This is a genomic window from Jatrophihabitans sp. (genome assembly GCF_046262535.1).
Classification (GTDB): Bacteria; Actinomycetota; Actinomycetes; order Mycobacteriales; family Jatrophihabitantaceae; genus Jatrophihabitans.
Genome location: NZ_JBHEMO010000081.1, coordinates 1 through 47,971, shown reverse-complemented (window position 1 = coordinate 47,971; position 47,971 = coordinate 1). Strand labels below are relative to the sequence as shown.

Genomic DNA, 47,971 nt, shown 5'->3' with positions numbered 1-47,971 from the left:
AGGACTCGGCCGGGGCGGCGTTCGAGAACATCACGCGTTTGGTAGCAGAGGTGGACCAAGCGGAAGCCAGGGCAGGCTCGTAGCAACCCGGGCAACCCGCCGACTGCTCGCACTAGGCGGGCCGGCCACAGCGCCGAACGATGCGTTGATACGGTCCGCAGAACCGCGCTCTCCTGCCGCGAAGCGGCTCTACCGGATCTGCCGCGCAGCGGCTCTACCGGATCTGCCGCAGACAGTGCGCGGATCTGCCGATGAGCGGCCGTGTGGAGCGCCGCCATGATCCGCTTATGTGCCGGGCGTCCGCGCGGCACGGGCGGCCATGGAGCGTGCGGCGAATAGGCGAACCGGGAGGCATCCGCTCATGCTGCGTTGAGCGCTCGCGCGCATGACCATTATGCGATCTCGGCGATCACTCGGGCGATGTCTGCGCCGGAGCGAATCACCCGAATGCCGACCTCGTCAATCGCCTCTTGGGGTAGCCGGTCCTGACGGGCTGGGTCGGTGAGACAAAGCGGGCCATCTTGTGGCATGACCGCGACGCCCGCTAACGCCGCAACCTCGTAGATGATTTGCCAAACGCCCTCCCCCCGATCCGACTGAATCTGAAGCCAGTGATTGGGTCGTCGTCCATCCCGTAGATTTCAGTAGGCACCCCATCGACCACGATGTTGTGCCGCGCGTCGTCCATTAGCGGTTCGAGGAGCGCGCGCACGGCGGCCGGATTGTCGATCGGCTGGCCTTGAAAGTTTTCGACGAAGACGCTGTAGGACACGGATCAAGCTTGGCGTGGTCACAACGCCGACGTCCACAGGCTGCAGACGCGAACCGTCGCCTGCCCGGCTGCACCACGAAGGATCGGAGCCCAATGAACCTCACTCCGCGTCGTGCCACCTAGGCTTTAACCCGCATCAAACGCACGTTCATGCCGCGCCTAGCTCGGATTGGCTGCGGCCCGGATGAAGCTCAATACGCGAGGGAAGACGTAGCTGAACTCGCCGCCGCCTCATCCGTCAACGAGTCCACCTACTCGCTCCATAGCGTCCCAGAGTGGCTCAGCGGCTCGCACGAGATCCTCTGCGGCTGCGCCATCTACATTTAGGACAGCTTGCACCTCTGCAGGATCTCTCGACGAGACTCGGCTGGCAGGTCATCGAGCGGGTCGGCGTTCATGGCGAGACGCTATCCGTCTTCTAGCTGACTCGACCGGATCTGCCGCGCAGCGGCCCTACCGGATCTGCCGCGTAGCGGGTCGACAGATGCACACCTTCTCGCCGGCCAAGATGTGGATCAGCGGCCTGGACGCACTCAGCAAGCCGCTGCTGCACCTGCACACCCAGGTCAACGAGTCACTGCCGTGGGCGACCATCGACATGGACTTCATGAATCTCAACCAGGCCACGCACGGAGATCGGGAGTTCGGCTACGTCGCGACCCCCGGATCGGCCTCGACCGGCGCATCGTCGTCGGTCACGTCAACGACGAGGCGACGGTGGCCGCTGTGGCCGCATGGGTCCGGGCCGCGGTCGGGCGGGCGACGATGAGCGACCTGCGCGTGGCCCGCTTCGGCGACAACATGCGCAACGTGGCGGTGACCGAGGGGGACCAAGGTCGAGGCCGAATTGCGACTGGGTGTATCGGGCAACACCTACAGCGTCAACGAACTCGTCGCAGTCGTGGACGCCGTGCCCGCGGGCGACGTCGCCGCGCTGATCGAGCTCTACGACGACCTGTACGACGGCGCGCCCGAGTTGGGCGAGGGGGGCGAACGACGCGACGCGTTGCTCTACGGTGCTCGGATCGAAGCCGGCCTGCGCGCGTTCCTGGCGCAGGGACAATTCGGCGCCTTCACGACCAACTTCGAGGATCTCGGCGGTATGCGCCAGCTTCCCGGGCTGGCGGTACAACGGCTCATGGCCGACGGCTACGGCTTCGGTGGCGAAGGGGACTGGAAGACGTCCGCGTTGCTCGCCGGCGTGAAGGCGATGGCCTCCGGCCGGCCGGGCGGCACGTCGTTCATGGAGGACTACACGTATCACTTCGGCCCGGGACCGCAGCGCGTGCTCGGCGCGCACATGCTCGAGGTCTGTCCCAGCATCAGTGCGCAGCGGCCCTCCCTCGAGTTGCATCCACTCGGGATCGGCGGCCGGGAGGATCCGGTCCGTTTGACGTTCACGGCCGCGCCGGGGCCGGGTGTCGTCGTCGGGATGTGCGACCTGGGCGACCGGCTGCGCCTCGTCGCCAACGACGTGACCATCGTGGAGCCCGATGAGGAACTGCGCGCACTGCCGGTCGGCGCCGCGGTGTGGGAACCGCATCCGTCGCTCGCGGTGTCCGCGGAGTGCTGGATGCTCGCCGCGGGCCCCCACCACACGGTCCTCACGACGGCGGTCGACGCCGACGTCATCGACCAGTTCGCCGAGATGGTCGAGATCGAACTGGTCGGCATCGACTCGGACAGTCGACCACGCCGTTTCCGCGACGAACTGCGTTGGAACAACGCCTATCGACGGCTGCGACTCGCGCTGTAATTCCTCGTCGACGCGGACGTAAGTAGAGTCGTTGTGATGAGTGATCCGAACGACGAGAAGGCGCCCATGCAGGTCGGACCGGACACGCCGGACGACGGCAAGTCCACCGACGAGCGAGCGTCCACCGACGAGTTGCCGCAGGCCGAGGCCGTGGAGGCCGAGAAGTCCGACGACGTGGACGGGCCCGAGGACTTCGGACCGATCACCGAGTACGGCGACGACTGACAGCCGGGCGCGGTTTGACGAAGACGTGGTCTGGGGGAAGCCCTCGGACATGCCGGAAACCACGTCAGCGCTGCACTCGCTGTGGCTCGACAGCGCACCGTCGACCACGTACCGGCAGCTCGACGAGGACATCGACGTTGACGTCGCGGTCATCGGCGGCGGAGTCGGCGGCCTGACGACCGCCCGGCTGTTGCAACGCGACGGCGCGCGGGTCGCCGTCCTCGAAGCCGACCGGGTGGGCAACGGCGTCACCGGCTGCACCACGGCCAAGGTCAGCGCGCTGCAGTCGACGATCTACTCGACCATTCGCAAGCGCAACGGAGCGGCCGCGGCCGCCGTGTACGCCGAGGCCAGTTGGTTCGGCGTCGAGCAGCTGGCCATCCTGGCCGGCGAGGAGTCCATCGACTGCGACCTCGAGCGGCGCGACGCGTACACATACGCAGCCAAGCCGGGGGAGCGCACGTCGGTCACCGACGAGGCGTCGGCGGCGGCCGAAGCCGGCTTGCCCGTCGAGCTGGTCGACACACCGGACCTGCCGTACGCGGTGTACGGGGCGGTTCGGCTGGCCGACCAGGTGCAGCTCCACCCGACGCGCTACGCGCAGGGGCTGGCCGCCGCCATACACCGCAACGGGTCGTCGATCTTCGAGGGGTCCCGAGCGCTGGGCGTCGACGAGGGGACGCCGTGCCGCGTGCGGACCGCCGAGGGCTCCGTACGTGCCGACCACGTCGTGGTGGCCACCCACTACCCCTTCCTCGACCGGGGGCTGTACTTCGCGCGGCTCAAGCCGCAGCGCTCGTACTGCATCGCCGTCCGGCTGGCCTCCGGGGCGCCGCCGCGAGGGATGTCGATCAGCGCCGGCAGCCCCACCCGCTCGGTCCGCTCGTCGGGCGATCTACTGATCGTCGGCGGGGAGAGTCACAGCGCCGGGGCTCGCGAGGCCACCCCGGAACGGTTCGAGCGGTTGGCCGAATTCGCCGGGCGGCACTGGGACGTCGAGGCGGTGACCCATCGCTGGTCGGCCCAGGACCCCGTTCACTACGACCACCTGCCGGTGATCGGTCCGTACCGGCCGGGCAGCTCGCGACTGTGGGTCGCGTCCGGCTTCATGAAGTGGGGCTTCAGCACCGCAACGTTCGCAGCCAAGATCCTCAGCGACCGCATCGCCGGGCGCGAGAATCCGTGGGCCGCGACGTTCTCGCCGACGCGGCTGTCACCGCGGTCGCTGCACGACGTCGGCCAGCTGGGTGCCAAGTTCACCGTGGACTTGCTCGGCGACCGGGTGCGGCGCCCCGAGGCCGGATCGGCCGACGACGTCCCCGTCGGAGAGGCGCGGGTTCTGGGCGACGGCTTCGGCCGCAAGGGCGTCTTCCGCGACGACGACGGTGGGCTGCACGCCGTCTCGGTCCGGTGCACGCATATGGGCTGCCTGCTGAGGTTCAACGGCGCCGAACGCTCGTGGGACTGCCCGTGTCACGGCTCGCGATTCGATGTGGACGGAGCTGTGCTCGAGGGACCGGCCGTCAAGCCGCTCGAGCCTCGCGATCCCTGACCGTCCCGAAGGGTTGCGCGTGGCAGGGTGAGGCCCATGCATCCGACCGGGCGGCAGATCGAACTCGCAGCCGACGGCTACACCGTCGCCGTCACCGAAGTGGGTGCGACGTTGCGGACGTTCGCCTACGACGGGCGGCCGCTGATCGCTGGCTTCGCGGCGCGCGAGTCGATGCCCGATTTCAACGGTGCGGTGCTGGCGCCGTGGCCCAACCGGATTCGCGACGGTCGGTACGACTTCGGGGGCCGCACGCATCAACTGCCGGTGTCCGAGCCGAGCCGGGGCACGGCCCTGCACGGCGTGGTCGCCTGGCAGCCGTGGGCGGTGCAGCACGCCGACCGGTCCGCTGCGGAGCTGAGCACGGTGATCTACCCCCAGCGGGGCTACCCGTTCCTGCTGACGTTGACCGCGCGCTACTCCCTCGACGCCACCGGTTTGCGTGTCGAGATGTCGGCCCGCAATGAGGGCGCCGCCGACGCGCCGTACGGCGTGTCGATCCACCCGTGGTTCGTGACCGGACCCGAGCCGCTGGCCGAATGGGTCCTCACCCTGCCGGCCGCCGAGGTGATGACCACCGACGACCGGCTGCTCCCGACCGGCGTCGTGCCGGTCGATGGCGAGCTCGATTTCCGGAGCGGGCGACCGCTGGGCGACATCGCGCTCGACCACGCCTTCACCGGCATCGAGTTCCCCGATGGGGTCGCGACGGCCACGCTCCGGGCACCCGGCGGCGCGGGGGTCGAACTCAGCTGGGGCCCGGACTCGCGCTGGGTGCAGGTCTGCACGGGCGACCAGGCCGGACCGGACGTGAACCGGCGGGCGATCGCCATCGAGCCGATGAGCTGCCCGCCCGATGCCTTCCGGTCCGGCGACGGGCTGGTCCGCCTGACCCCTGGGCAGACCCACTCGCTGAGTTGGCGGTTCGCGGCGATCAGCTGACGTCGGGCTGGGCAGCGAGGCCGCACCTCGCGCCTGAAGTCGGGCCACCGGCGGTCGACGCTGAGCTCGTCGAGCCGGTACACCGCGTCGTCGGCGTTGGGTATGACCTCGACGGCCCGTCGCGTGATCACCGACAGGACGTCGTCCAGGCGGGGTTGCGCGGACAGCTCGCGGCCGAGCCGGGTGAACAGTTCGGCGAGCGCATGCTGCTCGCCGAACTGGTCCGGTTCATCCGCATCGATCACGAAGTGTCCGGGTCAGCTGTTCGGGCTGGTGTTGTCGATGCCGCCGAGCGAGGCCAGGAACTCGTGGCACTTCCTCGCCCGCTCCGAGTCCTGCGCCATCACCTGCTCGAAGAAGTCGGCGATGTCGTCCTTGCCGGCGTTGCGCGCGTCGCAGACGTACTGCCCGTAGTCGTGACCGGCCTTCAGCGAGTGGTACTGCAACGACACAAGGTCGTAGGTGACGTCATCGAAGCCGGTTTCGCCGGTAGCCATGGCATCTCCTTCGTGGGTGTCCGATATCAGTCGCGTACCCCGACAATTCGGCCGATAACCGGGTCAGATCCGCCGCGGTTTCCCATCAGCGTCGGGCGGGTACTCGGCTTGCGTAGGCGCTCTCGTCCAACAAGCGGCGATGCGAGGCGGTAACCGCCGGGCGCAGCCGCTGACGTGACTCGAGTTACGAAGTTCTACGAAGACGTTCCGAATCCGGAGCACTCACACCAGCTGGAGGACCGATGAGTGACTATTACCCCCCGCCGTCGCCGGGAGAGGCGACCTTCGAACCGACGCAGGCGATGCCGGCCCAGGAGCCGGAATCGACGTCGATGACGGACAAGGCGAGCGAGATGAAGGACAAGGCGGCTGAAGCCGCCAACGAGGGCAAGCAGGCCGCCGGACAGGTCGCGCAGACCGCGGTCGAGCACGCCCACGATGTGAAGGACGAAGCCGTGCGTCAGGCCCGCGATCTGGCGGGTGAAGCGCGGCAGCAGGTGTCCTCGCAGGTGGGCCAACAGCACCAGGCCCTGGTCAGCAACCTCCGTTCGCTCGGCTCGGAGCTCGGCTCGATGACCCAGAGCACCGAGGGACAGTCCGGCGTGGCGACCGAACTCGTCAGCCAGGCCAAGGACCGCATCGACGGCCTGGCCAACTGGCTGGACGGCCGCGAGCCGGGACAGCTCCTCGACGAGGCGCGCAACTACGCCCGCCGCCGTCCGGGCATGTTCCTGGTCGGCGCCCTTGCCGCCGGCGTGGTCGCCGGTCGCCTGACCCGCGGCGTCGTGGCTGCGCACACGTCCGACGACTCGTCCGGTCACTCGGGAGGGGCAACGCAGGAGAGCCTGCCGTCCTACGGCGGCATGGAGTCCCCGGCCGCGACCGGCTACTCGACCGGTGGCCAGTACGGCCAGTACGGCCAGCCCGGCTATCCCGCCGTCCCGGAGAGCACGCAGGGCTACGGCTCGACATCGACCTACGGCGACAACGCGGGCAGCGAGTTCGCCGCTCCGGCCTACGGCGAGCCCCAGCCGGTCCAGCCGACGCAGGACCTGCCCAACGGGGGGGCCTGGCGATGACGACCCCGAACAATGCGTCAACGACCGGGCCGCGTGCCGATGTCTCGAACGCGTCGGTCGGCGAGCTGATCGGTGAGGTCAGTCGCGACCTGTCGACGCTGATGCGCCAGGAGCTCGAACTGGCCAAGGCGGAGATCAAGACCGAGGTCGCCAAGGCCGGCAAGGGCGTCGGCATGCTCGGTGGCGCCGGGTTCGCCGGCTACATGGTGGCGCTCTTCCTCTCCATCGCCCTGTGGTGGGGACTGGCGAACGTGATGGACGAGTCCTGGGCGGCGCTGATCGTCGCTGCCATCTGGGCCGTCATCGCCGCCGTGCTGTTCGCGAGCGGGCGCAAGACGATGCGCACCGTCAATCCCAAGCCGGAACGCACCGTGGAGACGGTCAGCGAGATCCCCGGCGCTCTCAAAGGACGATGAGGAGAACAACGCATGAGCAGTCCGGAACAGATTCAGCGTGACATCGAGGGCACCCGGCAGTCGCTGAGTGCCGACGTCGATCGCCTGACCGAAAAGGTCTCGCCCGGCCGTGTGGTCAGCCGTCGTGTCGACCGGGTCAAGGGCACCGCCACCAGCTTGAAGGAGCGCGTCATGGGCTCGATGCCTACCGACAGTCTGCGTTCGGCCGGCAGCACGGCCGGGTCCGGTGTCTCGTCGGCCACCGGCGCGGTGAGCGGCGCGGCATCGAGCGTCGGCGACGCCGTGTCCGGTCTCGGCAGCGCCGCGGCCTCCGCGCCGCAGGCGGTCCGGCAGCAGGCGCAGGGCAACCCGCTGGCGGCCGGCCTGGTCGCCTTCGGCGTCGGCATGGTCATCGCGTCGTTGGCGCCGGCCAGCGAGAAGGAGCAGGAGCTCGCGGCCCAGGCCGAGGAGAAGGCTCGCGGTCCGCTGCAGGACTCGGCGAAGGCAGTGGCGTCCGAGCTGCAGGGCTCTGCGCAGCAGGCAGCCCAGCAGGTCAAGGACGCCGCGACTCAGGCGGTCAGCGACACCGCCGACCAGGCGAAGTCGGCCGCGGACGACGTGAAAGCGCCCTTGCAGGGGTGAGCGACCAGGGCAAAGGGAGCGGCGGCGCCACTGGCGCCGCCGCTCGCGTCTTCGGCAAGGGTCTGGCCGGCGTCTTCGGTGCCGCCGGTCGGCTGCGCCCGGCGACGAAACCGCTGCATCCGCGGGGCAGCGTTCACGCCGCGACGCTGGAGCGGGTCGGCCTGAGCGAACCGACCGGCGTCGACTGGTTGGACACCGGCGGGGTCGACGAGGTGCTCGTACGCCTGTCCCGGTCGGTCGGCCTGCCCGGCCCGGTGCCAGACGTGCTCGGCCTGGCGATCCGGGTGCCGCTCGGGGGTTCCCGGCACGGTGATCTGTTGTTCGCGACGACGGGCTCCGGCCCGATCGGGCGCTTCGTGCTTCGGCCCGTCCGTGACCCGGCGGCGAGATACTCGACGTTGTTGCCCTACCGGACGCCGGCCGGGTCGCTGCTGCTGGCGGCGGCAGGAATCACCGGTCCGGCCGGCGACCTGCGCTTCGATCTGCAGGTCGCGTCGCCGCCGCGAGGGCCGTGGCGGCGGTTCGGAAGCCTCACGGTCTTCCCGGAGCCCTCGCCCGACGAGTACGTGGCCTTCGACCCGATGACCAACCCGATCGCGGGCCTCGAACCGTACGACTGGATTCGCCAGCTGCGCGCCCGGTCTTACCGCGCCGCGCGGCACAGCCGCGGCGACGAGCGCGTCCAGCCCTAGCTCTCTGCTCGCGGGCGCAAAGAAACCCGGCACCGCCGCGAGGCCGGTGCCGGGTTCTTCGGTCAGCTGGAGGCTTACCCGCGGGTGTTGACCGCGCGGCGACCGAGCGCGACACCGAGGGCGACCATTGCGGCGCCGAGCACGAAGTGCAGCCAGTTGTCCGCGGTGTTGACCGGGACGAAGTTGGCGTTGCTGTTCTTGTCGATGAGCAGGCCGTAGATCCACAGCACGAGGTAGATCACGCCGCCGCCGATGAGGAAGTTCTTGGCGCCGGCCGCGGTACGGGCCAGAGCCAGCCCGACGATCCCGAACAGCAGGTGCACGACGTTGTGCAGCACCGAGACGTTGAAGATGCCGAGCAGCTTGGCCATCGAGTTGTGGCCGGCACCGGTCATGTCGCCGTAGTGCGTGGTGATCCCCGGAACGAAGCCGAGGATGCCGACGAGGACGAACGTCGCAGCGACGACGGTCGCCGCCAGCTGCAGCCGGCTGCGGTCGGTCCGAGACGACTGCTGGTGGGCGGTGGTCATGATGAGCCTTCCTGTGGAACCAGCCCGTGAGTTCGAGCTCTCGACCGCGGTACCCGCCTGGATCACAGGGCAAACCGGTGCAGCGGGCCACTCCTCGATAGCGCGGGCGCCGCAGTGGGCACCTCATGGGTATGGCAGAGAACACGACGCGGATCAACGCGAGCCCCGCGCAGACCTTCGCCGTCCTCGCCGACGGGTGGATGTACACCAACTGGGTCGTCGGCACCTCGCACATGCGCGCCGTCGAGGCGGACTGGCCGGCCAAGGGCAGCCGGCTCTTCCACGCCTCTGGCGTGTGGCCGATGGCGATGCGCGACGAGACGGTGGTCGAGGAAATGGAGCCCGACCGCAGGCTGGTCCTGCTCGCCCGCGGCCGGCCCTTCGGCGAGGCGCGGATCGTGATCGACCTCGAAGCGGACGGCGACGGCACCCGGGTGACCATGCACGAGACGCCGGTCAGCGGGCCCGGCCAGTGGTTGCACAACCCGCTGTCGGAGGCAATGCTCGTCCGCCGCAATACCGAGGGACTGGCCCGGCTGGCCGCAGTGGTCGAACGGCGCACGACACCCGCCGACTGAGGAGGCAGATCATGACCCAGGGCATCCCGGCGTCGGAGCTGAGCGACGACGACCTCGAACGCGAGCTGAGCCATGTGCACGAGAAGCGCCATGACATCTTCGTCGACGGCACGGTGGACCAGCTACGCAACCACAGCGCCCGCGCGTCCGAGCTCGAGCAGGCGTACCTGCAGCGATTCGCCGGCCGGGTGAAGGACGCGGACGAAAAGGCCGCGCTGTGAACGTCCCCGCCGCGGCTGAGGAACCCGTCGAGGAGCCGGCCGCCACGCTCACCCCCTATCCGGACGGGCCGCTCGTTCTGCGCGGGGACTTCGAGATCCGCTCGGTGGACGGCGCCTGTATCGAAAGTGGTCGCACCGTTGCCCTCTGCCGTTGCGGCCGCTCGGCGGTCAAGCCGTTCTGCGACGGGAGCCACAAGATCGCGCGCGCGCTCGGCGGAGCGCGGACACGGACGTCGCCGCGCGACTGATCCGCCGTCCCGCATACGGCGTGCCGCCGAACGCGACCCGTCGTGCCACGGCGACCCATGCGCACACGGCGCGCTCGGCGATCCACGCCGGCGCCAGCCACGATGCCGACGGAGGGAAGTAGGACGCCCCGCCCGCGCGGCGCCGGCCGACCTCGGCGGTCAGGATCGACCCGGCGGTCAGGCCGACCAGGACCCGGCCGCGGCCTGCCCCGGCCAGCGCCAGAGGCAGCAACGCGAGCTCGACGGCCAACCGGCCTGGTTGGGCGAGCGAATCGTAGGCCTGCCGGACGCGCTGCCCGGCGAAATGCTTCGCGGTGGGTGGGAGCCGATGCACGTACAGGTCGCGCGCGACCATCGGCCGCCCGCCGTCGGCGATCACCGAGCGGATCAGCTCGAGGTTCTCGAACAGCACGTTGCCGTCGTAACCGAGGTGCCGCATCCGTTCGCTCAGACGCACACCCAGGGTGCCGGGATAGTCCCCCGAGGGAAGGGCGCGATTCACCAGCGTGCGCGCGGTGTCCCAGCGCGCCGGCCACGGCAGAGGCGCGTAGTAATTCTGCGGCATCACCACGTCGGCCTCCTCGAGCAGCTGCTCGAGTCGGGCCAGCTCGGCTGGCTGGTACCGCACGTCGTCGTCGGCGATCACCACCTTGTCGGACGCGGCGAGGGTGAAGCCGGTCAGCACGCCGGCGACCTTGCCGTTCGCGCACTGCAAGTCGGCGCGTGGCGCCACGTGGGTGACGCCGGCGAACAGTGCCTGGTTGCGACGGAAGGTGTCCGGGTCCGACCCGTCGACAACGATCACCGGCAGCCGAGTGCGCAGATCCGCGACGTAGCGGGCCAGCTCCTGCAGGTCGTCGTTCGGGCCGGCCTTGATCGGCAGCAGGTACTGCACGTGCTCAGGAGACGTCGGCGATCGGGCTCGTGGCCGCCGCGCCCACGTCGCGCAGCGACGACACGTGGGCCCGCCAGGATTCGAGCATCTGCTCTGCGCTGAGATTGCCGAGGTGCAGGGCAGCCGCCGCGCCGAAGACGATGTCCTCGGCCAACTCGGGCTCGTCGTCGGCCAGGCTGGCGCAGAGGTCGTAGAGCGCCAGCTGTTCGTGCAGCGCGTCGGCTGTCACGTGCTCGTCGTAGAACCGACGGGTTGCCGCGTCACCGCCGAGCCGGCGCAGGCCCTGACTGTAGCGCCGGTTCGGCGCCGAGGACGTCATCTCGAACGCCGCGAGGTGCCCGGCCAGCGCGCCGCGCAACTCTCGGCGCAGCCCGAACACCGACATCAGGTTGTTGTTGGCAAGGGTGATCGCCGGCACGGCGTCGACGTACCGGCCGTAGGTGTCGTCGAGGCCGAGGCCGCGCATCGTGGCGCGGAACAGCTCGGCGTGCATGCGCGCGGCATTTCCGCCGCCGTACTCGTCGGCCTGGATTTCCACCAGGGCGGCCTTCGCCCGGCCGGCCAGGCGAGGGATTCCCCAGGTGTGGGGATCGGCCTCCTTGAGGTGGTAGACCGAGCGGTGGATCACGAATTCGAGGAACTGGTCCCGGGTGCCGCGTCGTTGCAGGTAGCGGGCCAGCGGAGGTCCGTCATCGGCCGCGACGAGCCGGCGCAGCCGTTCCGGCAGCGGCGCCGTTTCGAGGGGGACGACCACGGCCGCGCGGACCGCGTCGAGCAGGCCGGACTCTAGATCGCGCCGCAGCGAGATCAGCGCCGGCTCCCATTCCCAGCCGTCGGCCACGTCGTCGAAACCGCGGTAGTGCAGTTCGAAGCAGATCCACAGAGCCAGCTGCGTGTCGTCGTCGGTCAGCGGTTCGGCGACGCCCAGTGGCGGCGCCGGTACTGCCGACGGGTCGTCCCCGCGCAGGGCGGCGACCAGGGCCGTCGTCAACGGGCCCCGGGCGGCGGGCAGCAGCATCGGTGCCTCCGGTCGGACGCGGTTTGTCGGTTGATGCTTCCCCTCTTCGCCGACCGGGCAAACCGAAGCCGGAGTCGGTAGGCCTGCGGCTCAGCGGTGCAGTTCGAGGACGCAGCACTTCGCGCCCCCGCCGGCCCTGCGCAGCTCACTGGTGGAAGCGCGCAGCACCGCGAATCCACGCTCGACGATGCGCTCGGCCAACTCATCGCACTCGGTCGTCATGATGACCGTCGAGCCGTCACTGAGCATGTTCAGCGCGAGCGCGGCCGCTTCCCGTTCGTCGGCCAGGATCGCGTCCGGGAACAGCTCTCTCAGCACGTCCTGGCTCTCCGGGGCGAACGCGCCCGGCCAGTAGGCGACGGTATCGGCGTCGAGCCGCGCCAGCGCGGTGTCGAGGTGGTAGAAGCGCGGGTCGACGAGTTGCAGGGCGACCACCGGACGGCTGAAGTAGTCCTGCACCTCCTTCACCGCGCGGGGGTCGGAGCGCAGCCCGGTGCCGGCGAGGATGCGCTCGCCGGTGAGCAGGAAGTCACCCTCGCCCTCGTTGACGAAGCGGGCCTGCCTGACCTCGGCCAGGCCGAGGTCCTTCATGGTCCGGGCGAAGTGCATCGATTCGGCGTCGCGTTCGGCGTGCCGGAAGCGCGGCACCAAGCCCCGGTCGCCGATGACGATGCCGCCGTTGGCGGTGAACACCATGTCGGGTAGGTCAGGGTCGGCCGGCATCACGTCGACGTGATGGCCGAGCGCGATCAACGTGTCGTGCAGCCTCTGCCATTGGGCGATCGCGGCCAGCACGTCGACGGGCTGGGCGGGATGCATCCAGGGATTGATGCTGTAGCGCACCGCGAAATAGGTCGGCGGGCACATCAGGTAGCGCCGCTGGACCGGCATCGACCCGGCGATCGCCGTGGCCGGCGCCGCTGAAGCGACGTTCACCGTCATACAGGCGGCATCCCCGCCCGGCGGCCCTTCCTAAACCCTGGGTGCTCAGGTGAGGTGGGGGAGGCGCTGGTCGGCGCCGAGCAGCGCGGCGAACAGGTCCCCCTTCTCCTCGAGCCGCGGCAGCACCGTCCGGATCGTGAACTTATCCGGCCGCAACGTCGGGTCGTCGAGCTCGTCCCACCCGATCGGCACCGAGACGGGGGCTCCCGGCGCCGGGCGCGGGCTGTACGGCGCCACCAGCGTCTTGTTGATCGCGTTCTGCGTGTAGTCGAGCCGGGCGAGGCCGCCCCGGTCGCGGACCTGCCATTTCCAGCTGACGAGTTCGGGCACGACTGCGCCGACCGTCTTGGACAACTGCTCCACCCAGGCGCGCGTCTCGTCGAAGTCCGGGCCGCGGACGATCGGAACCCAGATCTGGATGCCGCGGCGCCCGGTGATCTTGGGGCGCGCCAACACGTCCAGATGCTCGAACGCGGTCCGGTGCAGGCGGGCGAGGACGAGGAGGTCGTCCCACGAGGTCGTGTTGCCGGGATCGAGGTCGATGAGTGCGTAGGTCGGCTGGTGCGGTTTGTCGACCATCGAGGTCCAGGCGTGCCACTCGAGCGCGCCGAAGTTGGCCGCCCACACCAGCGCGGCCGGCTCGTCGACCACGAGGTAGGTTCGCGTCTCGCCGGGATCGGCTTCGGGGTTGTCCCAGCGCGGCAACCATTCCGGTGCGTGGTCGGGCAACTCCTTGTGCCAGAACCCCTTCGTACCGGCGCCGTTCGGATACCGGTGCATGTTCAGCGCGCGACGCGTCAGATAGGGCGCCAGGATCGGCGCGATCCGAGCGGCGTACCGCAACAGGTCGCGCTTGGTCACCGGTTGCTCGCCCTTGCGCGCATCGAAGAGCACCTTGTCGAGGTTGGTCACCCGCAGCTCGCGGCCGAAGATCGCCCAGTCGCCGGCCCGGTCGAGCCGGTCGAGCGCGGCGAGTTCGTCGGCCGAAGCGGCGCCGACCGAGGCCGGCTTCAATGACAGCGACGCCCGGGCCGCCGGCACGTCGGAGCGCCACATCCGGTCAGGGTCGGCTTTGACGTCGTCGTTGGTGCGGCCGCTGAGGACGGACTGCGGGTGGTCCTCGGCGTCCCATCCGTCGACGGCGAAGTCGTCGTGCTTGTGCAGGAGCAGCCATTCCTCCTTGCCGGACCCATCGGTGCGGGTACGCACGAGGACGAAGCGGCCCCGCAGTTTCTCGCCGTGCATCTCGACGTGCAGCTCGCCGTTCGCCACCGAGCGCGCGGGGTCGGGCGGGTCGCCCGCCTTGTGCGGCTCCCACGTGCCGGCGTCCCAGACGATGACATCCCCGCCGCCGTACTCGCCGGCCGGGATGACGCCTTCGAAGTCGAAGTACTCGAGCGGGTGATCCTCGACGTGGAAGGCGGCGCGCCGCACGTTGGGGTCGAGCGTCGGACCCTTGGGCACCGCCCAGCTCGCGAGCACGCCGTCGATCTCGAAGCGCAGGTCGTAGTGCAGCCGCCGCGCCCGATGCCGTTGCACGACGAAGCGGCGGGCGCCGTCGGCGGTCGGCGGGGTTCCGCCCGCGGGCTCGGCCGTGCGGGAGAAGTCGCGCTTCGCGCGGTAGGTCGCGAGCTTGCCCGCAGACCCGGAGCGACGACGAGGAGGCACCCTTCGAGTGAAGCGCGCGCCGCCGGGGGCGGCAAACGAGCTGTTCGCCGCGATCGCGCCGCCGGGCAGCCGAAAACGGGCGGCCGGGGATGGACCCGATCGCCCGCTCCGGCGTGCTGGTGTTTAGAGCGCCCGGACGCCCTGGGCCTGTGGGCCCTTTTGGCCTTGACCGACCTCGAACTCGACCTGCTGGCCTTCGTCGAGCGTCTTGAAGCCGCTTCCCTGGATCTCCGAGTAGTGGACGAACACGTCCGCGCTTCCGTCATCGGGGGCGATGAATCCGAAGCCCTTCTCGGCGTTGAACCACTTGACCGTTCCCTGCATGCTGCTCCAACCCATAGACGAGAGTCCGAACTGTATTCGTACGGCTCCGCCGCCGTTCCTAGTGGTGCGGACGCTCGACCGTCAAGTTTTTCCGCCGACTTGACCGCTAAGTCGCCAGATTTGTCCGGCCCGACCGGGAGAGCGAGTGGAGCGGCCGCGTGCTCGCGGCACCGGTCAGCCATCTGCGAGCCCGCGGCCAGTCGAAGGTCCCGAATAGTTTGGCAGTGCGGAGAACCCGTTTTACGGTGATCTGGCGCGCTACACGGGCAGGCAGCGACGCCAAAGCGAAATAGCCCGGCAACTCACGACTGGATCTTGCATATGTCCTTCCCGCCCGCCTCGCGCAATCTCCGCCCGTTGACCGCTGCGATCGCGCTAATCGGCATCGCCGGCCTCACAGTGGCCGGGTGCGCGACGCCGACCAACGGATCGCCGCATATTCAGGCCAAGCCGGCGGCCGTGCGAGTTGCGGCCGCCCGCGCGGCCGGCCCGGTCGCGATCACGGCGCAGCCGGGCGGGCCGAACGGCCTGAGTGCCGCCGATGTCGCCGCCAAGGGCGCACCTCGCGCGGCCGCCCTGGCCGCGACCGTGGCTCCGTCGGCCGCCGAGGCTGTGGCATCCGGACTGGCCGCCAGCGGAATCCCGAGCACCGCCCTGGCCGCCTACAAGCGTGCCGCCACCCGCGAAGCAGCCCGAGCGCCCTCGTGTGGGCTCGCCTGGCCGCTGCTCGCCGGCATCGGCCGGGTGGAGTCCGATCATGGCCGGTTCGCCGGTGCGACCCTGCACGTCGACGGCCTGTCCACGCCACCGGTCGTCGGCATTCCGCTCAACGGCAAGGGGACGGCCGTCATCCGGGACACCGACGGCGGCCGTCTCGACGGCGACAAGGTCTACGACCGCGCGGTCGGCCCGATGCAGTTCATCCCGTCCACTTGGGCGGGCTGGGGCGTCGACGCCAACGCCGACGGAGTGCGCGATCCGTTCAACATCTTCGACGCGGCGGCTGCCGCGGCCGACTACCTGTGTGCCGCGGGTGGCGACCTGACCACTGCACACGGCCAGGTGCAGGCGATCCTGACCTACAACCAGTCGATGGACTACGTGAAGACGGTCATGGGCGTCGAGAGGATCTACGCCGACGGCGTCGGCGTGACCGTCCCGGTCCTCCCCGCGACGGGACCGGCCGGCTCCCCGGCTCCGAACATCCCGCCGGCCGATCCCGGTACGCCCCGCGGCGCCACGACGGCCCGGACCGCGGTCACGATGAGCGCCGTCGCGCCGACTCGCCGCAGCCCAACGGGCGCTACGTCGACAGGAAGCGCGTCGACAGGCACTGCGGCTTCGGGCAGTGCTCCGGCGTCCGGTGCCTCGTCCAGCAGCCCGGCGCCCACGCCGACGCCCACACCGACGCCGACGCCCACGCCGACGCTCACCCCGACGCCCGATCCGACCTGCAGCCCGGATCCCACGGCTACGCCGGACCCGACGACCGCGCCGGGCGGCACGCCGGCAACCTGCTCGGCGCCGGCACCGGCGCCATCGACCTCGAACTCCCCGACTGCCGGTCCCTGACTCAGGACAGGATGTCGGCCACGGCGCCGACCTGCTCCGGCGGAGACTGCACGATGAGGCTGGTGATCACGGTCGAGTTCCACAGTTGGAGTTCGTCGCGGATCTTGGCCGCCGGCCCGACCAGCGCGATGTCCTCGACCAGCTTGGTGGGTACCGCACCCATGGCCTCGAGCTTGCGGCCGGACAGGAACAGCTCCTGGATCTCCGCGACCTCGGCCTCATAACCGAGGCGGGCGAAGTGGTTGGCATGGAAGTTCATGGACTTCGCCCCCATGCCGCCGATGTAGAGCGCGATGGACGGGCGGACCAGGTTCGCGGCCTCTTCCACGTCGTCGTGCACCACCATGGGGATGAAGGCCGGAACCTCGAAGTCGGCCGCCGTCCGCCGCGCACCCGGCCGGGCGAAGCCCTCGGCCAGTGCCTCGCGGTAGAAGCCGTCCATCTTCGGCGAGAAGAACATCGGCAGCCAGCCGTCGGCGATCTCGGCCGACAGCGCCACGTTCTTCGGCCCCTCGGCACCGAGCATGATCGGGATGTCGCTCCGCAGCGGGTGCACCGTCGACTTCAACGGCTTGCCCAGGTTCGCGCCGCCCGGGTAGGGCAGGGGATAGAACTCGCCGGCATGCGTGACCGGCACGTCCCGCGCGAGGATCCGGCGGATGACCTCGACATACTCGCGGGTACGGGCGAGCGGTTTCGGGTACGGCTGGCCGTACCAGCCCTCGACGACCTGCGGGCCCGACGCCCCGAGACCGAGGATGAACCGGCCGCCGGACAGGTGATCGAGAGTCATCGCCGCCATGGCCGCGGCCGCGGGCGTGCGGGCCGAGATCTGCATGATGTTCGTTCCGAGACGGATCCGCTCCGTCGAGGCACCCCACCAGGCCAGCGGCGTCAGGCAGTCCGATCCGTACGCCTCCGCGGCCCAGATGGAGTCGAAGCCCAGCCGCTCGCATCGGGCGATGGCTTCGGGCACGCCCGCGGGCGGGCCGGCCGACCAGTAACCGGTGTGGTAGCCGAGCTTCACCGAGGTCTCCTCTGCGGTCGAGCGCTAGAACGTGTTCCAGATCGTATCCAGGCGCCGGGCCGGCGAAGCGTCGGGCGAAGGTCCCGACTTTGGCCGCAGAGTTGCGGGCTGGCCGCGCGATCCCTAGCGTTTCTGTCACGCCATGTGCGGGTCGGGTGCGGAATCCGTCGTTGAAACGACGGCGGGCTGGGGGGCTCTCGGTGGTCGTGGAGGTTCGACGATGAACGAGGGTTCAAGTGACGTGCCCCCTCCGGGGGCCGTCGCCTGGCTGGATGTGTCGGCCGACAACCCCGACACGTGGACCGGACGCCTGCCCACGGGGCCGCTTGGAATGCAGATCTCGCCCCTGCGTACGGGTCGGGCCCCGTACTTCTTCAAGGGCGGCCGGCTGCGCGGGACTCGCTGTATCTGGTCGGCGTCGACACTGAGCGGGGCCGAGCTCTACCGGCCACCCCGTGCCGCCGCGGGAGGGGCGTTCGACTGCGGCGTGCATCTGCTTGCGCGGGTCGAGGGCACCGGCTCGGTGTTCGATCCAGTCGGCCTTGCGACCGGCATAATGCGCGTGTACGACGCGGCCGACGAGATCGCCGAGCAGTTCACCGCGAATTCCCACCTGTACACGCTCAACATCCCCTTGGCCGCGATCGGCGTGGAACCGTCGGTGATCCGCGAGATGGCCGACCAGCCCTACGAGCTGACTCCGTTCCAGTTGCAGTTGCTGCGCGCCGCGGTGGGGCTGCTGTTGGTGGGCGGGGACGAGCTACGCACCTCGTCCAGTCTCATCGGGGTGGATCGGTACCTCGCGGCGCTCGCCGCGCTGTTGCTGCGCACCGCGGTGCGCCGTCCGGGCCCGGATCTGGCCCAGGCCGAGCAGGTTCGGGTGCGCACGGACGCGATCATCTACGAGCAGGCGACGGATCCGCTGCTCACGCCGGCCACCATTGCCGCCCAGCTGAACATCTCCCTGCGTCAGCTCTACCGTGCGTTCAACGGCACGGAGAGCCCCGCCGCGCGAATCCGTCGGCGTCGCCTCGAGCGCGCCGCGGAGATCCTCGGCACGCGCAGCGGGCCGGGCCACGTCGAGCGGGTGGCGGTGGAGTGCGGCTTCGCGTCGGCCGAGTACTTCTCGCGCGCGTTCCGGCGCGAGTTCGGCTTGAGCCCGCGCGCCTACCGTTCGACGCACCGTGACGCGGCGTCGCGCTGAGGGTCGCTCAGTCGGCGGCGTCACGTTCGGCGCGGTCGAGCGCCGACCGCGCTTCGCGCCGCTTGCTGCGTGTTGAGGCGACCTCCTTGCGGGCGGTCTCGATGTCGCTGCGCGCGGTGTCCAGCTGATCCTGCACCTTGGCCAGCTTCTTGGTCAGTCGCTTGATCTCCTGGCTCAAGCCCTGCTCGGTGTCGCGCGCCTCGCCGGAGGCTGCGTCCGCCTCGTCGAAGGCTTTCTGCGCCGCCGCCAGGGCCCGCTCCTGACGGCGCCTGTCGGCCGCGCTGCGCTTAGGCTTCTCCGGACGGCGGGCCGGCTCCGGGGTGCGGGTCCGCCCACCCTGGACGAGCGTCAGCTCGGGCGACCAGGTTGGTGCGAAGCCAAAGCCGGACCACTGCTCGGCGCGCTGGAGCCGACCGAGTCGTCCGGCCAGATCGTCGTCGGCGATAGCGGCCTCGAACGTTCCGGTGACCTCGTCACGCAGCCCCGCCGGTGGTTGGTTGCGGCCGGCCAGGCGGAAGGCGTCCTTGGCCAACCTGCTGACAAGGGCGCGTCGCTCGCTGGTCAAATCGCGCATCCGTGCCGCGTCGAGCGCGTCCTGGGCCTCGCGCAACCGCCCACCGAGATCGGTCAGCTGGTCGACGATCGACGGGTCGGACAGGACGTAGGCGTTGACGATCCAGGCCGCGGCGGTGGGTTTGCGCAGCTTCTCGATGCGGGCGGCCCCGGCCGAGTCACCGCTGGCTCGCACGCGCTGAGCCACGTCCGCGCGCTTGGCCATGAACTCGTCGGGCGACACCGCGTACAGCTCGTTCGCGGCCTCGGTCACCGCGTCGTCCTCATCGGCCACACTGGTCATTCTGGCGCATCGGCCATGCCGTTCCGGACGGCGACGGTGGCCGCCTCGACGCGCGACGCGACGCCGAGCTTGCGCATGAGGTTGGTGACGTGGACGCTCGCCGTCTTCTCGCTGATGAACAGTGACTCGCCGATCTGCCGGTTCGTCCGGCCCTGTGCGACCAAGCGCAGCACGTCCAGCTCGCGGGGGGTGATGTCGAGCGAGGCGACGCCGTCGCGCTGGACCGCGCCGTCGGCGAGATCGAGGCGGGCGCGGCGGGCCAGCCCGCGGATCTCGGCCTCGAGCGGCTTGGCATTGAGGGTGACCGCCGTGGCCAGCGCGGCGCGGACCAGCGCCGCGGCGAGGTCGCGGTCGCCAGCGGTGCGGATCAGCGCGTCGGCGCGCGCGACGCTCGCCGCCGCCTCGTCGAACGGCTGGCCGGCGCGGCGCCATGCGTCCTCGGCCGCCGCCCACAGGTCCGGGTCCGGTGAACCGGACACCTGGGCGAAGAGGGCCTCACCGGTGGCGATCCAGCCGGCTGGCTCGGGCAACATCGACACCCCGCGCTTGGCGAACTCGGCCGTCGCCGCGTGCATGCGCCGATGCAGGTCGATCGCGACCGTGCGGGCAGCCTCGACCTCCGCCGCGTCCCGGCGACCGTCGGGTGAGTCGAGGCGGTCGGCCTCGAGCCGCAGCCCGAGCGCGAAGGCCATCGCCCGGAAGAAGTGATCGTCCGTCTGCTCGATGAGGGTCAACGCATCGGCGACGTAGCGGCGACCGCGATCCCACTTGCCGTCGATGACGCACAGCCGGGCAGCTATGAGGAAGCCGAGGCCCGCGAATTGCACGTCGTCCGCCTCGGCGGTGTTGACGAGCGTGGCCTGCACGAGGCGCCGAGCTTCGTCGATGCGACCGGTGTTGATCAGCACCGGCAGCCACCGCAGTTCTTGATACGGGTCTCCGTTGGGGATGCGAGAGTCGTCGTGAATGGCCTCGGCCTCGGCCCAGCGGCCCGCGCAGTGCATGGCCGCTATAACGTTGCCGGCGATCGCCTCGCCGTAGTGACGGGCATGCCCGACCTGAACGACGTAGTCGAGCGCCTCGCGCCCGGTCGCCAAGGCCTGGTCGTGGCGGCCGCCCTGGTAGTGGGAGTGCGACAGGTTCGTGTAGGTCCGGGCTGCGTGCTCGCCCGCGCCGACGGACAGGCTGAGTTCGAGCGCGCGGTCGAGCTCGGCGAAGCCCGCGTCGACCTGACCGGCGCCGAACAGCGCCGGTCCGTAGCTGCACCGTGCGTGCGCCTCGACGTCGACGGCGCCGGTCTCGACGGCGACGTGGATGGCGTGCTCCAGCACCGGAATCGCCTCGCGGTACAGGGCGCGCACCATCAGGCTCTGGCCACGGGCCGACAGCACGAAGGCCTTGTCAGGCGAGGCCGGGCGGTCGGCGACCAGAGCGTGGGCGTGCTCGTAGGCGGCGATGGAGGCGGCGCCGTGGTGCTGCGTCCAGTTGCTGCGCCCGATCCGCTCGTGGACGAGCGCGCGCTTCTCGGCCGGCGCGTCCTCCCCCATCTCCCGTAACGCCGCTTCGGCCAGGTCGACGGCGCGGTTGGTCCGGGTCGTCGCCTGCACGGCATCCGACGCCCGCAGCAGCAGATCCGCGGCCGTCATTCCGGCCAGGCTCAGCGGATCGTCGATCTGGTCCATCACCACCAGTGCCCGCTCGTACTGCTCGGCGGCGTCGGCCAGGGCGTAGACCTTCTCGGCCTCAAGCCCGGCCCGGACGGAGGCCTGGAACGCCTTCGGCGCGTCGCGCGCGGCGTCCCAGTGGTGGGCCAGCATCGCCCAACGGGTGTGCGAAGGCAGGTGTTCGGCGGCCTCGAGGATGCCGCCGGTGGCCACGTGCAGGCGGGTGCGTTCGCCGGGTAACAGGTCGTCGTAGAGCGCTTCGCGAACAAGCGCGTGGCGGAAGCGGCAGGTGTCGGCGTCGAGGACGAGCACCTGCTCGTCGACGGCCTCGCGGAGCGCGGCAGTGACGATCTCTAGCGCGGTGCCGGTGACGGCAGCGAGCAGCTCGTCGTCGACGTGGTCGTCGATCACCGCAGCGGCGCGCAGCAACCGTCTCGCGTCGTCGGAGAGCAACTCGACGCGCGCCAGGATGACCTCGGCCAGGGTGTCGGGGAGGCCGCCCGTCAGCCGTCCCGCGGCGACGAGTTCTTCGACGTAGAAGGGATTGCCGCCGCTGCGGGCGGCGAGTTCGTCGACCTGCGCGTCGTCCAGGTCGCCGGCGTCGATCTCGCCCAGCAACTGCTCGACGTCGGCCCGTCCCAGACCGTCGATGTCGATGCGCTCGACACGCTCGTTGCGTTCCAGCCCGGCGAGGACGGGACGCAGCGGGTGGCGGCGGTGGATCTCGTCGTTGCGCAGGGTGAGGACGAGCGTCACCGCGGCGTTGCGAAGGTTCCGGCCGAGGAACGCAACCAGGTCGCGGGTCGACGCGTCGGCCCAGTGCAGATCTTCGAAGACCAGCAGGACGGGAGCGCGGGCGCCGAGCCGGGTCAGCGCGCCGAGCAGGTGTTCGAACAGCCCACCACTGGCGGTGCGGGCCTCGTCGTCGCCGCTGAGCAGGGCGCTCAACTGAGTGCGGCCGCTGCCGAGCACCTCGTCGAACTCTTCTTCACCCAGTTGCTTCTGCAGGTCGCGCAGCGCCTCGACGAGCGGCGCGAACGCGATCGACACCTCTCCGAGTTGCACGCAGCCGCCGATGACGGCGCGCACGCCTTTCTCGTGAGCCCGCTCGATCGCCTCGGTGACAAGTCGGGTCTTGCCGATGCCGGCGTCGCCGGTGATGAGCACGATGCGAGAGTCGCCGGTGGTCGCCGCATCGAGGGCAGCCAGCAACGACTCGACCTGGGCCGAGCGCCCGATGAGTGTCCGGCTGGTGACCCTGCGCGCCACGCCGCGAGTATCCACCCCAGCGAGATCAGTGCTCGGTGGCGCGGCGCTGCGGGCGGCTGCGGCGGGAGTGCGCGCGCGCGGCTCGGCGCTGGCGGGCCCGCTGGGCCTGCGACAGCAGTTCGGCGTGACGGTAGTCCGACGCGTAGGTGCTGAGGTAGTAGCTCATGCCGTACACGTTCGCCCTAAGGCAAGGGGTGGCGCCTCGGGAGAATGCCTACTCCTCGACTCGACCCGGCCTTAGGTATTTGTCCGGCCTGGCCGGGCTCCTTGTCATTGACGCCCGCTGGCGTCAACATGAGGATGAGCACCGAGGGGGCGCGGCCATGGCGCGAATCAAACTTGTCGTGGTGATCTGTACATCGGCGTCGTTGATCGCCTCCTGCTCGTCCTCGAGCAAGGGGAAATCCACCGATTCGACGTCGCCGCCGGCTGGCACCAGCGCCGCGGCGACGAGTTCGGCTCCGGTCGCGTCCGCGGCCTCGACACCGCCCTCGTCGTCGGCGGCGATCGGCGCCCCCGACCTGTCCGGTACGTGGAACGGGAGGTACAGCGGTGCCTTCAGCGGAACGTTCGTCCTCAAGTGGACTCAGGCGAACGGAAAGCTGTCCGGCACGATCAACTTGTCCACGGCCCCGGGCACGCTTCCGATCAACGGGACCATCACGAACGGGCACATTCAATTCGGCACCGTCGGCTCGAGTGCGGTCACCTACACGGGCTCCGCGTCGAACAGTTCGATGTCCGGCAACTACAAGGTCGGCGGAAATGCCGCGGGCACCGGTTCTTGGACAGCGACCAAGTCCTGATCTGGAGACTCACTCGTTCGTCTAGTCCAGGCAGAATTCGTTGCCCTCGACGTCCTGCATCACGAGGCAGGCCTCGTCCTCGTCATCGGCCGGTAACAGGTGCAGGCGGCGCGCACCGAGCGCTTGCAGGCGAGCACCCTCGGTCTCGAGCGCCGAGACCCGTTCATCGCCGGTGAGCCCTACGCCGACCCGCACATCGAGGTGCAGCCGGTTCTTCACCGTCTTGCCCTCGGGGACGCGCTGGAAGAACAACCGCGGCCCGATGCCCTCCGGGTCCTGGCACGCCCAGGTCGCGCCCTGCCGCTCCGGGGGCAGCGAGGCATCGAAGGCGTCCCAGGACGCGAACCCATCCGGCACCGGAGGGTCCACGTAGCCGAGCACGCTCTTCCAGAACTCGGCGACGGCGCGTGGATTCGCGCAGTCGAAGGTTACCTGCACCGTTTTCACCTTGGTCATCAAGTCAGCCTAGGACGGCGAGAAAGCTCGAAAAGTCGGCTTCCCCCGCTGAACTGCTGCCTTCCCGCCTGGTGTGGTTGATTTCCGGCCCGAAAATCAACCACACCAGGCGGGAAGACGCGAGCAAGTGATCACCCGCTCAGCGAAGGCGTGCGCCGTCCTTCCAGACCTGGGTGATGCGCGCGCGCAGGTCATCGAAGGACAGCGCGTCTCCCGCCACCGCGACGACATCGGCGCGTTTGCCGACCTCCAGGGACCCGAGCTCGTCGTCGAGCCGCATCAACCGAGCGGCCTCGAGCGTGGTCGACTGCAACACCGCGGGCGCTGACATGCCGGCGTCCGCCATCAGCGCCAGCTCGCGCAGGTTGTCGCCGTGGGGGGTCACGCCGGTGTCGGTGCCCATGGCGATGCGTACTCCGGCCGCGACAGCCCGCCGGACCGACTCCATGTGCGCACCGGCCACCTCGGACGCTTTCTGGACGACACGGTCGGGCATCTGCTCGCCACGTTCTATCGCGTCGAGGACGCCACGCGGTGCCATCAGGGTCGGCACGAGCCAGACATCCTCGGCCAGCAGCAACTCGATCGCCTCGTCATCCAGGTACACGCCGTGCTCGATCGAGCGCACGCCCGCCCGCAGCGCGTTCTTGATGCCCGCGGACGACTGGGCGTGGGCCATGACGTAGGTGCCGGCCGCCCGGGCGACGGCGACGATCTCCTCGATCTCGTCGGGCAGGAACTGGGCGAGTCGCGGATCCGATGTCGGCGACAGCACGCCGCCGGACGAGGCGATCTTGATGTGATCGGCGCCGGCGCGCAGGATCTCCCGGGTCCGGGCCCGCACGCTCTCGGTGCCGTCGACGACGCCACTCGGCATTCCCGGGTACGGCGGCGGGTTGATGTCGACCCCGCACGGCATCATGCCGTCGGCGTGGCCCCCGGTCTGGCTCAGGATCGTCACCGCGATGCGCAGCCGCGGGCCTTCGACCAGACCGTCCTCGATCGCCTGCTTGACGCCGATGTCCGCGAACCCTGCGTCGCGCACCGTCGTGATGCCGATGTCCAGGGTTCGGCGGAGGTTCTGCGCCGCCTCGAAGAACTGGTAGCTGAACCCGCGCTGCAAGCCGCGGACCCAGTCGAGGTCGCCGGAGAACGCCATGTGGACGTGGCAGTCGAACAGCCCGGGCAGCAGCGTCAGGCCGGAGCAATCAACCGACGCATCACCGTCGAGCCCGATCCCGACCTCGACGATCCGTTCCCCGTCGATCGCAATGTCGCCTCGGCGGATCGTGCCGTCATGCGAGTTGAACAGGTCTCCACCTGCGAGCACCGTCCGCATGGACCGACATTATCGGGCGCCGGTCGCCGCCAGGTCGCGCTCCTGCGCCAACTGCAGCGCGATGTCGATGAGCATGTCCTCCTGGCCGCCGACGTAGCCCTTCTCGCCGGCCCGCTGCAGGATCTCGTGCGCCGGCACGCCGTAGCGCTCGGCCGCGTGCTCGGCATGCAGCAGGAAGCTCGAGTACACCCCGGCCCAGCCCTGCACGATCGCCGTGCGGTCGGCCTTCGGCCACCGGGGCAGGTAGGGACGCACCACCTCCTCGGCGGCGTCGAGCACGCCGCCCACGTCCACGCCCGTGGCCACGCCCAGGTGGTCGAAGGTCGCGGCCAGCACCTCGGTGGGGGAGTTGCCCGCCCCCGCGCCGAGCGCGCACAGCGAACCGTCGATCTGCCGCGCGCCGTTCTGGAAGGCGAGGACGGAGTTCGCCACGCCGAGGGACAGGTTCTGGTGACCGTGGAAGCCGACCTGGGCTTCGGCGCCGATCTCGGCGTACAGCGCCGCGATCCGCTGCTTCGCCTCGTCGAGGACGAGCGCGCCGGCCGAGTCGACCGCGTAGACGCACTCGGCGCCGGCGTCGACCATGAACCGGGCCTGTCGGGCCAGTTCTTCCGGCGACGTCCGGTGGCTCATCATCAGGAAGCCGACAGTCTCCATCCCGAGCGAGCGGGCCAGGCCGAAGTGCTGCACGGAGACGTCCGCCTCGGTGCAGTGGGTGGCGACCCGGGCGACGGACGCCCCGGCTTCACGGGCATTGCGCAGGTCGTCCATCGTCCCGATACCGGGCACGAGCAGGATCGCAATCTTGGCCTGCGTCGCTTCCTCGTATGCCGCGCGGATCAGGATCATCTCGTCGGTGCGCGAGAATCCGTAGTTGAACGACGAGCCGCCGATGCCGTCGCCGTGGCTGCACTCGATGACCTCGACGCCGGCGCCGTCCAGGGCGTGCACGGTGGCCCGCACCTGTTCCTCGGTGAACTGGTGCGACATGGCATGGCTGCCGTCGCGCAACGTCGTGTCGGTGATGCGGACGGGCCGCTGCGTACCGCTCATGAGCCCAGCCTTTCCGTCGCCATGAGTTCTCCGACGCGGGCGGCCGCGGCGGTCATGATGTCCAGGTTTCCGGCGTACTCGGGCAAGTAGTCGCCGGCGCCGCGCACCTCCAAGAACACAGCCACCCGGCCGTTGCCATCCCACGCGTCGCGCGGTGGGTCGTACTGCGGCGCTGCGCGCAGGGTGTAGCCCGGCACGTACTGCTGCACCTCCTTGACCCGGCGCTCGACCGAGTCGTTGATCGCGTCCTGATCGGCGTCAGCGGGAATCGCGCAGAAGATCGTGTCCCGCATGATCATCGGCGGCTCGACGGGGTTCAGCACGATGATGGCCTTGCCCTTCCGCGTCCCGCCGAGCTCGCGCACCGCGCGCGATGTCGTATGCGTGAACTCGTCGATGTTCGCCCGGGTTCCCGGACCGGCCGACTTCGATGCCACCGAGGCGACGATCTCGGCATAGGGCACCTCGACGACCGACGAGACGGCGTGGACGATCGGCACGGTCGCCTGTGCCCCGCAGCTGATCATGTTCACGTTGCCGGCCGAGACATGGTCACCGAAGTTCACCGGGGGGCACACCATGGGTCCCATCGCAGCCGGCGTCAGGTCGATGGCGACGATGCCGGCCTCGGCCAGCCGCGGCGCCGCGGCACGGTGCGCCTTGGCCGACGTGGCATCGAAGACGAGGTCGGGCAGCCGGTCCTGCGCCAGCAGCCAGTCCAGGCCCTCCGAGGACGCCGGAATGCCGAGCTCGCGGGCCCGTTTGAGGCCGTCGGACTCGACGACGCCGACCACGTAGCCGACCTCGATGACGTCGCTGCGGCGCAGCTTGGCCAGCAGATCGGTGCCGATGTTGCCCGGCCCGATGATTGCTGCGACGGCCTTGCCGTTCGACCTACCCATCAGCTCTCCAACCCGCGAGGATGTTCGCTACCGGTCGAGGAGAACTGTAACGTGTTCTACCACGAGAGGAGACGGCGTGCCGATTACCGATGTCGCCGGGAAGGCCCGGGCGCTGTACGAGGCTCGCCGGACGCGGACGGCCATCGCACCGTTCACCGACGAGGACCCCACGCTCGGCATGGCCGACGGCTACGCGGTGCAGTCAGAGCTCGTCCGCCTGATCCTCGCCGACGGCGATCGGATCATCGGCTACAAGGCCGGGCTGACGTCCAAGCCGATGCAGCGCATGCTCGGCGTCGACCACCCCGACTACGGTCCGGTGCTCGGCTCCACCGTCTTCCGCGACGGGGACGAGGTGTCGGTGGGCGCCTTCATCGCGCCCAAACTGGAGGCCGAGATAGTCCTGGTGATCGGCGAGCAGCTCCGCGGACCTGGAGTCACCGTGGACGACGCTCGGGCCGCGGTGTCCGGCGCGGCCGCGTCGATGGAGATTGTCGACTCCCGCTTCGTCGACTGGCGGATCAAGTTGGCCGACACGGTCTCCGATCTCGCCAGCAACGGCGCGATGGTCATGTCGGAGACCGTCCTGCCGCTCGCCGACATCGACATCCGGCTCATCGGCATGGTGCTCACTCGGGACGGCGAACTGGTGGACACCGGCGCGGGCGCGGCCGCGCTGGGCAATCCGCTGGCCGTGGTGGCGTGGCTGGCCAACACGCTCGGCGCCGACGGGATCGCGCTGGAGCCCGGGCACGTGATCATGACCGGCGCCCTCCATGCGGCCGTGCCGATGCAGGCCGGTGAGGAGTACCGCGCCGAATTCGACCGGCTCGGCTCGGTGTCCGTCCGCATCGTCGATTGACCCGTTTGTGCCGCGGCCAACTACCGCGCAGGACAGGGTGCTAGCCCTACCTCGTTGACCGGCCCGCACCCTTCTTGTCGCCCGTCCCCAGCTCCACCCTGGACATCGTCCGCGGAAGTGCGGCTAACGAGGAGCGGGGAGATCTGATGAACGACAAGTCGTCGCGGTTGGTCATGTGGTGCGGACCGCTGTTCGCAGCGCTCTTCATCGGGGTCGGATTCTTCCTTTCGGGTGACGAACCCGGGGAGAAGGCGTCCGGCGCCACCGTTATCAAGTTCTACGCCGCCCACCAGGGCCGCGGCATGATCTCGGTCTTCGGCACGCCGCTGCTCGTGGCCTTGCTGCTGCTGTTCGCGAGCGGCCTGCGCTCGCGGGCCCGGCGACAGGGAAAGAGTGACGTCGGTGCGACCGTCATGCTGGCCGGGGCGGTTCTCTGGTCGTCCGGAATCCTGCTGGGATCGACGATCGAGCTCGCGCTGTTGAGCGCCTCTGACCACAAGCAGGCCGACGTCGCCCACGTCGCCAACGTGCTGAACAACGCCGACTGGCTGCCGTTCATCGGTGGTATCGCCATCTTCATGCTCGGCGCCGGTCTCGCGGTTCTCACCTCGCGCTTCGCGCCGGCGTGGTTGGGCTGGGTCGCGATCGTCGTCGGTGTCGTGTCACTGGCCGGTCCGGGTGGGTTCGTCGGCTTCTTCGCCGCGCCGCTGTGGGTACTGGTGGTCGGGATCATGCTGGCCGTGCGCCGCAACGACGCTGCGACCGCCACGGCCGAACCGGCGGTTGCCCGACCGGTGCCCTCGGCGAGCTGAGCACCGCTGGTACCCGGCGGGGGCATCCTGGCGGCGCCAGCTCGACCGGAGGTGGCCGGTCGGAATCGTAGGTCGAGGCGGCCCGCCACGCCTGAACGAACGTCTGCTGGGCCGCGTCCTCTGCCAGCTGCACGTCACCGAGAACCTTGTAGGCAACCGAGAACACGAGGCGGCCGTACCGCTCGTACACCGTCCGGACCACTACGGCTCCGGGGTGTCGTTCCGGGACCCGGACGGGATTGCGCTCGAGTTCTTCGCCCCGCCGGCCTGAACGAGGACGCGTCAGCGTGCGCGGCGGGTCAGCGTTGGGCCTCGGGCCCGTGTTGCTCGTGACGCTGGTGGCCCAAGCAGAACTCGCCGCCGCACGCTGCACAGGTCGCCCGCGCATTGGCGTTGCAGCCCTCGACCTCGCACGGCCCGTACTCCGCCGTGGGTCCGTACTTGTGCGCTGGGGTCGTGATTCGCGGCCGCGCTACCACTGCCTTCACCGACTTTCATATCTGCCGAGCCATGTCGGTCTCGGCTCAGTTTAGTAGGAGGCCCGAACGGCTCTTCGTCTAGCATCACTCGCACCGGTACCTGCGGGGTGCCGCGCCGATCCGGCCGACCAGAGAGCGCTTCGTGACAGCCACCGAAACTCAACTTACGATCCCGGCCGACCTCAAGCCGTCCGACGGCCGGTTCGGCTGCGGCCCCTCGAAGGTCCGGCCCGACGCTCTCGGGCGGCTGGCCACCCGACACGACCTGATGGGCACCTCGCACCGCCAGGCGCCGGTCAAGGACGTGGTGAAGCGGGTCCGGACCGGTATCGCCGACCTCTTCTCGTTGCCGGCCGGTTACGAGGTCGTGCTCGGGAACGGCGGTTCCACCGCCTTCTGGGACGCCGCCGCGTGCGGCCTGGTCCGCCGTCGTGCATTGCACCTGGTGTGCGGCGAGTTCTCGCAGAAGTTCGCGACCGTCACCAAGACCGCACCCTTCCTCGACGACCCGGTGGTGGTTTCCTCCGATCCGGGCGACGCGCCCGACCCGGTCAGCGACCCGGACGTGGACGTGATCACTTGGGCGCACAACGAAACGTCCACCGGCGTGATGACCGACGTTCGCCGGCCGGTCGACTCGGAACAGGCCCTGGTGCTCATCGACGCCACATCCGGTGCCGGTGGACTCCCGGTCGACATGAGCCAGAGCGACGTCTACTACTTCGCGCCGCAGAAGTCGTTCGGCTCGGACGGTGGCCTGTGGCTGGCGGCGGTGAGCCCGGCAGCAGTGGAACGGATCGGCGAACTCGCCGGCTCCGAGGGCCGCTGGATCCCGGCGTCGCTCGCTCTGGACACCGCACTGGACAACTCCCGGCAGAACCAGACGTACAACACACCAGCGCTGGCCACGCTGCTTCTCCTCGCCGACCAGATCGAATGGATGCTGGCCGGAGGTGGTCTCGAGTTCTGCGTCTCCCGGACCCGAGCGTCGTCCGAGCACCTCTACGGCTGGGCCGACGCGTCGGAGTTCGCCACCCCGTTCGTCGCCGACCGGGCCAAGCGGTCGCTGGTGGTCGGAACCATCGACTTCACCGACAGCGTCGACGCCTCCGCGATCGCCAAGACGTTAAGGGCCAACGGCATCGTCGACGTCGAGCCGTACCGCAAGCTCGGCCGCAACCAGCTGCGGGTGGGGATGTTCCCCGCCGTCGAACCGGACGACATCCGGGCGCTGACTGACTGCATCGACTGGATCGTGGCGAACAGCGGGTGAAGGTCCTCGTCGCCGAGAAGATCGGCGAGTCCGGCATCGATCTGCTGCGCGGCGCCGGTCTCGAGGTCGAACTGGGAACCGGATGGGACCGCGCCGAGCTCGAGCGGCGGATCCCCGATTTCGACGGCATCCTGATCCGCTCGTCCACCCAGGTGGACGCCAACCTGCTGGCCAAGGCCGACCGGCTGCGGGTCGTCGGCCGCGCGGGCGTCGGTGTCGACAACGTCGACGTCGAGGCCGCGACCCGCCGTGGCGTCGTCGTCGCCAACGCACCGCAGTCCAACGTCATCACGGCGGCCGAGCACACGATGGCCTTGCTGCTCGCCCTGGCCCGCAACGTGCCGCAGGCGCATGCGTCGCTGACCGGCGGGGCGTGGGACCGGTCCAAGTTCACCGGCGTCGAGCTGAACGAGAAGACCCTCGGCATCGTCGGGTTCGGCCGCATCGGCCAGCTCGTGGCGCACCGCGCCCGCGGGTTCGGCATGCGGGTCATCGCCTTCGACGTGTATCTAGCCGAGGAACGCTTCGCCGAGTTGGGCGTGGAGCGCGCAGCCACCCCTGACGACATCTACGCCGTCGCGGACTTCGTTACGGTGCATCTGCCCAAGAACAAGGAGACCGAAGGCTGGCTCAATGCCGCGGCGTTCGCGAAGATGAAGGACGGCGTCCGCATCCTCAACGTCGCTCGGGGGCCACTCGTCGTCGACGAGGACCTTCAGGCCGCCCTCGACTCGGGCAAGGTGGCCGGCGCAGCGCTCGACGTCTTCCGGACCGAACCGGTCACCGAACACCCGCTCTTCGGCTACCCGAACGTGATCGTCACGCCGCACCTCGGCGCGTCGACCGCCGAGGCGACCGACCGCGCGGGGTACCAGGCGGCCGAACAGGTCGTCGCGGCCCTCACCGGCGGCGCGGTGACCAGCGCGGTGAACCTCCCGGCCATCGCCGCCGACGACCTCGAGGCGATCGGCCCGTTCCTGCAACTGGCCGTGATGCTCGGGACCATCGTCGCCGAGCTGGCCCCCGGGACGTCCATCGACGGCCTCGACGTCGAGTACCTCGGCCGCATCGCCGAGCGCGACACCCGGCTGCTGACCATCCAGATCGTCAAGGGGTTGCTCACCGGGCACACCGAAGAGGACGTCCACGACGTCAATGCGATCACCCTCGCCCACGAACGCGGCATCGCGATCGCCGAGCGCAGCAGCCCGAAGGCGCATGACTTCACTGATCTGGTTCGGGTTCAGTTGCGCAGCGGGGCCGAGACGACCCGGGTCGTCGGGACCGCGCTCGGACGCCGCAACCGGCCGCACCTGCTGGAAGCGTGGGGCTCGCGGTTCAACCTGCAGCTCGAGGGCAGTCTCGCGGTCTTCCGGTACCAGGACCGTCCCGGCATGCTCGGCCGGGTCGGGACCGCGCTCGGGGACGCGGGCGTGAACGTCGTCTCCGCCGCCGTCGGCCGCCGGCCCGGAGGGGCGGGTGGCAGCGACGGCGAGGCCGTCATGATCGTCACGACGGACAGCCCTGTTCCGGACGAGGGGCTGGACCGCCTCCTCGACGGCGCCGAATTCTCGGCCGCCCGCGCGGTGACCCTCTAGGTCGGCTGTCCCCGGGACGAATGGACCTGTCGGACCGGGAGTGGCTCGCCTAACGTCAGCCCGTACCGGGACGGTCGGCCCCGGTTTGCTGCGGTGCATCCGGAGGTCCTCAATGCTCGGAAGTCCCCGTTCCCTAGGTCGGCGGGGCCTCGCCCTCGGCCTCGCGACCGTCGCAACTGCGCTGTCCTTCGTCGCCGCAGCCGCGCCCGCATCGGCCCTGGCGCCTACGGCCATCGCCAACGATCCCTTCACGCAGTCCACCTGCAAGGGGTCGGCCACCACCAACCACCACGCGGATGTCGAACCGGACACCTTCTCCTTCGGCGCCACGATCGTCGCCGCATTCCAGGTCGGCCGCATCTACGACGGTGGCGCCTGCGCGATGGGCTTTGCGACGTCGACGAACAACGGAGCCACCTGGACGAGCGGGCTTCTTCGGGGTATCACCAAGTGGTCCGGCGGCGGCCAGAACGACCGGGCCACCGACGCGTCCGTCGCCTTTGATGCGAAGGACAACGTCTGGTTGGTGTCGTCGCTGACCCTGCTCGAATCGGGCGGCGTGCACGGCAACGCGGTTGTGACCAGCCGTTCGACCGACGGGGGCCTGACCTGGAGTGCGCCGTTCACGACGGCCACCGGCGGTGACCTCGACAAGAACTGGATCGTCTGCGACAACACCGCGACCAGCCCCTTCTACGGCCGTTGCTACACCGAGTGGGACAACCACGGCGCCGGCAACCTGCTGCAGATGAGTACGTCGACCGATGGCGGCCAGACCTGGTCGGCGGCAGCGTCGAACGGGACGGGCGTGATCGGCGGACAGCCGGTCGTGCGCCCGGACGGCACGGTGATCGTCCCGATCGACAACGCGAACGAGACGGCGGTCGGAGCGTTCAATTCCACCAACGGTGGCGCCTCGTGGAGCGCGACGACCACCATTTCCACCATCAAGCACCACACGGTGGCCGGCAGCTTGCGCGAAGGGCCGCTGCCGTCGGCCGAGATAGACGGGGCGGGCACCGTCTACGTCGCGTGGACGGACTGCCGCTTCCGTCAGTCCTGCCGCGTCAACGACATCGTCGTGTCCCATTCGTTGAACGCCACGGGCACGAGTTGGTCGACGGCAACCCGCGTCCCGATCGACGCCACAGGCTCCCGCATCGACCACTTCATCCCCGGCCTGGCGGTCAACAAGGCGACGTCCGGAGCGGCCGCCCAGCTCGGCTTGACGTACTACTACTACCCGGCCGGCACCACGCAGCTCAGCGTCGGGTTCATCTCCTCCGCGAACGCCGGCAGCACCTGGGCGTCGGCTCAATCGGTCGCGACCGGGATGTCGCCGACCTTCGCCGCGAGCACGAGCCAGGGCCGCATGGTCGGTGACTATATCTCGTCGTCCTACGGCTCGGACAACCTGGCCCATGGCGTCTTCGGCAGCGCCCTGACACCGACCAGCGGCACCGCGTGCACGACGAGTGCGCTCGACAACTGCAATGCGCCGATCAGTACCTTCACCCCTGGCGCGGCGGCCGGCACGGTGGTAACCGCCAGTGACCCCGTCCTGTTCGGGGGCAAGGGCGGCACGGACGCCGCCGGCCTGTGGAACGTCGTCGCCAACAACGGGAGCAAGCACCGGGACTGAACGCCGGGCGGCCTCGGGTTGTCACAGGTCGGGACGCGGTGTCGTCCTACTCGTGACCGCGCTACCGCGCGTCGTTGACGAACCCGGAAGTGGGCAATGAATTCATGAGCGAGCCGGCCGAGGAGTTCGAACGGCACCGTGCGCATCTGATCGGCGTCGCGTACCGCATGCTCGGCACTGTCGCCGACGCCGAGGACGCCGTGCAAGAGGCGTACCTGCGCTTCGACCGGACCGACCGGTCCATGATCCGTGACCCTCGCGGCTGGCTGACCACCGTGGTGGCGCGGCTGTGCCTCGACGAGCTGGGGTCGGCCCGGACCCGCCGGGAGCGTTACGTCGGTCCGTGGTTGCCGGAGCCGATGGTGGCCGTGCCGTCCACCTCGGGGCGGCCGCTGCTCGGCCCCGAGGACCGGGTGACGCTGGACGAGACGGTGAGCATGGCCATGCTCGTCCTGCTCGAAGCCTTGACCCCGGCCGAACGCACCGCCTTCGTCCTGCACGAGGTGCTCGGGTTCCCGTACGCCGAGGTGTCGGAAATCGTCGGGCGCAGCGAGGTGGCCTGCCGCTAGCTGGTCTCCCGCGCGCGCAGCCACGTACAGGGTGCGGCACCGCGCTTCTCCGCGGATCGGGCGCAGCACACCGGTGCTGTCACCGCCTTCCTGGCCGCCTGTTCACACGGCAACGTCGACGAACTCGTCCGGGTGCTCGACCCGGACGTCGTGTACCGCTCGGACGGCGGCGGGCGGGTTCCCGGTGTCGCCCGGCGCCCGGTGTCCGGCGCGCTGAACGTCGCCCGACTGCTGATCGGGGTGGCGGCACGCAACGACACCGCCACGCCCCAGTTGAGTGCGGTGAACGGCGCGACCGGCGTGGTGTTCAAGCTCAACGGCGAGGTCGTCGGCGTGATGGGCTTCACCGTCGCCCACGACAAGATCACCGAGATCGACTTCGTGCTGAATCCGGAGAAGCTGAGCCGCGTGGGCGAAGGCGAATGACCAGCGCCGGCTCGGCGGTTGCCTCCAAGCGAACCGGTCTCAGCTACACACGCTGCGGCCGCGGAGCGCCGCTCATGCTGATCCACGGTCTGGGCCTGTCGCGCCACTCGTGGGCCCCGTTACTGCCGTTGCTCGTCGACCCGGTTCGGCGTGGTGGCCGTCGACCTCCCCGGTTTCGGCGACTCACCGCCCCTGCCCGCCGGAGTGGACGCCTCGCCGCCCGGCTTGTGGAAGAAGCACACGCCCCGGTACTGCCGGATAAGTCTGCGTTCGACGCGCTGGCTGGCCGCGCACGCAGAGCGTCTGACGTGCTGGTCAGTCAGATTCTGGTGGGGCCGTGCCCTGGTGCTGGGCCAATCACACGGACGGCCGGTCGCGGTCGCCGTGTCCGACGCGCAACGCGCGGTCCGGGACATGGGCCGCTGCGCCGGCTTTCCCGGGGCGCTGAGAGCGACGCCGCACGCTCGGTACGCCCCCGCGCGGCTGCTCGATGTGCCGACGACGGTGGCCTTCGGCCGCCGTGACCGGGTGCTCCTGCGCCGGCAGTCGCGCCGGATGGAGGAATTGCCGGCGGGTACGCACGTCGCTGATCTGCCGCGCTGCGGGCACATCCCGATGGGCGACGACTCGGCCGCCGTCTCGGCCGTCATCCACCTGGGTGCGTCCCGGTCGACTCTCATCAACTCTTAGGGCTCCCTTGACCATCGGCTAGCACCGGCATGACCCCCTGTCTCGCAGGATCGACTCATCCGCACCGAGGACGGTGCAGATGGACGATTCGAGGAGATTCGATGCAGGCCAACGGAGTCGGTCGATGACCGCCGTGACGACCGGCCGGCCGGACGTCCGCCGGATTACGCCGGCCGACCCATCGGCTGCGGCCGAGCTCGCCGGCGTCAATCCCGGCGCCGTGCTGGCGGCCATCGCCGGCGGGGCGATCGCCACCATCGCCCTGTGGTGGCACGACACCGCCTCGATTCACGGCCTAGGGGACTGGCTGACGAACGCCGGTCGCATCACCGGCCTGCTGGCCGGCTACGCCATGGTGGTGCTCGTCGCCCTCATGGCCCGGATCCCCCCGCTGGAGCGGGGAATCGGCGCCGACCGGCTCGCACGATGGCACGCGCACGGTGGCCGCTACTCGGTCAGCCTCGTGGTCGCGCACGGCCTGCTTATCATCTGGGGCTACTCGGTCACTGCGCACACCGACGTCGTCAGCCAGACCAGCACCCTGCTCGTCAGCTACCCCGACGTGCTCATGGCGACGGTGGCCGGCTTGCTGCTCCTCGGCGTAGGAATCGTGTCGGCCCGAGCCGCTCGCCGGCGGATGCGCTACGAGACCTGGTACTACCTGCACTTCTACACCTACCTCGCCATCGCGCTCGCGTTCAGCCACCAGTTCGCCACCGGCGCCGACTTCATGACCAATGCCCCCGCCCGACTGGTGTGGGCGGCGATGTACATCGCCGTGGGAGCCGCGATCCTGTGGTACCGGTTCGCGGTGCCGCTGATCCAAGCGTCCCGGCACCAGATGTGCGTGGCCGCCGTGCAGCAGGAGGCCCCGGGCGTGGTGTCGATCGTCGTCAGCGGACGCGACCTCGACCGGCTGCGGGCGACCTCGGGCCAGTTCTTCCGCTGGCGGTTCCTCACCCGTGACCTCTGGTGGGCGGCCAACCCGTACTCGCTGTCCGCCGCGCCGCGTCCCAACAGCCTGCGGATCACGGTGAAGGACCTCGGTGAGCACAGCGCGGCACTGAGGCGGTTGCGGCCCGGCACCCGCGTCGTAGCCGAGGGGCCGTACGGGGCGATGACGGTGGCCCGCCGCACCCGCCGCAAGGTCTTGCTCGTCGCCGGCGGCATCGGCATCACGCCGATCCGCGCGCTGTTCGAGTCGTTGCCGGCGGAGCCGGCCGACATCACCCTGATCTACCGCGTGCGCCATGAGGCCGACGTCGTGTTCCGCGACGAGCTGGCGGCTATCGCGCGGCAGCGGGGCGCCCGTCTGCTCGTCGTCGCTGGGCGCCGCCACGACCTCGGCTGGGATCCGCTGTCCGCCGAGGCGCTCGCGGCGGCCGTCCCCGACATCGGTCAGCACGACGTCTACATCTGTGGCCCCGAGCCGATGACCGGGGCCGTCCGGCGCGCCCTGCGCGCCGCCCGGGTGCCGCGCGGGCGGGTCCACTGCGAGTCCTTCGAATTCTGACCGAACCGAGTACAGAGGATTTCTGATGCGACGAGTCGCACTTGCATTGTCCAGCACGATCACCGACTTCAAGACCCACAGCCCGACCGCCGGCACCACGTCGGTCGCCGCGGGTACCCCTGGTAACGACGCCACCGGCTCGGCCGCGCCGTCGGCCGCGTCCTCGGCCGCATCCTCAGCCGCCTCGACGCCGACCTCGGGGGCCAAGACGGTCACGGGCGATTCCGTCGACACCCGCTGGGGACCGGTGCAGGTACAGATCACGGTCACCAACGGCACGGTCACCAAGGCCGACGCCGTCGTGTTCCCGTCCGGGAACTCGCGCGACCAGCAGATCAATGCCTACGCCGTTCCGGCGCTGAACCAGGAGGCCGTGTCCGCCGGCAGCGCGCAGATCGACACCATCTCCGGCGCCACGGTGACCAGCGACGGTTACATCGGTTCGCTGCAGAGCGCGATCGACAAGGCCGGCCTGTGACGCCGGCGACGCAGGCGCGCACTCGGCACGTCGAGCACTGCATGGGCACCGTCTTCAGCATCGACGTCCGCGACACCGGCAACTGGGACGACGCGGTGGCCGAGGTCGTGACCTGGCTGCACGAGGTCGACGCGGTGTTCAGCACCTATCGGCCCGACAGCGATATCAGCCGCATGGGCCGCGGTGAGCTGACGCTGCGCGGTGCCCATCCCGAGGTGGCAACCGTCCTCGACCTCAGCGCCCAGATTCAACTCGAGACGGACGGCGCGTTCAGTGCAGTCACCGACCGCCGTCTCGATCCCACCGGTCTGGTCAAGGGTTGGGCGGTCGAACGGGCCAGCCGCCTGCTGCGCGCGCGGGGCTCGCGCAACCACCTCGTGAACGGCGGCGGCGACGTGCAGCTTTCCGGTGAGGCGGCGCCCGGCCGGCCCTGGACGGTCGGGATCACCGACCCGCACGACTCGACCACCGTGCTCACCACGGTGTGCGGGCAGGACTTCGCCGTCGCGACATCCGGCACGGCCGAGCGGGGAGCGCACATTCGCGATCCCTACACCGGCCGCGCCGTGACCGGGGTGGCCAGCGCGTCGGTCACCGGTCCGTCGCTCACGTTCGCCGATGCATTCGCGACGGCGGTGTTCGTCAAAGGCGACCGCGGGTGCCGGTGGATCGAGGGGATTCCGGGTTACGAGGCGCTGGTCGTGCTGGCCGACGGAACCGTCACGGCGAGCAGCGGCTGGGGCGCCTAGATTGACCGAATGATCAGCATCGGCGAAGTCGCCCGCCTGGCGCACGAGCTACCCGAGGTGACCGAGGGCGAGCGCTTCGGGCACCGGACGTGGGTGGTTGCCGGCAAGGCGTTCGCCTGGGAACGTCCGTTCAGCAAGGCCGATCTCAAGCGCTTCGGTGAGGACACCCCACCGACTGGTCCCATCGTGGCGGTGGCAGTCGCCGATCTCGGTGAGAAGGAGGCGGTCCTCGCCGCCAACCCGGTTGCGTTCTTCACCATCCCGCACTTCAACGGCTACCCCGCCGTCCTGGTCCAGCTGGCCAAGGCCAAGAAGCGAGAGCTGCGCGCGGCGCTCGTCGACGGCTGGCTCGCCTGCGCGCCCGAGCCTCTCGCCGCCCGGTACATGGGAGCGACCCGCACTCACGACTGACCGACCATCCGGTCGAGCGCGATTCGGGCGGCGTCCTCGACGGAGAGCGTTCGGCCTTCCGCCCACGCGGTCGACCAGGTGGCCTCGTCGGCGCTGACTCGGCACGCGTCGAGAACGCGTCGGGCCAAAGCAGCGTCCGGCTCGATCAGGTGCACGGCCATCTCGGCGTACGCGGCATCGGTGGCGCCGGCCAGCGTGGCGGCGGTCTCCACGTCGCCCAGGGCGGCTGCGACGACGGCGACCCCCATGACCGCCTCGGCCGTGCCCCACAGCTCGGCCACGGCCATGAACCGGCGCAAACCGTCGACGAAACGGTTACGCGCGGCCGCCAGATCGCCGGCCACCAGCGAGGCGTAACCGGCCTCGATGGTCGAACGGGCGGCGAAGTGCATGTCGCCGGCACGCTCGTGTTCGGCGAGGGCTTCGAGCAGCAGGGTTTCAGCGCGCACCGGGTCCCCGCCATGGACCAGCGCCGTGCCGAGGTTCAGCAACGAGGTCGCCCGGTGCCAAGGCGCTTCGGCCTCGGTGGCCAGCGCCAGCGCGCGGGAGAGGTGGTCGACGGCGTCACCGAAGCGTCGCTCGGCCATGGCGACCTCGCCGAGGATCGTCAGCGCGTTCCGCGCAAGAAGCCGGTCGGCGCTTGCCGCCGCCGCCCGCCTCAGCTGCTCGCCACAAACGGTCGCCCGGCTGAAGTCCCGTTGGTGATACGCGAGCCACGCCGCGGCCCACAGCGCTTGGGGCCGGTGCACGGATCCAGCGCCTTCGGGCAGGCCCAGTGCACCTTCCACCCAGGCGCGACCCTCGGTGAATGCACCCTCCACTCGCCACGACATCCACATCGCCGCCACCAACCGCAGGGCCAGGTCGGCCTCACGCTCGTCCAGTGCCCATTTCACGGCCACGCGGACGTTCGGCGCGGCGTCGCGCAGGACGATCCGCGCCTCGGCCTGCTGATGGCCGAGGAGCCTCGGCGCCGCGGCCTCGACGATCTCCGCGGTGCGCTCCGCGTGCCGGCGGGCGGTGACCCCGTCGGCCCGGGCAGCGACGCACGCTTCCCAGGCGAACTCGCGGACGGGATCGAGCAGGCGCCAACGGCCCGCGCCTCCAGCCGCCCCGCGCTCGTCGGGCTGCACCAAAGCGTGTTGGCACAGGCGGGCCACGCCGGCCAAAATGTCCCCCCGCGACCGCGTCCCCGCCGCTACGGTTTGCGCGTCGTCGAGGGTCCACGGCCCGGCGAACCGGCTGAGTCGTACGAAAAGAGCCCGATCCTCGGGCGACAACAGATCAAAGCTCCACTTGATCGTTGCTCGCATCGTCCGTTGCCGGGCCGGCAATTCCCGCGCCCCCCCGCTCAACACCTCCAGCGGCTGGGCGAGTTCGGACGCCAGCGCCGGCAGGGGCAAGTGCCGTAGCTGGGCAGCGGCCAACTCGATCGCAAGCGGCAAGCCGGAAACGGCCGCCACGACTTCGGCCACGGCTGCCTCGGCGGAGTCGGCCAGGTTGGCGCCGGCGGCAACGGCGCGCCGGCGGAACAGGTCCGCGGCGGGGCCGTGCGGAAGCGGGCCGATCGGGATCTCCCGTTCACCGCGCACCCGCAGCGGAGACCTGGAGGTGACGAGCAAACGCAGTTCGCCCGTCGCGTCGGCGAGCCGGGCCACTTCGTCGGCCGCGGCGAGCACCCGCTCGAAGGTGTCGAGCACGAGAAGCGTCGGCTCGCTGTCCAGAGCGGCCCGGATGACACCTGGCGACGCGTCGGCCGGGCGTCCCGCGCTGCGCGCGATGGCGGGACGGACGGCGTCGGCATCGTCGAAGTCCGCCAGCTGTATCCAGAGGACGCGCGCCTCCGGCGAGGACGCGCACACCTCCGCCGCGACCCGGGACTTTCCGACGCCTCCCGGACCGGTCAACGTGGCGAGCCGCCACTCCGAGGACTGCAGCGTGGACAAGGCCTGATCGACCTCGGCGGTTCGGCCGATCAAGCTGTCCCGCCGCATGGCCGCCCATTCGGCGTCCTGTGCCTCCTCGAGCCGCGACCTCAGGCGGCGTCCTCGGGCCGACCGCTCGAACCAGGTGCGCTGATCGCCGACCAGGTGGAGGGCGTCGGCGAGCGAGCGCGCCGTCACCGGGTAGACCCGGGTGCGCAGCCCGCGCTCGATGTCGCTGACCGCGCGTTCACTTATCCCGGCGAGGTCGGCGAGGTCGGCCTGGGTGAGGCGGGCGGCCACGCGAAATCCACGGACGGCGGCGCCGAATGCCTGACCACTCTCCAGGTCGTCGTCGGGCATCGGCGTCCTCCTCGTGCGTCCTCCTCGTGCGCCCGAGTCGGTGGGTCAGTCGGTGGGCGAAATCGTGGCGGACCGGCGACCTCAGCGTCACTCTGGCATGCACACAGCGAAGCCGCGAGCGAGGAGCTGACATGACTGTCGAGCAGAACAAGCAGGTTGTCGGGCGCTACTACAGCGAGGTTCTGAACGAGGGGAGGACGGATCTGCTGTCCGAGCTGGCCCTGACCGATTACGTCGAGCACGACCCGTTGCCCGGACAGGGCGACGGCCGGGACGATTTCGTCGCGCGGGTCGAACTCCTGCGCTCCGCGTTCGCGCCCCTGCGGTTCACGGTCGAGGACGTGATCGCGGAGGGCGACCGCGTCGTGGTGCGTTGGTCGAGCACCGGCCGGCACACGGGCGAGTTCGTCGGAATCCCGCCCACCGACCGGGAGTACACGATAAGCGGCATCGACATCCATCGTCTCGACGACGGCCGGATGGCTGAGCACTGGCACGTCGTCGATCAGCTCAGCCAGCTGCAGCAGCTCGGACTGTTCCCGGTCGCTTCGGGAAGCTGACCGCTGGTCCCGGCCGGGCGTTGTGGCGTCAGCCCTCCTGACCACGCCGCGCGACGCGGGCGAAGAGGAGTCCGAACGTGAAGCCGTTCTCGCCCGGCGTCGTGCCGGCGACTGCGCCGAGGCGCCGCAGGAACTCGACCGCGATCACCGCATCCTGCCGGTGCCCGAGCGTGGTTTGCAGCTTTTTGGCGCGCTTGGCCGACCCGGCGGCGCGCTTGCCGAGAGCCGGCGCACTCAGCTCGGCCGTGTAGCGAGCTCGCTTCGCGGCCTTGCGGACGCGGTGCAGCGCGTCGTTCTTGCCGGCGGCGTCGTCGTCGACCGCCGCGGCCAGCTCGATCCGTCGGTCGAGTTTGCGCTCAGCCTTGCTCAAGTACTTGTCCAGCCGGGCCGCCGGCTTGTCCTTGGCGACGACTGGCGCTTGCTCGGCCCAGGCCCGGAGCTCGCGCAACAGCGCGACGTAGCGGCGACCGGCCAGTGCTGAGGCGAGCTTGCTCCGCGCGGCGGCGAGGTCATGGGACAGCGTCTGTTCCAAACGGGCCGACACCGGCCCGAGAACCAGTTCGTCAGGCAGGTCCGCGAGCTCTGCGCGCAGCTGCGTGCCCAGCACCTGAAGATCCCGGACCGCGCCGAGGACGCCCGCATACCACTTGAGCTCGCCGTCGAGGAAGGCGGCGCGATCGGCGTCGAAGAGGTCGTCGAACACGTGCAGTGCGCTGCGATAGCGGCGGCACGCGACCCGCGTGACGTGCACCACGTCGCGGTCGCGGCGGAGCTCGAGATCGGCGGCGACCATCGCGGCGTGCTGCTCGGCCAGATAGGGCAGCACGGCGTCGAGAACCGACCTCGGCGCCCCGGACGGGGCGCGGCTCATCGTGGCGCCCAACGCTCGGGCCAGCTTCGAGCCGGAAGCCGACGGCTCCGCTCCGGCACGCCGCAGCGCTTTGGCCGCCCTCTTGAGCAGGGCTTCGTCGCCGGCCTTCAGCTCCACCTCGACCTCACGCCAGGCGGTGACAGTGGCCGACCCGCCCATGGCGGTCGCGATGACGTCGTCGAACGCCAACTCGGCCAGTGGCGTCCCGTCGGGGGCCAGGAAGGCGTGCCCCTGCCGCTCGGTCCGGACGCGGGCGACCGGCCGCACCGGCGCGCCCGCGCGGACTCCGGTCGTGAGTTGACGCAACTCGGCCGGCACGTCCCGTGGGCCGAGCGGCAAGCCGATCTCGGTGCGGGCGTCGCCGGTCGGCACCTTCAGCTGCCACCCCTCGTCCTCGTCGCCGGTGCGCCGTCGAAGGGTGACCCGGGCGGCGCGGAGGGCGTGGTCCGCGGTGTCGTAGTAGGTGCTGTCCAGCGAGACCGAGCGGCGGTCCACGGATCCGCCCGCCGGCACGATCGAGGCGAGGTTCGGCAGCTCCCAGCCGTCGGGCACGTCGAACTTGAGTTCCCGTTCCCGCTGCTGGGTCATGGGGCTGTCCACCATCACCGCTCCTCACTCGAAGAGCCGCGACTCTACCCAGCGGAGGTGAACAGCAACCCCTGCCTAGTCAGCCGGTGCCCTGTCGGCGTCAGCTCCCCGCTGCGCCGGGCAGTGGGCGGAGCGCGCCGACCAGGGTCATGGCCACCGACAGCAGCACGGCCACCGCGAGCAGCGCGTGCAGGACCGTGTCGTGGGAACCGACGAAGCCGATCAGGGGCGGCCCACCCAGAAAGGCGCAGTAGCCGATCGAGGCCACGACGCTGACCCGACCGGCGGCCGCTGTCGGATCGTCGGCGGCCGCGCTCATGCCGACCGGGAAACCGAGTGATGCCCCGGCGCCCCAGAGCAGCGCGCCGGCGAAGGCCAACGGCGTCCAGGGGCTGAACACGAACAGAGCGAGACCGGCGATGGCCACGAGCGACAGCCCGCGCAGCACCGTGACCCGTCCGTACCGGTCGAGCAGCCCGGTGCCGAACCAGCGCAGCGTCGTCATGGCGGTCAGGAATGCGGCGAAGCCGAGCGAGCCGACGGCGGCCGGGACGCCGTACCCGTCGATGAGCGCCACGCTGATCCAGTCGTTGCCACTGCCCTCGGTGAACGCGAAGGCCAACACGACGACGCCGATCAGCAGGGTGCGCGGCTCGAGCCAGCGGGTCAGCGCCGTGGCCGCGCGGGGAGTCTCGGCGGACTTCTCCGCCGGCGCGTCCGGTGTGGTTTCGGTGTCGACGTCGGTGTTGACGTCGGGCAGGAAGTCCTGGACGGCCAACGGCATCGTCGCCGCGATCAGCCCGGCCACGCCCAGTAGGTGGACAGTCACCGAGACGTGCACCGCCACCATCAGCGTGGCGACCAGTGCGCCGGCGACGGTCCCCACGCTGAAGCCGGCGTGGAAGCGAGGCATGATCGAGCGCCCCCGCTGCCGCTCGACGAGCGCACCCTGGACGTTCATCGCCACGTCCCACGCACCGTTCGCGAACCCGACGACGAACAGGCCGATCACCACGCCGGCCACGCCGGTCCGGTAACCGATGGCCACCGTGACGAGGCCCACGGCGAGCAGCAGGGACATCGTCGCCACCGTTCGCCGGGAGTTGAAGCGGTGGACGATCGCGCCGGCGAGGGGCAGCGCGATCAGCGCGCCGGCGGCAAGGGACAACAGGACCAGCCCCAGGTCGGCCGCCGAGAGGTGCAACCCGTCACGGACCTGGGGGATGCGGGCGGCCCAACTCGCGAACGCGAAGCCGGCGCCGATGAAGGCGAGGTAGGTCCCGCGTGTCGCGCGCGAGATGTTCCCGGTCACAGCAGGAGGCAGAGACGCGGAGCGTCGGCTCACGGCTGCTCTCCTCACCGTTCTGGGCGCATACTCGCGCAATGGACGAACACGTTGACGGCGGCGCGGCTGTCCGGGCGGGACACGACGCGAGCCGGTTCACACATCTGCCGAAGCGGATTCCGGCCGAGGACATGGTCGAGACGACCGATACGCATGTCGCCCGCGACCCCGAGGGCGGCCGCGACACAGACCGCGAATTCATGATTCGCTACGCGGGCGGCTGACCCTGACCACTCGTTCATGAGCCTATCGGCCGGGGCCGGCAACCGCATCAGCCCGGTGCGGTTCATCGTCGGCTTCGGCATCGTGTCCGCCCTCGCCGACGTCGTGTACGAGGGCGCCCGCTCGATCATCGGGCCCTACCTCGGCTCGTTGGGCGCCAGTGCGGCGGTCGTCGGTCTGGTCACCGGCGCTGGTGAGGCCGCCGCACTGGTGCTGCGGCTGTTCACCGGCCGGATGGCCGACCGGATCGGCAAACCGTGGCCGCAGACGTTGATCGGCTACGTCATGACCGCCGTCTGCGTGCCCCTGTTGGCGGTGGCCGGCGGGTTGAGCGCCGCCGGGCTGCTCTACAACGGCGAGCGCGTGGGCAAAGCGGTCCGGACGCCCGCCCGCGACTCGATGTTGGCGCACGCGTCGGCCGAGATGGGACGCGGTTACGCCTTCGGCCTGCACGAGGCCCTCGACCAGGTCGGCGCCATGACGGGGCCGCTGCTCGTCGCCCTCGTCCTGGCTCTCGACGGGCATTACCGCCTCGCCTTCGCGCTGCTCGCGGTGCCGGGGGCCTTCGCCGTGATCGCCCTGCTCAGGCTGCGTCGCTCCGCGCCCGACCCCGCGCTGTGGGAACCGGCCGCGGACGTTTCGGAGAGCAAGAAGCTGCGGTTGGAGACGGGCCTGCCGAAGCGTTTCTGGCAGTACGCGGCCTTCTCGGCCATGACGATGCTCGGGTTCTCCACCTGGGCGGTGCTGGCCTTCCACGTGACGTCGCGCCATCTCATGCCGGCGTCAGTGGTCCCGGTGCTGTACGCCCTCGCCATGGCCGCAGCGTCGGGCGCCGCCGTCGCCTTCGGGCGGATCTATGACCGGGTCGGTTTGCGGGGCCTGGTGGTCCTGCCGTTCCTGGCGGCAGTGGTTCCGCTGCTCTCGCTGTCGACGACGACCGGTCTCGTGATCGCGGGCGCGGCCGTGTGGGGCGCCGGGTTGGGTATCCACGACTCGACGATGCGGGCCGCCGTCGCCGACCTGGTTCCGGCCCACAGACGGGGGGCCGGGTACGGGACCTTCACCGCCATCTACGGCCTGTCGTGGCTGGCCGGCGCGGCGCTCATCGGTGTGCTGTACGAGCACGGCGTGGCGGCCACGGCCGGCTTCGTCGGTGGAGTTCAACTGGCCGCGCTCGTCTTGCTGGTCCCGGTGCTGCGGCCCTAGCTGAGCTGGTGCGCGGCCAGCAGACCGAGAGCGGTGAAGGAAACAGCGGCCAGCGCGAACCGGCGCAGCTGAGCGGCCGCCGGGCGACGAGCAGGTGGACGGGGGAACTCGCCCCAGACGCCGCTGCGCAGCAGGCGCAGCCCGTTGAGGGCGACGAGCAGCGTTGAGCCCTCATGGCCGGCGACCGCGACGGGAAGCGGCAGCGTCGCCGCGAGGTCGTAGGCAACCAGGCCGACGATGACGGCGGCGGCCAGGACGAAGTTCTGGATCATCACGCGGCGGGCGTGCCGGGACTGCCTGATCATCGCCGGAAGCGGCGCCAGATCGCCGCGGACGATGACGACGTCGGAGGTTTCCAGCGCCAGGTCGGCGCCGTTCGCCATGGCCACGCCCACGTCGGCCGTCATCAGCGCGGGTGCGTCGTTGATGCCGTCGCCGACGTAGGTGACCCGTTTGCCGGCCGACTGCAGCCCACTGATGACCGCGACCTTGTCCGCCGGCGGGAGCCGGGCCCGCACATCGGTGATGCCGGCCTGGCGAGCGGTCCGGGTGGCCGCGCCGGCGCCGTCGCCGGTGAGCACCAGCGGCTCGTCGTCGGTGAGTTCGGTGAGCGCGGCGACGGTCCGGGCCGCATCGACGCGCAGCTGGTCGGTGAGGCCGAGCACGCCGACATGCCGTCCGTCGACACTGACCACCAACGCGGTCGATCCGGCGCTCTCGATTGCCCGTACCGCGTCGACCGCGGCCCTGTTCTCGTCGGCGGGGGCGGTGGACGGGCTGGTCACCGCGACTTCTTGTCCGCCGATCCGGGCATGTACGCCGCGGCCCGGCTCGGCGCGGAAGTTATGCGCCTCGGGGCTCTCCAGTCCCCGGGCCGCGGCCTCCCTTGAGCACGGCGTCGGCGAGAGGATGTTCGCTCCCCCGGTCGGCCGCGGCCGCGAGCCGAACGACGTCGTCGCCGTCGAACGCGCAGGCCGGCAGCACGAGGACCTCGACGACCTCTGGCGCGCCCAGCGTGAGGCTTCCGGTCTTGTCGAAGGCGATCGTGGTCACCTTGCCGAGCCGTTCCATCACGGCGGCACCTTTGACGAGCGCTCCGTGCCGGCCGGCGTCGGCGACTGCGGCGAGCAAGGCGGGCATGGTCGCGAGCGTCAAGGAGCACGGCGAGGCCACGATCATGAAGGCCATGGCCCGGAGCAGACCGGGCCGGTAGCTCGTTCCCAGCACGAAAGGCAGCACCAGGATCGCGACCGTCGCGGCGACGACGCCGACCGAGTAACGCCGCTCGAAGTGCTCGAGCACGACCTGGGTCTTGGCCTTGGTCGTGCTGGCCTGCTCGACCTGGGCGACGATCCGGGCGACCACCGATTCCGCGCCGCGGCGCGTGACGGTGATCCGCAGCGTCCCGACGCCATTCACCGTTCCGGCGAAGACCTCGTCGCCGGGATGCTTCGTGACCGGCATCGGCTCGCCGGTCACGCTCGCCTGGTCGACCTCGCTGCTGCCGGCGAGGATGTTGCCGTCGGCTCCGATGCGCTCGCCCGGGCGCACGACGATCTCGTCCGCGACGCCGAGCGCCGTCGCGGGCACCAGCTCCTCGCGGCCGTCGGCGGTGATCCTCCTGGCGTGCTCGGGGGTGAGCGTCAGCAGGCTGCGCACCGACTCCTGGGTGCGGCGCGTCGCGATTGCCGCCAGGGCGCGAGAGCTGCTGAAGATCACGAAGAGCAAGGCGCCGTCGAAGGCGTTGCCGGTGCCCGCCGCACAGAGCGCGGCGATCACCATCAGCAGTTCGACATCGATGGTCTTATGGCGCAGCGCCCGCAGTCCCGTCTGCAGCGGCGCCCATCCGGCCGCCAGATAGCACCCGGCGTATATCAGGTCGATCAACGGGCGCCCGGGGGAGGCCGCGGACGCCACCGCGGCGCCGCCGAGGACGACGGCCGACACACCGGCGGCCTGCACCTCGGGGAGCAACAGGTGTCGGCGCAGCCCGAACCGATCCCGGACCACGAACTCGACCAGGTAGACGAGCGCCCAGGCGGAGAATATGGCCGCGACATGGATCGGCGCCGCGAGGGTGAACATGACACCCAACAGCACGAGTCCACTCAGCGCGCTGGTGAAGGGGATTTGTCTGCCCCTGGGCACCGGCATGTCGGGGAGGGTAGCGGTTGGCCGCTCAGGGCCGCCCGACGCTACCGGTCCGCACGGGTACGGCGTCCACGCCGTAGACGACCGCGAGCTTGCGGTAGGTCAGGTCCTCGGCAGGCG

General features: G+C 70.3%; 50 protein-coding genes and 2 pseudogenes. 29 read left to right on the top strand and 23 right to left on the bottom strand.

The window, feature by feature from the left end; genetic code table 11:
- Positions 1-544: 544 nt before the first annotated feature.
- Positions 545-772 (bottom strand): hypothetical protein, encoded by a 228-nt coding sequence (locus tag ABR571_RS11770; RefSeq protein ID WP_409453395.1) that lies wholly within the window; start codon positions 770-772, stop codon positions 545-547.
- 214 nt (positions 773-986) lie between these two features.
- Between ABR571_RS11770 and araA the strand changes: the two are divergent.
- From araA to ABR571_RS11750, 4 genes and pseudogenes are all read left to right on the top strand, one after another.
- Positions 987-2,528 (top strand): annotated as a pseudogene (araA, locus tag ABR571_RS11765) (L-arabinose isomerase).
- A 36-nt stretch (positions 2,529-2,564) separates the two neighbouring features.
- Positions 2,565-2,753 carry a hypothetical protein gene (locus ABR571_RS11760; protein ID WP_409453394.1) on the top strand — a complete coding sequence of 63 codons (189 nt, stop codon included), beginning with the start codon at positions 2,565-2,567 and terminating at the stop codon, positions 2,751-2,753.
- Positions 2,754-2,802: 49 nt separating this feature from the next.
- A complete protein-coding gene (locus tag ABR571_RS11755; protein WP_409453393.1) occupies positions 2,803-4,305 on the top strand; it encodes an FAD-dependent oxidoreductase in 1,503 nt (500 codons plus the stop codon).
- A gap of 36 nt (positions 4,306-4,341) precedes the next feature.
- Complete coding sequence (locus tag ABR571_RS11750) at positions 4,342-5,244, top strand: aldose 1-epimerase family protein (RefSeq protein ID WP_409453392.1); 903 nt, start codon at positions 4,342-4,344, stop codon at positions 5,242-5,244.
- Between the two features lie 257 nt (positions 5,245-5,501).
- On the opposite strand, the gene ABR571_RS11745 is transcribed toward ABR571_RS11750, so the two are convergent.
- Entirely contained in the window at positions 5,502-5,741 is a 240-nt protein-coding gene (locus ABR571_RS11745) for an acyl carrier protein (RefSeq protein WP_409453391.1), read from the bottom strand.
- A gap of 242 nt (positions 5,742-5,983) precedes the next feature.
- On the opposite strand from ABR571_RS11745, the gene ABR571_RS11740 reads away from it, so the two are divergent.
- Genes ABR571_RS11740 through ABR571_RS11725 form a run of 4 tightly spaced genes read left to right on the top strand, consistent with a single transcriptional unit; the run spans position 5,984 to position 8,549 of the window.
- On the top strand, positions 5,984-6,820 hold the full coding sequence (locus ABR571_RS11740) for a hypothetical protein (RefSeq protein WP_409453390.1): 837 nt from the start codon (positions 5,984-5,986) through the stop codon (positions 6,818-6,820).
- Complete coding sequence (locus tag ABR571_RS11735) at positions 6,817-7,236, top strand: phage holin family protein (RefSeq protein WP_409453389.1); 420 nt, start codon at positions 6,817-6,819, stop codon at positions 7,234-7,236. The genes ABR571_RS11740 and ABR571_RS11735 overlap by 4 nt, the downstream gene beginning before the upstream one ends.
- 12 nt (positions 7,237-7,248) lie before the next feature.
- The gene (locus tag ABR571_RS11730) at positions 7,249-7,857 is read left to right on the top strand and encodes a DUF3618 domain-containing protein (RefSeq protein WP_409453388.1); all 609 of its coding nucleotides are present in this window, start codon (positions 7,249-7,251) and stop codon (positions 7,855-7,857) included.
- Complete coding sequence (locus ABR571_RS11725; protein WP_409453387.1) at positions 7,854-8,549, top strand: hypothetical protein; 696 nt, start codon at positions 7,854-7,856, stop codon at positions 8,547-8,549. Before ABR571_RS11730 ends, ABR571_RS11725 begins: the two co-directional genes overlap by 4 nt.
- Before the next feature lie 74 nt (positions 8,550-8,623).
- Here the strand turns inward: ABR571_RS11725 and ABR571_RS11720 are convergent, their stop codons facing one another.
- Complete coding sequence (locus ABR571_RS11720; RefSeq protein WP_409453386.1) at positions 8,624-9,079, bottom strand: DUF4383 domain-containing protein; 456 nt, start codon at positions 9,077-9,079, stop codon at positions 8,624-8,626.
- A 131-nt stretch (positions 9,080-9,210) separates the two neighbouring features.
- On the opposite strand from ABR571_RS11720, the gene ABR571_RS11715 reads away from it, so the two are divergent.
- The 3 genes from ABR571_RS11715 to ABR571_RS11705 are packed head-to-tail and all read left to right on the top strand — an operon-like array spanning position 9,211 to position 10,126.
- Positions 9,211-9,657 (top strand): SRPBCC domain-containing protein, encoded by a 447-nt coding sequence (locus tag ABR571_RS11715; protein WP_409453385.1) that lies wholly within the window; start codon positions 9,211-9,213, stop codon positions 9,655-9,657.
- Between the two features lie 11 nt (positions 9,658-9,668).
- On the top strand, positions 9,669-9,878 hold the full coding sequence (locus tag ABR571_RS11710) for a DUF6158 family protein (RefSeq protein ID WP_409453384.1): 210 nt from the start codon (positions 9,669-9,671) through the stop codon (positions 9,876-9,878).
- A complete protein-coding gene (locus ABR571_RS11705) occupies positions 9,875-10,126 on the top strand; it encodes a CDGSH iron-sulfur domain-containing protein (RefSeq protein ID WP_409453383.1) in 252 nt (83 codons plus the stop codon). Before ABR571_RS11710 ends, ABR571_RS11705 begins: the two co-directional genes overlap by 4 nt.
- On the opposite strand, the gene ABR571_RS11700 is transcribed toward ABR571_RS11705, so the two are convergent.
- From ABR571_RS11700 to ABR571_RS11680, 5 genes are all read right to left on the bottom strand, one after another.
- Complete coding sequence (locus ABR571_RS11700) at positions 10,047-11,021, bottom strand: glycosyltransferase family 2 protein (RefSeq protein ID WP_409453382.1); 975 nt, start codon at positions 11,019-11,021, stop codon at positions 10,047-10,049. The genes ABR571_RS11705 and ABR571_RS11700 overlap by 80 nt on opposite strands.
- A 4-nt stretch (positions 11,022-11,025) precedes the next feature.
- Complete coding sequence (locus ABR571_RS11695) at positions 11,026-12,039, bottom strand: iron-containing redox enzyme family protein (protein ID WP_409453381.1); 1,014 nt, start codon at positions 12,037-12,039, stop codon at positions 11,026-11,028.
- Between the two features lie 90 nt (positions 12,040-12,129).
- Complete coding sequence (gene ddaH / locus ABR571_RS11690; protein ID WP_409453380.1) at positions 12,130-12,981, bottom strand: dimethylargininase; 852 nt, start codon at positions 12,979-12,981, stop codon at positions 12,130-12,132.
- A 45-nt stretch (positions 12,982-13,026) separates the two neighbouring features.
- The gene (locus tag ABR571_RS11685) at positions 13,027-14,649 is read right to left on the bottom strand and encodes a DNA polymerase ligase N-terminal domain-containing protein (RefSeq protein WP_409453379.1); all 1,623 of its coding nucleotides are present in this window, start codon (positions 14,647-14,649) and stop codon (positions 13,027-13,029) included.
- A 123-nt stretch (positions 14,650-14,772) separates the two neighbouring features.
- Positions 14,773-14,988: a cold-shock protein gene (locus tag ABR571_RS11680; protein WP_409453378.1), complete on the bottom strand. Its 216-nt coding sequence runs from the start codon at positions 14,986-14,988 to the stop codon at positions 14,773-14,775.
- Between the two features lie 342 nt (positions 14,989-15,330).
- Here ABR571_RS11680 and ABR571_RS11675 point away from each other — a divergent pair, with 342 nt between their 5' ends.
- Positions 15,331-16,545: a lytic murein transglycosylase gene (locus ABR571_RS11675; RefSeq protein WP_409453377.1), complete on the top strand. Its 1,215-nt coding sequence runs from the start codon at positions 15,331-15,333 to the stop codon at positions 16,543-16,545.
- A gap of 1 nt (position 16,546) precedes the next feature.
- Here the strand turns inward: ABR571_RS11675 and ABR571_RS11670 are convergent, their stop codons facing one another.
- Complete coding sequence (locus ABR571_RS11670) at positions 16,547-17,572, bottom strand: LLM class F420-dependent oxidoreductase (RefSeq protein ID WP_409453376.1); 1,026 nt, start codon at positions 17,570-17,572, stop codon at positions 16,547-16,549.
- A 220-nt stretch (positions 17,573-17,792) separates the two neighbouring features.
- Between ABR571_RS11670 and ABR571_RS11665 the strand changes: the two genes are divergently transcribed.
- The gene (locus ABR571_RS11665; RefSeq protein WP_409453375.1) at positions 17,793-18,776 is read left to right on the top strand and encodes a helix-turn-helix domain-containing protein; all 984 of its coding nucleotides are present in this window, start codon (positions 17,793-17,795) and stop codon (positions 18,774-18,776) included.
- Positions 18,777-18,783: 7 nt separating this feature from the next.
- Here ABR571_RS11665 and ABR571_RS11660 read toward each other — a convergent pair whose 3' ends face one another.
- From ABR571_RS11660 to ABR571_RS11625, 8 genes are all read right to left on the bottom strand, one after another.
- Positions 18,784-19,623: a hypothetical protein gene (locus ABR571_RS11660; protein ID WP_409453374.1), complete on the bottom strand. Its 840-nt coding sequence runs from the start codon at positions 19,621-19,623 to the stop codon at positions 18,784-18,786.
- Between the two features lie 5 nt (positions 19,624-19,628).
- Entirely contained in the window at positions 19,629-22,565 is a 2,937-nt protein-coding gene (locus ABR571_RS11655) for a helix-turn-helix transcriptional regulator (protein WP_409453373.1), read from the bottom strand.
- 25 nt (positions 22,566-22,590) lie between these two features.
- The gene (locus tag ABR571_RS11650) at positions 22,591-22,731 is read right to left on the bottom strand and encodes a hypothetical protein (RefSeq protein ID WP_409453372.1); all 141 of its coding nucleotides are present in this window, start codon (positions 22,729-22,731) and stop codon (positions 22,591-22,593) included.
- Between the two features lie 123 nt (positions 22,732-22,854).
- The gene (locus ABR571_RS11645; RefSeq protein WP_409453371.1) at positions 22,855-23,145 is read right to left on the bottom strand and encodes a hypothetical protein; all 291 of its coding nucleotides are present in this window, start codon (positions 23,143-23,145) and stop codon (positions 22,855-22,857) included.
- A gap of 247 nt (positions 23,146-23,392) precedes the next feature.
- A complete protein-coding gene (locus ABR571_RS11640) occupies positions 23,393-23,827 on the bottom strand; it encodes a VOC family protein (protein ID WP_409453370.1) in 435 nt (144 codons plus the stop codon).
- A gap of 139 nt (positions 23,828-23,966) precedes the next feature.
- The gene (locus ABR571_RS11635; protein WP_409453369.1) at positions 23,967-25,166 is read right to left on the bottom strand and encodes an amidohydrolase family protein; all 1,200 of its coding nucleotides are present in this window, start codon (positions 25,164-25,166) and stop codon (positions 23,967-23,969) included.
- 9 nt (positions 25,167-25,175) lie between these two features.
- Entirely contained in the window at positions 25,176-26,219 is a 1,044-nt protein-coding gene (gene dmpG, locus ABR571_RS11630) for a 4-hydroxy-2-oxovalerate aldolase (RefSeq protein ID WP_409453368.1), read from the bottom strand.
- Positions 26,216-27,121 carry an acetaldehyde dehydrogenase (acetylating) gene (locus tag ABR571_RS11625; protein WP_409453367.1) on the bottom strand — a complete coding sequence of 302 codons (906 nt, stop codon included), beginning with the start codon at positions 27,119-27,121 and terminating at the stop codon, positions 26,216-26,218. Before ABR571_RS11625 ends, dmpG begins: the two co-directional genes overlap by 4 nt.
- Positions 27,122-27,197: 76 nt before the next feature.
- Between ABR571_RS11625 and ABR571_RS11620 the strand changes: the two genes are divergently transcribed.
- Together ABR571_RS11620 and ABR571_RS11615 are read left to right on the top strand one after the other, a co-directional pair.
- The gene (locus ABR571_RS11620; RefSeq protein WP_409453366.1) at positions 27,198-27,983 is read left to right on the top strand and encodes a 2-keto-4-pentenoate hydratase; all 786 of its coding nucleotides are present in this window, start codon (positions 27,198-27,200) and stop codon (positions 27,981-27,983) included.
- Positions 27,984-28,129: 146 nt separating this feature from the next.
- Positions 28,130-28,795 carry a hypothetical protein gene (locus ABR571_RS11615; protein WP_409453365.1) on the top strand — a complete coding sequence of 222 codons (666 nt, stop codon included), beginning with the start codon at positions 28,130-28,132 and terminating at the stop codon, positions 28,793-28,795.
- Here the strand turns inward: ABR571_RS11615 and ABR571_RS11610 are convergent.
- Positions 28,713-28,985, bottom strand: coding sequence for a sigma factor (locus ABR571_RS11610; protein ID WP_409453396.1), 273 nt, complete (start codon positions 28,983-28,985; stop codon positions 28,713-28,715). The genes ABR571_RS11615 and ABR571_RS11610 overlap by 83 nt on opposite strands.
- Positions 28,986-28,994: 9 nt before the next feature.
- On the opposite strand from ABR571_RS11610, the pseudogene ABR571_RS11605 reads away from it, so the two are divergent.
- The 11 genes and pseudogenes from ABR571_RS11605 to ABR571_RS11555 form a co-directional block, all read left to right on the top strand.
- Positions 28,995-29,066: pseudogene (locus tag ABR571_RS11605) on the top strand (VOC family protein); the annotation flags it as partial.
- 350 nt (positions 29,067-29,416) lie between these two features.
- Positions 29,417-30,547, top strand: a complete 1,131-nt coding sequence (gene serC / locus ABR571_RS11600) for a phosphoserine transaminase (RefSeq protein WP_409453364.1) — start codon at positions 29,417-29,419, stop codon at positions 30,545-30,547.
- Positions 30,544-32,145, top strand: coding sequence for a phosphoglycerate dehydrogenase (gene serA / locus ABR571_RS11595; RefSeq protein WP_409453363.1), 1,602 nt, complete (start codon positions 30,544-30,546; stop codon positions 32,143-32,145). The genes serC and serA overlap by 4 nt, the downstream gene beginning before the upstream one ends.
- A gap of 112 nt (positions 32,146-32,257) precedes the next feature.
- Entirely contained in the window at positions 32,258-33,787 is a 1,530-nt protein-coding gene (locus ABR571_RS11590) for a sialidase family protein (RefSeq protein WP_409453362.1), read from the top strand.
- A 104-nt stretch (positions 33,788-33,891) separates the two neighbouring features.
- Complete coding sequence (locus ABR571_RS11585) at positions 33,892-34,356, top strand: sigma-70 family RNA polymerase sigma factor (protein ID WP_409453361.1); 465 nt, start codon at positions 33,892-33,894, stop codon at positions 34,354-34,356.
- Positions 34,357-34,488: 132 nt separating this feature from the next.
- Entirely contained in the window at positions 34,489-34,782 is a 294-nt protein-coding gene (locus ABR571_RS11580) for a hypothetical protein (protein ID WP_409453360.1), read from the top strand.
- A gap of 345 nt (positions 34,783-35,127) precedes the next feature.
- Complete coding sequence (locus tag ABR571_RS11575) at positions 35,128-35,472, top strand: alpha/beta fold hydrolase (protein WP_409453359.1); 345 nt, start codon at positions 35,128-35,130, stop codon at positions 35,470-35,472.
- A 124-nt stretch (positions 35,473-35,596) separates the two neighbouring features.
- Positions 35,597-36,985, top strand: a complete 1,389-nt coding sequence (locus tag ABR571_RS11570; protein WP_409453358.1) for a ferric reductase-like transmembrane domain-containing protein — start codon at positions 35,597-35,599, stop codon at positions 36,983-36,985.
- A 25-nt stretch (positions 36,986-37,010) separates the two neighbouring features.
- Positions 37,011-37,463 (top strand): FMN-binding protein, encoded by a 453-nt coding sequence (locus ABR571_RS11565; protein ID WP_409453357.1) that lies wholly within the window; start codon positions 37,011-37,013, stop codon positions 37,461-37,463.
- The gene (locus ABR571_RS11560; protein ID WP_409453356.1) at positions 37,460-38,212 is read left to right on the top strand and encodes an FAD:protein FMN transferase; all 753 of its coding nucleotides are present in this window, start codon (positions 37,460-37,462) and stop codon (positions 38,210-38,212) included. The genes ABR571_RS11565 and ABR571_RS11560 overlap by 4 nt, the downstream gene beginning before the upstream one ends.
- Positions 38,213-38,221: 9 nt before the next feature.
- Complete coding sequence (locus ABR571_RS11555; RefSeq protein ID WP_409453355.1) at positions 38,222-38,623, top strand: MmcQ/YjbR family DNA-binding protein; 402 nt, start codon at positions 38,222-38,224, stop codon at positions 38,621-38,623.
- On the opposite strand, the gene ABR571_RS11550 is transcribed toward ABR571_RS11555, so the two are convergent.
- Positions 38,614-40,908, bottom strand: coding sequence for an ATP-binding protein (locus ABR571_RS11550; RefSeq protein ID WP_409453354.1), 2,295 nt, complete (start codon positions 40,906-40,908; stop codon positions 38,614-38,616). The genes ABR571_RS11555 and ABR571_RS11550 overlap by 10 nt on opposite strands.
- Before the next feature lie 131 nt (positions 40,909-41,039).
- Here ABR571_RS11550 and ABR571_RS11545 point away from each other — a divergent pair, with 131 nt between their 5' ends.
- A complete protein-coding gene (locus ABR571_RS11545) occupies positions 41,040-41,468 on the top strand; it encodes an ester cyclase (protein WP_409453353.1) in 429 nt (142 codons plus the stop codon).
- A 28-nt stretch (positions 41,469-41,496) separates the two neighbouring features.
- Here the strand turns inward: ABR571_RS11545 and ABR571_RS11540 are convergent, their stop codons facing one another.
- Positions 41,497-42,942 carry a CHAD domain-containing protein gene (locus ABR571_RS11540; RefSeq protein WP_409453352.1) on the bottom strand — a complete coding sequence of 482 codons (1,446 nt, stop codon included), beginning with the start codon at positions 42,940-42,942 and terminating at the stop codon, positions 41,497-41,499.
- 85 nt (positions 42,943-43,027) lie between these two features.
- Positions 43,028-44,239: an MFS transporter gene (locus tag ABR571_RS11535; RefSeq protein ID WP_409453351.1), complete on the bottom strand. Its 1,212-nt coding sequence runs from the start codon at positions 44,237-44,239 to the stop codon at positions 43,028-43,030.
- 71 nt (positions 44,240-44,310) lie between these two features.
- Between ABR571_RS11535 and ABR571_RS11530 the strand changes: the two genes are divergently transcribed.
- Both ABR571_RS11530 and ABR571_RS11525 read left to right on the top strand, forming a co-directional pair.
- On the top strand, positions 44,311-44,496 hold the full coding sequence (locus ABR571_RS11530) for a hypothetical protein (protein ID WP_409453350.1): 186 nt from the start codon (positions 44,311-44,313) through the stop codon (positions 44,494-44,496).
- 16 nt (positions 44,497-44,512) lie between these two features.
- Positions 44,513-45,700 carry an MFS transporter gene (locus ABR571_RS11525; RefSeq protein WP_409453349.1) on the top strand — a complete coding sequence of 396 codons (1,188 nt, stop codon included), beginning with the start codon at positions 44,513-44,515 and terminating at the stop codon, positions 45,698-45,700.
- Here ABR571_RS11525 and ABR571_RS11520 read toward each other — a convergent pair.
- Together ABR571_RS11520 and ABR571_RS11515 are read right to left on the bottom strand one after the other, a co-directional pair.
- Positions 45,697-46,485 carry an HAD-IC family P-type ATPase gene (locus ABR571_RS11520; protein ID WP_409453348.1) on the bottom strand — a complete coding sequence of 263 codons (789 nt, stop codon included), beginning with the start codon at positions 46,483-46,485 and terminating at the stop codon, positions 45,697-45,699. The genes ABR571_RS11525 and ABR571_RS11520 overlap by 4 nt on opposite strands.
- A gap of 58 nt (positions 46,486-46,543) precedes the next feature.
- On the bottom strand, positions 46,544-47,854 hold the full coding sequence (locus ABR571_RS11515) for an HAD-IC family P-type ATPase (RefSeq protein WP_409453347.1): 1,311 nt from the start codon (positions 47,852-47,854) through the stop codon (positions 46,544-46,546).
- Between the last annotated feature and the right edge of the window lie 117 nt (positions 47,855-47,971).

Bases quoted from the DNA above. Each gene is read 5' to 3' on its own strand.
- ABR571_RS11760 (WP_409453394.1), top strand. From the start codon at position 2,565: ATGAGTGATCCGAACGACGAGAAGGCGCCCATGCAGGTCGGACCGGAC.
- ABR571_RS11755 (WP_409453393.1), top strand. From the start codon at position 2,803: ATGCCGGAAACCACGTCAGCGCTGCACTCGCTGTGGCTCGACAGCGCA.
- ABR571_RS11750 (WP_409453392.1), top strand. From the start codon at position 4,342: ATGCATCCGACCGGGCGGCAGATCGAACTCGCAGCCGACGGCTACACC.
- ABR571_RS11745 (WP_409453391.1), bottom strand. From the start codon at position 5,741: ATGGCTACCGGCGAAACCGGCTTCGATGACGTCACCTACGACCTTGTG.
- ABR571_RS11740 (WP_409453390.1), top strand. From the start codon at position 5,984: ATGAGTGACTATTACCCCCCGCCGTCGCCGGGAGAGGCGACCTTCGAA.
- ABR571_RS11735 (WP_409453389.1), top strand. From the start codon at position 6,817: ATGACGACCCCGAACAATGCGTCAACGACCGGGCCGCGTGCCGATGTC.
- ABR571_RS11730 (WP_409453388.1), top strand. From the start codon at position 7,249: ATGAGCAGTCCGGAACAGATTCAGCGTGACATCGAGGGCACCCGGCAG.
- ABR571_RS11720 (WP_409453386.1), bottom strand. From the start codon at position 9,079: ATGACCACCGCCCACCAGCAGTCGTCTCGGACCGACCGCAGCCGGCTG.
- ABR571_RS11715 (WP_409453385.1), top strand. From the start codon at position 9,211: ATGGCAGAGAACACGACGCGGATCAACGCGAGCCCCGCGCAGACCTTC.
- ABR571_RS11710 (WP_409453384.1), top strand. From the start codon at position 9,669: ATGACCCAGGGCATCCCGGCGTCGGAGCTGAGCGACGACGACCTCGAA.
- ABR571_RS11695 (WP_409453381.1), bottom strand. From the start codon at position 12,039: ATGCTGCTGCCCGCCGCCCGGGGCCCGTTGACGACGGCCCTGGTCGCC.
- ddaH (WP_409453380.1), bottom strand. From the start codon at position 12,981: ATGACGGTGAACGTCGCTTCAGCGGCGCCGGCCACGGCGATCGCCGGG.
- ABR571_RS11680 (WP_409453378.1), bottom strand. From the start codon at position 14,988: ATGGGTTGGAGCAGCATGCAGGGAACGGTCAAGTGGTTCAACGCCGAG.
- ABR571_RS11665 (WP_409453375.1), top strand. From the start codon at position 17,793: ATGAACGAGGGTTCAAGTGACGTGCCCCCTCCGGGGGCCGTCGCCTGG.
- ABR571_RS11650 (WP_409453372.1), bottom strand. From the start codon at position 22,731: ATGAGCTACTACCTCAGCACCTACGCGTCGGACTACCGTCACGCCGAA.
- ABR571_RS11640 (WP_409453370.1), bottom strand. From the start codon at position 23,827: ATGACCAAGGTGAAAACGGTGCAGGTAACCTTCGACTGCGCGAATCCA.
- ABR571_RS11635 (WP_409453369.1), bottom strand. From the start codon at position 25,166: ATGCGGACGGTGCTCGCAGGTGGAGACCTGTTCAACTCGCATGACGGC.
- dmpG (WP_409453368.1), bottom strand. From the start codon at position 26,219: ATGAGCGGTACGCAGCGGCCCGTCCGCATCACCGACACGACGTTGCGC.
- ABR571_RS11625 (WP_409453367.1), bottom strand. From the start codon at position 27,121: ATGGGTAGGTCGAACGGCAAGGCCGTCGCAGCAATCATCGGGCCGGGC.
- ABR571_RS11615 (WP_409453365.1), top strand. From the start codon at position 28,130: ATGAACGACAAGTCGTCGCGGTTGGTCATGTGGTGCGGACCGCTGTTC.
- ABR571_RS11590 (WP_409453362.1), top strand. From the start codon at position 32,258: ATGCTCGGAAGTCCCCGTTCCCTAGGTCGGCGGGGCCTCGCCCTCGGC.
- ABR571_RS11585 (WP_409453361.1), top strand. From the start codon at position 33,892: ATGAGCGAGCCGGCCGAGGAGTTCGAACGGCACCGTGCGCATCTGATC.
- ABR571_RS11570 (WP_409453358.1), top strand. From the start codon at position 35,597: ATGACCGCCGTGACGACCGGCCGGCCGGACGTCCGCCGGATTACGCCG.
- ABR571_RS11565 (WP_409453357.1), top strand. From the start codon at position 37,011: ATGCGACGAGTCGCACTTGCATTGTCCAGCACGATCACCGACTTCAAG.
- ABR571_RS11555 (WP_409453355.1), top strand. From the start codon at position 38,222: ATGATCAGCATCGGCGAAGTCGCCCGCCTGGCGCACGAGCTACCCGAG.
- ABR571_RS11550 (WP_409453354.1), bottom strand. From the start codon at position 40,908: ATGCCCGACGACGACCTGGAGAGTGGTCAGGCATTCGGCGCCGCCGTC.
- ABR571_RS11545 (WP_409453353.1), top strand. From the start codon at position 41,040: ATGACTGTCGAGCAGAACAAGCAGGTTGTCGGGCGCTACTACAGCGAG.
- ABR571_RS11540 (WP_409453352.1), bottom strand. From the start codon at position 42,942: ATGGTGGACAGCCCCATGACCCAGCAGCGGGAACGGGAACTCAAGTTC.
- ABR571_RS11530 (WP_409453350.1), top strand. From the start codon at position 44,311: ATGGACGAACACGTTGACGGCGGCGCGGCTGTCCGGGCGGGACACGAC.
- ABR571_RS11525 (WP_409453349.1), top strand. From the start codon at position 44,513: ATGAGCCTATCGGCCGGGGCCGGCAACCGCATCAGCCCGGTGCGGTTC.
- ABR571_RS11515 (WP_409453347.1), bottom strand. From the start codon at position 47,854: ATGCCGGTGCCCAGGGGCAGACAAATCCCCTTCACCAGCGCGCTGAGT.